Genomic DNA, 56,907 nt, shown 5'->3' on the forward strand with positions numbered 1-56,907 from the left:
ACTTGATGGCTGGACGTCGCTGATCGGTTTCAATGCCGAGGCGGCGCGCGAGCGGATCTCCAGCCTGCCGTGGATCGAGGTTGCCGCGGTCCGTAAGGTCTATCCGCATACGCTGGAGGTGCGCGTCGAGGAGCGCGAGCCCTTCGCGCTCTGGCAGCAAGGCAATGATCTGTCCGTCATCGAGAAGGATGGCGCCGTGATTGCGCCGTTCTCGGGCGGCAAGCAGGTGCTGTTGCCGCTGCTGATCGGCGCCGGCGCGCCGGCCAAGGCGCCGGATTTCCTGGCCAAGATCGAAAAATATCCCGAGCTGGCAAGCCGGGTCAAAGGCTATGTCCGCGTCGGCGAGCGGCGCTGGGATCTGAAGCTGGACAACGGCATCACCGTCAAGCTTCCCGAGGATGGCGAGGATCAGGCGATCGCCGAGCTCGTCAGTATGGATCATGACAAGGGGCTGTTGTCGCGCGACATCGCCGCCGTCGACATGCGCCTGTCCGATCGGCTGGTCGTGCAACTGACGCCGGAGGCGGCGACGCAGCGCGAAGCCGCACTCAACGAGAAACCGAAGAGCCTGAAGCGCAAGCCGGAGACGAAGATATGAGCTGGCTTGGCGGTCATGGCGATGCCTCGTCGCGCCGGTCCGGCACCCTGACGGTGCTGGATGTCGGTTCGAGCAAGGTTTGCTGCATGGTGGCGAAGCTGAAGCCGCGTGATGACGGCAAGTTGCTGCGCGGCCGTTCGCACCGCATCCAGGTGATCGGCATCGGCCATCAGAAGTCGCAGGGCGTGAAGTCGGGTGTCGTCATCGATCTCGACCGGGCCGAGCATGCCATCCGCCTTGCCGTCGACGCGGCCGAGCGCATGGCGGGGCTGACGGTCGATTCGCTGATCGTCAACATGACGGCCGGCCGGCTGAAGAGCGAAACCTTCTCGGCCACCATCAACCTTGGCGGCCACGAGGCCGACGAGGCCGACATCAAGCGCGTGCTTGGCGCCGGCGCAAAGCAGGCAATGAAGGCCGAGCGCGAGGTGGTCCATTCGCTGCCCGTGGGCTTCTCGCTGGATGCCGAACGCGGCGTGCGCGACCCGCGCGGCATGGTCGGCGATGCGCTCGGTGTCGACATGCATGTGCTGACCGGTGACGCGGCACCGATGCGCAATCTGGAGCTTTCCATCAACCGCTCGCACCTGTCGGTCGAGCGCATGGTGGCGACGCCTTATGCCAGCGGGCTGGCGGCCCTGGTCGACGACGAGCTGGAAATGGGCGCTGCCTGCATCGACATGGGCGGCGGCACGACGACGATCTCGGTGTTTTCGGAAGGCAAGTTCGTCCATGGCGATGCCATCGCCATCGGGGGCAACCATGTCACGCTGGACATGGCGAAGGGGCTTTCGACCTCGCTCGATGCCGCCGAGCGGCTGAAAGTGATGCATGGTTCGGCGCTGCCGGGCAGCGCCGACGACCGCGACCTGGTTTCGATCCATCCGATCGGCGACGATGGTGACGTGCCGCTGCAGATCCCGCGTTCGGTGATGACGCGCATCGTGCGCGCCCGCATCGACGAGACGCTCGAACTGTTGCGCGACCGGCTGAACAAGTCCGGCTACGGCAATGCGGTGGGCAAGCGCGTCGTCCTGACCGGCGGCGCCAGCCAGCTTGCCGGCCTGCCGGAGGCGGCGCGGCGCATCCTGGGACGCAATGTGCGCATCGGCCGTCCGCTCGGCGTGGCTGGCCTGCCAGAAGCGGCGAAGGGGCCGGCCTTCTCGGCGGCGGTGGGGCTTCTGATCTATCCGCAGATGGCGAGCTTCGAGAGCCATCCGGCGAAAGGAATTTCCGGTCTCAGGATGACCGGAACGGGCGGAAAACTGCATCGCATGAGTCAGTGGTTGAGAGACAGTTTCTAATTGACGGGGACAGCCCCATAGGCGGCCGCGGCGGCGAAGCGGCGTGAAAAGGCAAAGGACGGAGACAATGACCATCAATCTGCAAAAGCCGGACATCACCGAGCTTAAGCCGCGTATCACCGTGTTCGGTGTCGGCGGCGGCGGCGGCAATGCCGTCAACAACATGATCACCGCCGGCTTGCGCGGTGTCGAGTTCGTGGTGGCCAACACCGACGCGCAGGCGCTGACCATGTCGAAGGCCGATCGGCTGATCCAGCTCGGCGCGCATGTCACCGAGGGCCTCGGCGCCGGGTCGCAACCCGAAGTCGGCCGCGCGGCGGCGGAAGAGTGCATCGACGAGATCATCGATCATCTGTCCAACACCCATATGTGCTTCGTCACCGCCGGCATGGGCGGCGGCACCGGCACCGGTGCTGCTCCGGTCGTGGCGCGCGCTGCCCGTGAGAAGGGGATCCTCACCGTCGGTGTCGTCACCAAGCCGTTCCACTTCGAAGGCCAGCGCCGCATGAAGACGGCCGACCTGGGCATCGAGGAACTGCAGAAATGCGTCGATACCCTGATCGTCATCCCCAACCAGAACCTGTTCCGGCTGGCCAATGACAAGACCACCTTCGCCGACGCCTTCGCCATGGCCGACCAGGTGCTCTATTCCGGTGTCGCCTGCATCACCGACCTGATGGTCAAGGAAGGCCTGATCAATCTCGACTTCGCCGACGTGCGTTCGGTCATGCGCGAGATGGGCAAGGCGATGATGGGCACCGGCGAGGCTTCCGGCGAGGGCCGCGCGATGGCCGCCGCCGAAGCGGCGATTGCCAACCCGCTGCTGGACGAGACCTCGATGAAGGGCGCCAAGGGCCTGCTGATCTCGATCACCGGCGGCCGCGACTTGACGCTGTTCGAAGTCGACGAGGCGGCGACGCGCATCCGCGAGGAGGTCGACCAGGACGCCAACATCATCCTGGGCGCCACCTTCGACGAAGAGCTGGAAGGTGTCATCCGCGTCTCGGTGGTCGCCACCGGCATCGACAAGACGGCGGCTGAGATCGCCGCCGCGCCGATCTCGATCCGCACGGCGCCGCCGAAGCAGGCCAGCCGTCCGGCCGTTGCCGCGGTGGAAAGCCGCCCGGCGCCGGTCCAGCAGGCAGTGTACGAGCCGCGCGGTATGGACCCGGTCGCCGAAGCCATCCATCTGGCCGAAGCCAATGCCGCGGCCATGGCCCAGGCCCGCCCGGCTCCCGTCGCCCAGGCGGACGATTTCCGCCCGCAGAGCAAGATCTTCCAGGCGCCGCCCGCACAGCCGCAGCCGGTGGTCCAGCAGATGATGCAGCCGGCTCCGCAGCCGCGTGAAATGCTGCAGCGCGAAGCCCCGCAGCCGGTTGCGATGGCACCGCAGCGGATGCCTCGCGTCGAGGACTTCCCGCCCGTCGTGAAGGCCGAGGTGGATGCCAAGAGCCGTCCGGCCGACCACGAGAACAACAGCGGACCGATGGGTCTGCTGAAGCGCCTGACCAACGGCCTGACCCGTCGTGAAGAGGAGCCTGCAAGGCTGCAGCCGGCGCAGCCGCGTGAACCCAAGCTGCGCCAGGCCGCACCCGAAGTGCGCCGTCTCGCCAGCCAGGACGCTCAGCTCTATGCGCCGCGCCGCGGTCAACTGGATGACCAGGGCCGCCTGACGCCGCAGGTCAGGTCGACTCAGGACGACGATCAGCTGGAGATTCCGGCGTTCCTGCGCCGCCAAGCCAACTGATTGGTAAACGGGTTGTAATAATTGTTAACAGGCAAGCAAGGAATTGCTTGCCTGTTAACGTTTAAAACGTTGCGATTTCAATCGCTTAGAAAGGTGTACATGTTCCAGTTCGCGGTTACAAAGGGTAAGAAACCGTGATTTGGAGACTCCCTCCCGGGACATTATCTTCGCTGCCTACCATAGTCGGTTTGCCGGGATTTCGGGGGAAGTAGCCCTGCCTGCCGATTTCAAACAAGAGCCGCGCCCTCGGGCTGGAGAAGCGGACCTAGGCATTACGGGCTTATGGGGATTGTCTTGCACGACTATCAGACGACATTGAAGACGCGCGCGTCGCTTACCGGCACCGGCGTCCACAGCGGCAAGGAAGTTTCGATCAGCTTTGTGCCAGCGGATGCCGACACCGGCATCGTTTTCCAGCTTTTCAAGGGTGACGAACAGGGCCGCGAGTTCCGCGCCCTGGTCTCCGAGGTCGGCGCCACCGACCTGTGCACCATGCTTGGCGATCCCGCCGGCGAGCATATCGCCACGGTCGAGCACATCATGGCCGCACTATTCGGGCTTGGCATCGACAATGTCGCCATCGAGATCGACGGCCACGAGGTTCCCATCCTTGACGGCAGCGCCATGGCGTTTGTCGAAGCCATCGACCAGGCCGGGGTTGAGACGCTGCCGATCAAGCGGCGCTACATCAGGGTCATGAAGCCGGTCCGCATCGAGAACGGCGCCTCCTGGGCGGAATTCAGGCCCTATGACGGCACACGCTTCGAGATCGAGATCGACTTCGAAAGCCCGGCAATCGGCCGCCAGCTGTTCGCTTCCGACCTCAATGCCGATATTTTCCGCCGCGACATCGCGCGCGCGCGCACCTTCGGCTTCATGAAGGACGTCGAGCGGTTGTGGGCCGCCGGCTACGCGCTCGGCTCATCGCTCGAGAACTCACTGGTGATCGGTGACGACAACCGCGTCATCAACATGGGAGGCTTGCGCTATCCCAACGAATTCGTGCGCCACAAGACGCTTGACGCCATGGGCGACCTGGCGCTGGCCGGCGCCCGCTTCATCGGCTGCTTCCGCTCCTATCGCGGCGGCCACAGGCTGAATGCCGCCGCACTGCGCCGCCTGCTGTCGGACCGTGCGGCGTTCGAGATTGTCGAGACGACGCGCCGCGAGCGTGGCCGCGCGGCCGAGATGAGCGCCGTCAACGCGCCGCTCTACGCGCCCTGGATGATTTGATTTTCTTAACTTTTTCAGAGTCCACGGCAGGGGACGGGTGTTGCATGAATGCACCACCTGTCGGCGAAATAGCACGGATGTTCAAGCTGCGCCCGACCGCCACAAAAATGTGCGATTGGCCGGAGATAGCGTTGCCGGGTAAGGCGATTATGGTTTATGGCTGCTGCCGTTGACTGGTGCATGTCGTCCAAAAGTGGGAGCCGGTTTTGGGACAACGACATGCAAAGCGCATTAAAGTAACGCCGAAAGGGCGGAATCCAATCATGTTCTTCAAGCGAGTTGGTCAATCGAAAGCGCCGCAGCGGGCTGCTTTCCTGGCGCTGTCGGTGGTTGTTCCATCGCTCTTCCTGTCGGCCTGCATGTCGTCGGAGAAAGATATCGACCTGTCGACCTATGTCGACCAGACCGAACCGGCCGATGTTCTCTACAATCAGGGCCTCGCCAATCTGAATGCCGGGCGCCTGCAGGAGGCGAGCCGCAAGTTCGACGCGGTCGACCGCCAGCACCCCTATTCGGAATTCGCCCGCAAATCGATGGTGATGGGCGCCTTCGCCGATTATCGCCAGGGTAACTACGATGAGGCTATCGGTTCGGCCAAGCGCTATCTCACGCTCTATCCGTCGACCGATGACGCCGCCTATGCGCAATACATCATCGGTCTGAGCTATTATCGCCAGATCAAGGACGTGACGCAGGACCAGAAGGAAGCGCGCCTGACCATGCAGACGATGCAGGATCTGGTGACGCGCTGGCCGACATCGGAATATGTCGACGACGCCAAGGAAAAGATCCGCTTCGCCAACGATCAGCTGGCCGGCAAGGAAATGCAGATCGGCCGCTACTATCTCGAGCGCCGCGAATACATCGCCGCCGTCAAGCGCTTCCGCACCGTGGTAGAGAACTATTCCAACACGCGTCATGTCGAGGAAGCGCTGGCTCGCCTGACGGAAAGCTATTACGCGATGGGGCTGACCTCGGAGGCACAGACCGCCGCCGCCGTGCTCGGCACCAACTACCCCGACAGCCCATGGTACAAGGATTCCTACAAGCTGCTGCAGAGCAATGGGCTTGCGCCGCGCGAGAATGCCGGGTCGTGGATTTCCAAGGCCGGGAAGCTGATCACCGGCGCCTGACCTCAGAGCATCGGACCGAAGCGTGCGCAGCGGTTTTCGGATTGATCCGATGCTCAAACAAAAAGATAGTGCGGCGCTGCGATTCCAATTGGTCGCGTGCCGCTCTAGGTCCAGGTTCTGATGCTTTCCAGACTGTCGATCCGCGATATCGTCCTGATCGAGAAGCTGGACATTGATTTTGCGCCCGGTCTTTCGGTGCTGACCGGCGAAACCGGCGCCGGCAAATCCATCCTGCTCGATGCCCTGTCGCTGGCGCTCGGCGCTCGCGGCGACGCCTCGCTGGTTCGCCATGGCGCGGCGCAAGGTCAGGTCATCGCCGTCTTCGACGTGCCGCGCAATCATCCCGCCCGAGCGCTGCTTGCCGACAACGCGATCGACGATGACGGCGACATCATCCTGCGCCGCCTGCAGACGGCCGATGGCCGCACCCGTGTCTTCGTCAACGACCAGCCATCCAGCGTGACATTGATGCGCGATGTCGGCCGCGCGCTGGTCGAAATCCACGGCCAGCATGATGAACGCGCCCTGGTCGATCCCGGCGCCCATCGCGAGGTTCTCGATGCTTTTGGCGGCCATCTCGGCGCCGTTCGTTCAACCGGCGAGGCCTGGCGGCACTGGCGCGCCTGCGAGCAGGAGCTTTCCCGACACCGCGCCAAGGTGGCGGCCGCTGCCCGCGAGGCCGATTATCTGCGCGCGGCGGTCGCGGAGCTGACAAAGCTCGACCCGCAGCCGGGCGAGGAGACCGATCTTGCCGAGGTGCGGGGGTCGATGATGCGGGCCGAGAAGATCGCATCGGAAATCCATGACGCGCAGGATGTGCTTTCAGGCCCGTCCTCGCCCCTGCCGCAACTGGCGAGCCTGTTGCGGCGGCTGCAACGCAAGGTGACGGAAGCGCCCGGCCTGCTCGACGACGTGGTCAAGTCGCTCGACGAGGCGATGCTGTCGCTCGACGCGGCGCAATCGGGCGTCGAGGCCGCACTGCGGTCCACCGAATATGATCCGCAGCGGCTGGAGAAGGCCGAGGAGCGGCTGTTTTCGCTGCGCGCGGCTTCCCGCAAGCACAGCGTCGCCGTCGACGACCTGGCGCAATTGCGCGACACGATGTCGGCCGACCTCGCCGATCTCGACGCCGGCGAGGAGCGCCTGCACGGGCTGGAGAAGCAGGCCGCCGCGGCGCGCGAGACCTACGACATTGCCGCCGCACAGCTCTCCTCGCTTCGTCATGCGGCCGCGGTCGGCCTGACCAAGGCCGTCATGGCCGAACTGCCGGCGCTGAAACTCGAGCGCGCCGCCTTCATCGTCGAGATGAAGAGCGAGGCCGAGGGCCGCATGGAAGAAGGCATCGACCAGATCGAGTTCTGGGTGCGCACCAATCCCGGCACAAGGCCCGGTCCGATGATGAAGGTGGCGTCCGGTGGCGAACTCTCGCGCTTCCTTTTGGCGCTGAAGGTGGCGCTGGCCGATCGTGGCTCGGCGCCGACGCTGGTGTTCGATGAAATCGACACCGGCGTGGGCGGCGCCGTCGCGGACGCCATCGGCCAGCGGCTGGCGCGACTGTCGAAGCGCGTCCAGGTGCTTTCGGTGACCCACGCGCCACAAGTGGCGGCGCGCGCGGCAACGCATTTCCTGATCTCCAAGTCGGGCAGCGCCGATCGCGTCGCGACAGGCATTGCCGAGATGGACCGGCCGGCACGGCAGGAAGAGATCGCGCGCATGCTGGCCGGCGCCACCATCACCGACGAGGCGCGCGCCGCGGCCGAGCGCCTGCTGCGCGAGAACACGGCCGCTTCCTGACCGCACGGTCGCCTGGCTGGCATGATCCGGGCCTTGGCACAGAGTCAGCTTGTGGCGCCATCCTGCTGTTTCAGCGCGGTTTTATCAGAATTTTGGCTCCCTTGAATCTGAAAGCTGATCTATGGTCGCGGACCATTGAAGCGCGTCGCGTCCGAACGGATTCGGGCGACGCGCTTTGGGTCTTTGTTTATGCATGTCGTTCTCCCAAAACCGCAGCCACTTTTTGGGCGACATGCACTGTGAGCCGGGTCTGAAACCATGTCGGAAAAACCAGTCGATGCCCTGACGGAAAGCGAGGCCGAAGCCGAGCTGAAGCGCTTGGCGGAGGAGATCGCCGAGCACGACCGGCACTACCATACCGAGGACGCGCCTGTTATCACGGACGCGGAATATGATGCGCTGACGCGGCGCAACCTCGCCATCGAACAGCGCTTCCCCGCGCTCGTGCGCGAGGATTCGCCGTCACGCAGGGTAGGTGCTGCGCCTGCGGAAGGCTTTGCCAAGGTGCGCCATGCGGTGCCGATGCTCAGCCTCGCCAAGGCCTATACCGATGAGGATGTCGCCGACTTCATCGAACGCGGCCGGCGATTCTTCGACCGCGACAAGGATCTCGACATCGCCTTCACGGCCGAGCCGAAGATCGACGGGCTGTCGGCTTCGCTGCGTTATGAAGGCGGCGTGTTCGTGCAGGGCGCAACGCGCGGTGACGGCACGGTCGGCGAGGACATCACCGCCAATCTCAGGACCATCGCCGACATCCCCAAGACCTTGAAGGGCTCGGGCTGGCCGGAGGTCATCGAGATACGCGGCGAGGTCTACATGACCTATGCGGAATTCGAGGCACTGAAGGAACGGTCGGCGGCGGCCGGCGGTCAGGATTACGTCAATCCGCGCAACACGGCGGCAGGGTCGCTGCGGCAGAAGGATCCATCCGTCACCGCCAGCCGCAACCTCAAATTCTTTGCTTATGCCTGGGGCTATACAACGGAGGATCCCGCTCCGACCCAATATGAATCGGTGCAGAGATTCGCCGATTGGGGGTTCAAGATCAGTCCGCTGATGGTGCGGGCGAAGTCGGCCGACGAGCTGATCGAGCACTATCATCGGATCGAGGAACAGCGCTCGTCGCTGGGTTATGACATTGATGGCGTCGTCTACAAGGTCGACCAGCTGGAACTGCAGCGCAGATGGGGTTTCGTCACCGGCGAACCGCGCTGGGCCGTCGCGCACAAATTCCCGGCCGAACAGGCGATGACGATCGTGCAGAAGATCGACATCCAGGTCGGCCGCACCGGCACGCTGGCACCGGTTGCGCGGCTTGCACCCGTCACGGTTGGCGGCGTCGTGGTCGAGAATGTCACGCTTCACAACGAAGACTATATCAAGGGTCTGGACAGCACCGGCCAGCCGATCCGCGACGGCATTGACGTGCGTGTCGGCGACACGGTCGTGATCCAGAGGGCAGGGGACGTCATTCCGCAGATCGTCAGCGTCGTCATCGACCAGCGTCCGCCTGGTGCCGTGCCTTACGAATTCCCGCATACCTGTCCGATCTGTGGCTCACCCGCGACGCGCGAGATCAACGAGAAGACCGGCAAGGAAGATTCGCGCCGACGCTGCACCGGCGAACTGATCTGTCCAGCGCAGGCCGTGGAAGGACTGCGGCACTTCGTGTCACGCGGCGCCATGGACATCGAAGGCCTGGGCGCCGAGAACATCGATATCCTCTTCAATGCCGGACTGATCAAGACAGCCGCCGATATCTTCACGCTCAGGGATCGTCGCCCCGCCGTCACCAAGGCGCTGGCCGAGCGGCGCGAGGAGCAGGCCAGGCAGCGCGAAGTCGCCTCGGGCAAGACGCGCAAGAATGTGCGCAGTGTCGAGGAACGCAACTACGAAGGCCTCGACAAGCTCTTCGCCGCCATCGACTCTCGCCGCGAGCCGGAACTCGATCGTTTCATCTTCGCGCTGGGCATCCGCCATATCGGCGAAACGACGGCCGCCGTGCTTGCCCGAACGTTTTCGACCATCGAGGAACTGATCCGCGTCGGCAAGGAGACAGCGGCGGCGGCCGATCCGCATACCGTTTTCCCATCGGTCAACGGCATCGGCGACACGGTGATCGGCGCGTTGCGCGATTTCTTCGGCAATGAGCGCAACGACGATGTGCTCGAAGCGCTGCTCGCGCAGGTCAAGCCGAAGCCGTACATCGTGAACGTCTCGGCTGACAGCGTGGTCGCTGGCAAGACAATCGTGTTCACGGGCTCGCTGGAAAAGATGACGCGCTCCGAAGCCAAGGCGATGGCAGAACGTCTCGGCGCCAAGGTGGCGGGCTCGGTTTCGGCGAAGACCGATCTTGTCGTGGCCGGACCGGGCGCCGGCTCCAAGCTCAAGCTGGCCAGCGAGCTCGGCATCGAGGTGATCGACGAGGACGCCTGGCTGGAGCGGATCGGCAAGACGTGATGGAGGGTGCATTCAAAGGGTTCGGCCAAAAGGCCATTCCGTTCCTGAAGGCGCTCGATTTCCACCAGAGCCGGGAGTGGTTCCTTGAAAATCGCGACCTGTTCGAAAGGGAATTGCGTGAGCCGTTTGGCGATCTGGTCGAAACGCTGACGGAGCGTTTCACAGCCGCGGGGCTCGGCCTGCGCGGCGACCGCAAGAAGTCGCTGTTCCGGATCAACCGCGACGTGCGCTTCGCCAAGGACAAGCGGCCATACAACAGGCATTTGTCCGCCATTCTGTCGCCCGACGGCACCAAGATGGAGCAGGGCGTGTTCTACGTGCATATCGGGCTTGAAGGTTGCTTTGCCGGCGTCGCCTGGTGGCAGCCGGAGGCCGCATTGCTGTTGGCGATGCGCAGGGCCATCGCGAGGCAACCCGACAAGTTTCGCGCCATGGTGAAGGCGTTGAAGAAAAACGGGCTCAAACTCGACACCGAAGGCTGCATGAAGCGCACGCCGCGCGGCTTCGAGCATGTCACCGATGCGGATCTTGTCGCCGCCATCCGTAATCGGCATTTTGTCGTTCGGCACGCAATCGATCCGGCTGGGATCCATGGTCCGGCACTGGTCGACGAACTCGTCGATTTTGCCGTGCGCGCCGAGCCGCTGCTCGACTGGGGCAGGGCGATCGAGGGCAAAGCCCTTGCGGACTAGCCTTTCGACAGGGCGCCGCGACGATCATTTCCGCTGATCGTTTGGCTCAAGCGAATTCGTGTGACAAGGCCGGTGGCGGTTCCTACATGAGGCCCTTGCCTAGGGAGTGGTCATGTCGGCAGAAGTAATTTCCGAAAGCCGCGCGAAGAGCGATTTCTGGCAGGGCGTGCGGCTCTCGATGCCTGTTGTCGTGGCGTCGGCGCCGTTCGCGGTACTGTTCGGGGCGCTTGCCGTCGACAACGGATTTTCCGTGCTCGAAGCCTTTCTGATGAGCGCGCTGGTCTTTGGCGGCGCCAGCCAGATGGTCGGCATCCAGCTGTTCGGCCAGCATGTCGCGCCGTGGCTGATCGTGCTGTCGATCTTTGCCGTCAACTTCCGCCATGTGCTCTATTCCGCCGGCATCGGCCGGCGCATCGCGCATTGGCCGATCATTCAACAGGCGCTTGGCTATTTCATCCTCACCGATCCGCAATTCGCGGTGGCCGAGGCGAGGGCGGCGTCCGGCCGGACGGTCGGCTTCGCCTGGTATCTGGGGCTTGGCCTGCCGGTCTATGTGTTCTGGGTGATCGAAAGCGCGCTCGGCGCGGTGTTCGGCAAGCTCATCCCCGACACGCATGCGCTGGGTATCGATTTCCTGCTGCCGATCTATTTTCTTGGCCTCGTCATGGGCTTCCGCAAGCGGCCCTTATGGCTGCCGGTGGTCGTCGCCAGTGCCGCCGCTTCCATCATCGCCTACAAGACGGTGGGCTCGCCCTGGCACGTCTCGATCGGCGCGATTGCCGGCGTGCTGCTCGCCGTCATCCTGCCGCCGCATCATAGCGGCGTGGGAGAGCGGCCATGAGCACGACATTCTGGATCATCATCGCCGGCGCGGTCGCCACCTATCTCACGCGCATCGGCGGGCATCTGGTCATCTCGCGCTTCGACAACATCCATCCGCGCGTCGAGGCGGGCCTCAACGCCGTGCCGGCGGCGGTGTTGACGACGCTGGTGGCGCCGGAGCTTTTGAATGCCGGGCCGGCGGAATGGGCGGCACTGGTCGTCACTGCCGTGGTTTCGCTGCGCGGCGGGCTGATGTCGATGTTTCTGGCGGGGGCCGCGGTGTTGATCGTCGCGCGGCAATTTGTTGGCTGATCTTCCAGGCGCGATCGGTTTGGACCGTTGGCGCTGCCCCTCATCGCCCTGCCAAGTATTTCTCCCCGTAGAACGGGGAGAAAGTGGCTCACCTCAAATCTTCGCGTCGTGCGGCAGCGGTGCGGTCGCTTTCTCCAGCCAGGCCAGCGTCTCGCCATCGAGCATCGGCCCGATCTCGGCCAGCACGCGCGCATGGTATGCGTCGAGCCATTGCAGCTCGTCGCGGGTCAGGAGGTCTGACCGCACCAGGCGGGTGTCGATCGGCGCCAGGGTCAGCGTCTCGAAACCGTGCATGGCGATGTCGCCGCCTTCGACCTGCGCCGCCGGCGTCACCAGGATCAGGTTCTCGATGCGGATACCGTAGGCGCCTTCCTTGTAATAGCCCGGCTCGTTGGACAGCATCATGCCCTCGAGCAGCTTTTCGGTGCCGGTGCGGGCAATGCGTTGCGGGCCTTCATGCACGGCGAGATACGAGCCGACGCCGTGGCCGGTGCCGTGGGCGAAGTCGCAGCCATGCTTCCACAACGCCATGCGGGCGACGGCGTCGATCTCCGAGCCGCGCGTGCCGGTGGGGAAGCGCAGCGTCGAAATGCCGATCATGCCCTTCAGCACCAGTGTGAAGCGTTCGCGCATCTCCTCGGTCGGCTGGCCGATCGGCACGGTGCGGGTGATGTCAGTGGTCCCGTCCTGGTACTGCGCGCCGGAATCGAGCAGGAACAACTCGCCCGCCTGCAGCTTGCGGCTGGTGGCGCGCGACACACGATAATGCATGATGGCGCCGTTCGGGCCGGCGCCGGAAATGGTGTCGAAGGACACGTCGCGCAGCGGCATTTGCGTTTCCTCGCCGGTCTGCCGGCGGCTCTCTTCCAGCCGGGTGACGACCGCGATCTCGTCGAGCGAGCCCGGTTCTTGGCGCTCCAGCCAGCACAACAGCTTGGCCACCGCGGCGCCATCGCGGCGATGCGCGGCTCGGGAACCGTTGATCTCGGCCTGGTTCTTCGTTGCGCGCGGGATACGGGCGGGATCGGGCGCGGCAATCACAGTGCCGCCATTGTCCTCGACCAGCATGCGCAGCCTGTCGGCGGCCAGCACCGGGTCGAGCGCGATCTTGGCGCCGCCCTTGGCAAGTGCCGCGATCGCCGCCTCGAATTCACCGGGTTCATGCGGATCGGCGAGCTGGGTGAGATAGGCCGCGACCTGGCGCGAGAATTTGCGCTTGTCCATGAACAGCTGATGCGACCCATCCGCTGTGAGGATGGCGAAGCCGAGCGCCAGCGGCGTATGCGGCACGTCGCCGCCTCGGATGTTGAAGGCCCAGGCGATGGAGGAGGGGTCGGTCAGCACCGCATGGGTGGCGCCGTCCTTGCCGATCGCCGTTGCCAGCCGCGCCAGCTTGTCCTTGGCGAGCTCGCCGGCAAAGCCGATCGGGTGAAGCTCGACGAGGGCCACCGGCGCCTCTGGCTGATCCTTCCAGATGATGTCGATCGGGTTCTTGTCGAGCGGCACCAGCGCCGCGCCTGACTTGTCGGCCGAGGCCTGCAACGCCTTGACCTCACTGACGGTGTGCAGCCATGGATCGAAGCCGAGCCGCGCACCCTTGCCGATGTTATCCCGGAGCCAGACAGCCGGAGGGTTGTCGACAAGGCTTTCGATCGAAAAGATGTCGAGATCGACCTCGCCCCGCACCTGCAGCGTATAGCGCCCGTCGACAAAGACGAAGGCGCGGTCGCGCAGAACGATGGCGACGCCGGCCGAGCCGCTGAAGCCGGTCAGCCATTTCAGCCGCGCCGAACGGTCGGCGACGTATTCGCCTTGGTGCTCGTCGGCGCGCGGCACGATGAAGCCGTCCAGCCCGTTGGCCGCCAGCCATTGGCGCAGCAGCGCCACGCGCGGCTTGCCGACTGCCGGGTCGCCGGCGGAATCGAAGGTCTGGAACATGGTGGGCCTCCTTGTATTCGCGCGACCGTAGCGTATGGCCCTGGAAATCGGAATCGATTTCCAGGGGGCGCAAACTGCTACAGCGTCGCTTGGCTGACAACCGGCTGGGCTTGGTCCAGGCCGGCCGGTCTCAATGCTTGAGGTGGATCGTCACCCAGCCTTCGCGGTGCAAGGTGCGCACATGGCGGAAGTTCTGGCCGACATAGGCCGAGACGACGGCGTCGCGCTGGCGGTCGAGGATGCCTGACAGCACGATCGAGCCGCCGAGCGCGATGTGCTCGGCCATTTGCGGCGCAAGCCGCATCAGCGGCCGCGCCAATATGTTGGCGACAATGAGATCGAAAGGCGCGCGCTTGCCAAAGATCGGGTGGTGAAAGCCCGGCGCGGTCACCGTTTCAATCAGCGCCTTGACGCGGTTGAGCCGCGCATTGGCGGCAGCGACCCTCACAGCCACAGGATCGATGTCGGTGGCCAGCACCGGAATATGCGCAAGCTTGGCGACGGCAATGGCCAGCACCGCGCTGCCGGTGCCGAGATCGAGCGCATTGCGCGGATGTTCGCGCCGCACCACCCTTTCCAGCATTTCCAGGCAGCCGGCGGTGGTGCCGTGGTGGCCGGTGCCGAAGGCAAGGCCGGCCTCGATCTCGATGGCGAGTTCGCCGCTGTGGCGCTTTCTGCGGTCATGCGCGCCGTGGACGAAGAAACGCCCGGCACGCACCGGCTTCAACCCTTCCAGCGAGCGCGCCACCCAGTCGATGTCGGGCAGGGCCTCACGTTCGACCGGCCTGGACAGCGCGAGGCCGGCAAGAACGTCCTTCACCCGCGCCTCGACCGCGTCGACATCGCCATCGGCATAGAGCGACACTTCGTGGATGTCCTGGTCCTCATCGACCTCGAGCACGGCGATCGGCAGGCCTTCATCCTCGAAGGCCGCCTCGAACGCCGCGAAAATGAGGTCAGCCTCGATCTTTCGGGTGATGAAATGAAGCCGCGTCTGGGTCATGAATGCGTTTCTTGTTTGAGCATGATCTCTGGACAAACGGAACCGTTTGTCTGAGAAAACCGGTTCCCGCTTTTGGGGATCATGCTCTAGCCCTTCGCCGCCAGCCGCTTCAATTTGGCGATTGCCGTATCCGCGCTTTCGCCATAGGCGATCGTGCCGGCAAATTCGCCCTCGGCGTTGAGCAGCAGCACCGAGGCGGTGTGGTCCATCGTGTAGTCGCCGTCGCCGGTGTCGACCTTCTTCCAGTAGATGCCGAACGACTTGGCCATGGCATGGACCTTGTCCGGGTCGCCGGTGATGCCGGTGATGCGGTCGGAAAAATTGCTGACATAGGCGTTCATCACTTCCGGCGTGTCGCGCTCCGGATCGACAGAGACGAAATAGGCATGCAGGTTCTTGCCGTCGTCGCCGAGCGTCTTCAGCCAGCCGGCCAGTTCGAACAGCGTCGTCGGGCAGACCTCGGGGCAATGGGTGAAGCCGAAGAAGACGACGCTGGGCTGGCCCCTGAACGCGCCTTCAGTGATCGGCGCTCCCTTCTGGTCGACCAGGGTAAAGGCAGTACCGAAAGGCTCGCCGCCATAATGGCCACGGTACCAGTCGAAGGTCAGCCAGCCGATGCCGGCCGCCATCAGGACGAGAATGCCGACCAGAATAGAACGCATCATCAGTAAGGTCCGTCTGCAGAAATCATCGATGGCGCCGGCTCAGTGCCGCGCCAGCGCGACAGTCTTAGCGGTTCGACCCCGTCCAGGCAAAGTGCCGCGTTGCCGCAACAGCATATGGTGTTTGCGTATCTGCTTGCAAAGCCAAGCTGTTCGCCCCACCTGAGACCGGCAAACTCGAACCGCGGGAGACTCCCTTGCGAAAACTGATCGGCGGCGCGCTGGCCGCATGTGTTGTCCTTGGCGCCGGTGCGGCCGTCGCCGAGGAAGTCGGCAAGGTCGGTGTCGACTGGCTCGGCAACGACATCATCGTTGAGGCGATCAAGGATCCGAAGGTGGAGGGCGTGACCTGCCACGTCTCCTATTTCGATCGCGGCATCATCGACCGCCTGCATAAGGGCAACTGGTTCGAGGATCCTTCCGATTCCTCGATTTCCTGCCGCCAGACCGGACCGATCACCATCGGCGACATCGACATGAGCGAGGCCGGCGAGGAAGTGTTCAAGCAAGGCATCAGCCTGATCTGGAAGAAGCAGGTGGTGAACCGCATCTACGACAAGGCCAACGAGACGCTGATCTATCTGTCGCATTCGCGCCAGGTACAGAACGGCTCGGCGAAAATGTCGGTCACAACCGTGCCGCTCTACGGCCAGAACGTCGTGTGGACCAACGGCAAGCCGAAGTAGGTGGATCTAACTCTTTCCCGTCTGACGGACGATTGGCCCCGCTTGCGGGGCCAATCGCTCGGGGGTAAAGCCGCCGGCATGGATCGTTCAGAACATCTCGTCCCGAAGGACCCCGAGCCGCGCGTCCATCCGACCGCGGAATTGAAAGGGTGCAAGCTCGGCCGCTATGTCTCGATCGGCGAGCGGGTGGTGCTGCGCGAAGTGACGGTCGGCGATTTCTCCTATTTCGAGCGCCATTCGGAAGCGATCTACGCGACGATCGGCAAATTCTGCTCGATCGCCGCCAACAGCCGCGTCAACGCGCTGGACCATCCCATCGAGCGACTGACCCAGCACAAGGTCAGCTACCGGCCGAACGAGTATTTTCGCTGGCTGGGCGTCGATGCCTCGTTCCGCGAGCGACGGCAAGCGCAAGCCGTAGCCATCGGTCATGACGTCTGGATCGGTCACGGCGCGGTGATCATGCCGGGCCTGCACATCGGCAATGGCGCCGTCATCGGTGCCAATGCGGTGGTGACGCATGACGTACCGCCCTACACGATCGTCACCGGTGTGCCTGCCAGACCGCTCAGGCCACGTTTCGCCGCCGACATCGCGGCGCGGATCGAGCGCCTCGCCTGGTGGGACTGGCCGGTCGAAAAGCTCGCGAGGGCGGTTCCTGACATACAGGCCATGCCGATCGAGGCCTTCCTCGATCGCTGGGAAGACAGCGCGGTCTAAGCCGCACGCGAGCGCCTGGGCGTCCCGGGCATCAACGGGCTCATGCGCCGCGCTCTCCGGACTGAAACCCCTTCCGCCATGCTGGGGTGGCGCGGCGGAAGGGGCTGGAGGCAAACCGCTGTAAAGCGGGAAGGAACAGGCTCTCTGCCTGCGCGGCTACAGTGGCACTGAACCCATAAGGTGTGTTTTCCGCCCTGTGCGCGCAACGCGTGTATTCAATTGTGCCGGTTGTAGTGTTGCCGGTGGGAACCTGAACGGTCGCCGGTTGTTTCTCATCGCGCGACAGCCATTGAGGGATCTCGATAATGGAAAAGCTCTTCACCAGGATAGCCAACATCGTCGCCCGTGTTGCCGGCCTGCCGCCGACATTTGCCGTCTGCTGCCTGATTGTCATCGTCTGGGCGCTGAGTGGGCCGCTGTTCGGCTTTTCGGACACCTGGCAGCTGGTCATCAACACGGGCACGACCATCATCACCTTCCTGATGGTGTTTCTCATCCAGAACACCCAGAACCGCGATGGCGCGGCGATCCAGGCCAAGCTGGATGAACTGATCCGGGTCGGCGAGGGTCGCAATCATTTCATCGGCATCGAGCACCTGACCGAATCGGAGGTCGAGGAAATCCGGGATAAATGCGAGCGGGCGGCGAAGCGGCATGACGAGAAGATCGCAACGATGGCGGCAAAAAAGGCCGTGGCGCGGAAACGCGGGCCAAAAAAGCAGGCGGCCTGAAGCGTCAGGGACTTAATTCGAAATGAGCATCGGCTTCCTGTTTGAGCATGACCTCTCCACTCCGAAGGTCGGTGCATGCGGTCATGTTCATTGTTTCATGAAGGCAGCGAAAGGCTCCTTGTAGTCCGGATGCCAGCGCGACAGGGCGGGCCTGTTCTCGATGATGTCGCCGATCGCCCATGCCATGCGCTTTTCATCCAGCGGCCGTGCCGCCTCATTGTCCGGGCACAGGATGTAGAAGTCGCCCCGGGTCAGGGATTCCAGCATGAAATCAATAACCTGTTCGCCGGTCCAGGCGCCGGCCGGCTTTTCCGTCGCGCCTTCGGTCAGGCCGGTATAGGTGAAGCCGGGGATGAGCAGATGAGCGGCGACATGGGCGCCGGGTTCGTTGCGCAAGGCATGCGCCAGGCCTTCGGTGAAGGTCTTCACCCCGGCCTTGGAAACATTGTAGGCAAGGTTGCCGGGCGGCGTGGTGATGCCTTGCTTGGAGCCGGTGTTGATGATCAGGCCGGGCTTGGCCGTTGCCAGCATGCGCGGCGCGAAGGCCTCGACGCCATGCACGACGCCCCAGAAGTTGATGTCCAGCAGCCGCTTCCAGGCGTCTCGGTTTTCCCAGGGCTTTCCCGGGTTGTTGCCGACGCCGGCATTGTTCATCAGCAGCGACACGTCGCCGAAGCTGCCGAACGCCCTGTCGGCGAGACGGTCCACTTCTTCCGCCTTCGAGACGTCGGCGGCGACAGCGAGCACCGCATCATCGCCGGCAATGGCCGCCACCGCGCGCGCGGCATCGTCAAGGCGCGCGCCGCCAACGTCGGCGAGGACGATCTTCATGCCCATCAATGCAAGCCGTTTGGCGGCAGCAAGTCCAATACCGCTGGCCGCGCCGGTGATGACGGCGGTGTTGCCCGGGCCAAGCGCGGGCAGGGCGGTCTGGATCTCGGCATCGGTGATCATGGGCTATCGGTTCCTTCTTTCAGCAAGGCCGAACTTAGCGCTGGAACGAGCTTGCGCAAGCCCGTCTCCATCCTTGTCCGGGTTGACCAGTCCGGCCGAGGCTGCGCATGCTGCCTTGGCAAACGGAGATTTCCTGATTGACGGACTGGGTCGAAATTCTGAAGCAACAGACCGCCACCGGCGACCAGATGGGCCGCGAGGTGCCACAGATGCTGGCCAACCCCGATATCAGCGAGGCACAGGTGAAGACGCTGTTTTCCGCCCTGGAGAAACAGGCCGAATTCGTCGAGAAGCTGCGCATGGCGCTGGAAAAGTTCGGCCATGATTTCTCGATCATCAAGGCGGCGGAACGGCTGGAGGAGCGCTATGCCGATCTTGCCGCTTCGGTGGCGGAAAAGCTGAAAGCGATGCGCACGTAGAGCAATTCCAGGAAAAGTGTGGAGCGGTTTTCCCGGGAAAAGCGCGTAACGCTTTCCCTTGGGAATTGCGTCAAACAAAAGAGCTACTTTTCGACCACCCGAGCGAAACGCGTATCCGGCACGAGCCATACGGTCGCGACCATCACGTAGATCGCGACGCCAATCCATTGGCTGACAAAGGTGAGCGGGATCGCCGCGAGGTAGAAGGCGAGCGAGATCTTGCCCTTGCGGTCGCTGCCCAGTGCCCTGGCAAAGGCGCTGTCGCCGCCGTGAAGCCGGTGCAGAGCGCTGGTCAGGATGTTGAAGCCAATAGCGCATAGCGCAAGATCGGCGCCATAGACGGCGACCGGCACCGGCGCGAAATGATTCTCGCCCATGAAGGCCGTCGTTGCCGGCATCAGCGACAGCCAGAACAGCAAATTGAGGTTCGCCCACAGCACGCGGCCGTCGACGCGCTGCACGGTGTGGAACATGTTGTGCAGATTGTTCCAGTAGATGCCGACATTGATGAAGGACAATACGTAGCTGAGGAAGACAGGCCACAGTGGCACCAGGGCCGAGAGGTCTTCGCCATGCGGCACCTTCAGTTCAAGCACCATGATGGTGATGATGATGGCCACCACGCCGTCGGTGAATGCCTCGACCCTGCCTTTGCCCATGGAACTCCCCCGAATGTCAGGCAAAATCTACGCGATGGCGGGACGTGCGGCTACCCGCCATGTGGCTGGGCGACCGGAAGATGGCCAACCATGAAAGGCAACTGAGTATTGTCTGGCCGGCAGTCGACGAACGCCAGCTGGCGCCAGATCATTTAGCCGTTCGGTGTCTCGGGCGTGATATGCGCGCGCTGGCGTGGCATGCCAAGCCCGGTGTCCGGCGGCTCGCCGGCGGCCGGCCTGTCCTCGATCATGTGCATGGTGCGCCAGTGGCCGAAGCGGTAGTAGGCGGCGGCCAGCATCAGCGACGTGATCGAACCGGCCGGAAAACTCCACCACAACGCTTCCTCGCCGATCACGCCGCGCATGAAATAGGCAAAGCCGGTGCGCACGACCAGCACAGAGATCACCAGGATGATCAGCGGCGGCATCACCGCACCCGTTGCGCGTACGGTGGCGAACAGCACGATGGTGATGCCGAACAGGATGAACGACCAGGAGGCGACCTTGTTGATGTGAGCGGCGATGTCGATTGCCGTGCTGTCGCTGCTCAGGAACAGGCTGAGGATCGGGCGGTCGAAGACCCAAAGCAGCGCGACGAGAGCGCCGGTCAGTACAAGGTTGAAGCCGACGCCAGAGGCGGCGATGCGGCCGATCCGGTCCCAGCGCTTGGCGCCGACATTCTGCGCCGCCATGGAGGAGACCGCCGCACCGATGGCGAGCGCCGGCATCTGGATGTAGGTCCATAGCTGGGCGGCGATGCCGTAGGCGGCGGCGACCTGCGAACCGTAGGAATTGACGATGCCCATCACGGTTAGTGCTGCCACCGAGATGACGATCATCTGCAGGCCCATCGGCACGCCCTTGAAGACGACGATGCGCAGCAATGCGGGGTCGGGCCGCAGCAAGGCGAGATTGGCGCCGGCCAGCCGCAGCGGATGCTTGCGCGCATAGAGCACGACGAGGATGGCGATCACGCTTACGGTCTGGCCGATCAGCGTCGCGGTGGCCGATCCGGCGATACCGAGTTCGGGGAACGGGCCGATGCCGCGGATGAGCAGCGGGTTGAGCACGATGTCGAGGACGACGGCGAGCGCCATGAAGATGAAGGGTGTCCGTGAATCGCCGGCGCCGCGCAGCACGGTCATGACGAAGGACAGAAGGTTCATCATCGGCACGGCGACGAAGATGATGCGCAGGTAGGAGCGGGCGAGCGGCAAGGCGTCGGCCGGCGTGCCGAGCGTGTTGAGAATGCCGTCAACCCAGATCCAGCCGCAGACGGCAAAGACGACCGAGACAAGGAAGAAGAAGGTGGCGCTGGTGCCGACGATGCGGCGGGCTTCGGGCAGGTTGCGGGCGCCGACCGACTGTGCCACCAGGATAGTCGCCGCCATGCCGATGCCGAACACCGTGCCGAGGATCAGGAACAGCACGAGGTTGGCATTGGAGGTCGCGGTCAGCGCCGCTTCACCGAGGAAGCGGCCGACCCAGACGGCGTTGATCGAACCGTTGAGCGACTGCAGCACATTGGAGCCGAGCACCGGCAGGGCGAACAGCAGAAGTGTGCGCGGGATCGGACCGCTGGTCAGGTCACCGGTGCGCCGGCGCGAGGGCATTTCTTCGTCCATGGCTGCAACTCGGCGAAGTTTACGTGAGTCCGGTTCGCGATGATCGCCGATTCAACGAGACAGGTCGATGCGGCATCGGAAAAGATTGGCCCGAGATGTTCTGGCGTGCCTTGATCCAATCATGTTCTCAAAGCCTCCGGAATGGGATATTGATCGTCGCCGCGTGGGGCCGCATATCTTTGTTTGAGCATGATCTTTTCCGAAAACCGGTTTCCACTTTTCGGGGATCATGCTCTAAAATCTGATGGATAGACCGGGGGGATCATGTCCGATATTCCGCTTTTTTCTGAGCGCCTGAGCCGGCGCGCGTTTCTCGGTGCGTCAGCTTTGGGCGCGGCCTCCGTGGCTCTTTCGGCGTGCACCACGACGGACATGGCGACGCCGCCGCCAGTGGCCGCGCCGCCACCCGAGCCGGCTTTCGGCGATGCCGCAAGCATGTATGCGGCGCGCGTCGACGAGGGCTATCAACTGCCGGCAATCCCGGTGGCCAAGCTCGATCCGAAGTTCGTTCGCCAGATCGTGTCCGATCCGACCGGGGAAAGACCCGGCACGATCGTCGTCGATGTCTCCGAGCACTTCCTCTATCTGGTGCGCGACGGCGGCAAGGCTATCCGCTATGGCGTCAGCCTCGGCAAGGCGGGTTTCGGATGGACCGGCAGCGCGGTGGTTCAGGCGAGGAAGAAGTGGCCGGTCTGGACGCCGCCGCCGGAAATGATCCAGCGCCGGCCGGAACTGGCGAAATACAAGGACGGCATGCCGCCCGGCCCGCAGAGCCCGCTGGGCGCCCGCGCGTTGTATCTCTTCCGCGACGGCAAGGACACGATGTACCGGCTGCACGGCACGCCGGAGTGGGATTCCATTGGCAAGAACGCTTCGTCGGGCTGTGTGCGCTTCATGAACCAGGACATCATCGACCTCTACAGCCGCGTCGATGGACCCGCGCCGGTCTTCGTGCGTCCCAACCTTTCGGCTGCCGGCAAGATCATGGCCGTGTCGAGCAGGACGGCCGAGCCGATCGATGCTGGCGTGCCGAAAGACGCGGAGTTCCTGAAGTAAGCCTTCACCCTCTGCTCAGGCGGATGCGCCAAGCGCGCCCGCCCTGCAGTGATCGCTACTTCCTGGCGAGGCCGGGAAGCGTGACCTGATAGACCAGGAACATGGTGTCGACATTGGCGCCGTCATCGGCCTTGTAGGATGCGCCGGCCTGGAAACCGTCCTGGGTGAGGAAGTCGTTGTCATTGGCGACGAACAGGAAATAGTCGTCGGGCAGCTTCGGGTCGAGCACGCTGACCACCGACATCGCCTCCCACTTCTCCGAGAGGTTGTTCCTGTCGTTGGGCGCGCCATTGTGCAGGCCGAAGCGGCCGAGCTCGCCCTTGTCGTTGATGTCGATGAACGGCGTCAGCCTGGCCGGCGTCACTGACGGGTCGACAACGCCTTTGGGCGCGACCGGCTTGTCGGCGGCGTCGAAAGGACCGCCAGCGATGTCGGTTGCCGCGGAGAGATCGACGATGTTGATCTCGCGGTAGAGCGAGGTGTCGCCTTTCAGCCCCTGGCCGTTGTTGCTGTCGCGCGTGATCATCAGAAACGCCGTGTCCGACAGCGCCACGATCTCACTTTGCGCGGCCACCTTGGTCTTGCCCTTGGCATCCTTGAACACTGGCAGCGGCACGACATATTCGTGTGTCAGCTTCAGGTGGGAAAGGTCCGACGCGTCATAGACCAGCGCCCTGGTGTTCTGGCGGGTTGCCCCGGAATCGCCGCCATCCTGCCTCGCCGCCGATTGCAGCACGGCGATCAGGAACTTGCCGTCCGGCGTCATCGCCATGCCTTCGAGGCCCTGGTTGTTCTGGCGGCCGGTGTCGGGATCCTTGGGATCGGGGTCGGCAGCGCCGGGGCCGGGGTTGTCCGAGGAGAAGTTCGGTGCACCCTTGCGCATCGGCACCAGTGCAGCCGGCGGCTGGGTCGCCGACATCAGGCGGCCTTCGGCGGAAAACCGGTAGATGTTCGGACCATACTCGTCGGAGATGAACATCGAGCCGTCGGGCAGCCGCACGATCGCCTCGTTGTCGAGCGCGAGCTTGCCATTGGTGGCGACGGGCAGCATCGGCAGGTCGCCGCTTGCCGCACGCACATCCGACAACGGATCGAGCCCGGTGGTGTCCGCGCCCTTGTCGTCGGTGAGAAGCAGGCTGTCGGCCAGCGTCGCCTTGACGCCTGTCTGCTCCTGGCCGGCAGTAGGAGCGGCACCCGGCGCGACGGGGGAGAACTCGATGCCGATGGTGTTGAGACGCGGCCGGTAGTCGGTGGTGCCGGCGACATTGTAGCCGCGATCCGGCAGCAGCCAAAGCGAACCCTTGTAGCCAGACGCATCATGCGTCCAGCCTGATGTGTCGATCGCCATGCCGGAGCCCGAGCCGAACGTCTCGCCGAACTTGTCGCGCTGACCGGCCGGGATGCGGCCGACGCCGACCAGGCCCTTGTTGACGAGGCCGCCGACGGTCGCGGTGCTGTCGGCGAGCGCCGGCGTCAAGGCGGCGAACAATGCCAGCGCGACGCCAAGCGAGGCGGTTCGGTACAGGTGTTTCATGGATGATCCTCTTGTGACAAGCGAGCCGGAGCGGCCGAAGGATGAAAGCTGAAAGAGGTGGCACATCGACGATGCCGCGCGCGCCTCTCCAAAAGCGGTCTACGGCGCGAACGTGATGCTTGCGTGACAGCGCGCCACGCATGCCCGCCGACTTGCTCCCGCGCTGATAAAACCGTGCGCTGGCGCGACAGAATTGGTCACCCCGTCACGCATCGGTTCGACCAGGCATGATGTGTTCGTGCTGCACTGGACACTTATGTCCAGTGCATATATGGTGCTGCTTCTGACAGGGAGGGAGATGCCTTGGAGTCGCGCTACCGTGCAGTCGTCATCGGAGGTGGCGTGGTCGGCGCCTCGGTGCTCTATCATCTGACGCGGTTCGGCTGGAGCGATGTGGCGCTGATCGAGCGTGCCGAACTGACAGCCGGTTCGACATGGCACGCCGCGGCTGGTTTCCACGCGCTCAACGCCGACCCCAACGTCGCGGCGCTGCAGGATTACACCATCAACCTCTATCGCGAGATCGAGGCCGAATCCGGCCAGGACATCGGCCTGCACATGACCGGCGGCGTCAACATCGCCAGTGATCCCGCGCGCTGGGAATGGCTGAAATCGGCATGGGCGGTATTCCAGTCGGTCGGCATCGAGACAGCCCGCCTCGTAACACCGGAAGAGATCAAGGAAATCTGCCCGATCGTCGATGTCACGGGGGTGCTCGGCGGCCTGCATGATTCCAACGAAGGTCATCTCGATCCCTACGGAACGACGCATGCCTATGCGGGCGCCGCGAAGAAGCGCGGCGCCGACATCATCCTGCGCAACCGGGTCGTCGAGCTGAAGGCGCGCGCCGACGGAAGCTGGGACGTCGTCACTGAACAGGGCACCATCGTCGCCGAGCATGTCGTCAATGCGGGCGGGCTATGGGCAAAGCAGCTCGGCCGCATGGCCGGGGTCGACCTGCCGGTGACGCCGATGGAGCACCATTATTTCGTCACCGAGGACATCCCGGAGATCGCGGCGCTGGACCGGGAGATCGGCATCGCCGTCGACCTCGACGGCTTTTCCTACCTGCGGCAAGAGCGCAAGGGTGTGCTGCTCGGCGTCTATGAGCAGAATCCAAAACACTGGAACATGGATGGCGCGCCGTGGGATTACGGCATCGAGCTGATTCCGGAAGACATCGACCGCATCAGCCCGGAACTCGCCAAGGCGCATGAGCGCTTCCCTTGCCTGGCGACGGCCGGCATCCGCAAATGGGTCAACGGCGCCTTCACCTTCACCCCGGACGGCAATCCGATCGTCGGGCCAGTGCGTGGCCTCAGGAACTACTGGGTCGCCTGCGGCATCATGGCCGGCTTCAGCCAGGGTGGGGGCGTCGGCAAGTCGCTGGCCGAATGGATGATTTTCGGCGAGCCGCAGGCTGACATCTTCGGCATGGATATTGCCCGCTACGGCGCCTTCGCCGCCAACCGCTGTTATCTCAAGCAGACGACGCGGCAATTCTATTCGCGCCGTTTCGTCATGACCTTTCCCAACGAGCGGCTGCCGGCCGGCCGGCCACTGAAACGCCCCGGCGCCTATGACTGCATGAGCGCGGCAGGCTGCGAATGGACGGCGTCGTGGGGGCTGGAAATTCCGGCCTATTTCGCGCCGATGGGGTTTGCCGAGAACACGACGTTGCGGCGCTCCAACGCCTTCGACATTGTCGGCGACGAGGCGCTGCAGGCGCGGCGCGCTGCCGGCCTCGTCGATATCTCGGCCTATTCGCGCTATGCCGTGTCCGGGCCCGGCGCCGAGGCATGGCTCGACCGGCTGCTTGCCTGCAGGCTGCCGAAGCCGGGGCAGGCGAGGCTGGCGCCGATGCTCGGCCATGACGGGCGGCTCAAGGGCGACCTCACCGTCTTCAACTGGGGTGGCGGCGACTATTGGCTGATGGGCTCCTACTATCTCAGAGAATTCCACATGCGCTGGTTCGAGAGCCACGCGGCGGCGGGCGTCACCGTCACCGACCTTTCCGACACGATGAGCGGTTTCCTGCTGACTGGACCGAATGCGCGCAAGATCCTGGAGCGCTCGACGCATCAGGATGTGTCCGGCGTGGCACTGCCCCTCATGGCCTGCGGCGCATTCGACATCGGCATAGTGCAGGCTCGCGTGGCGCGGCTGTCGATCGCCGGCGAGCTCGGCTTCGAGATCAGTTGCCCGGTGACCATGCATGCCAGCCTGCGCGAGACACTGCTGGCCGCCGGCGAGGATCTCGGTTTGGCCGAGATCGGCTACTACGCGCTCAACGCGCTGCGGTTGGAGAAAAGCTTCGGCATCTGGTCGCGCGAATTCACGCAGGGCTACACGCCCGGCCAGACCGGTCTCGACCGCTTCATCGCTTTCGACAAGGGCGACTTCATCGGCCGCGCGGCGGCATTGAAGGAGCGCGATGGCGGCGCTGCTCGCCAATGCGTGGTGACCTTGGAAGTTGATGCCATCGATGCCGATGCCAGCGGCTTCGAGCCGGTCTGGCATCAGGGCCGGCGTGTCGGCTTCGTCACCTCCGGCGGTTACGGCTATGCGGTCGGCAAAAGCCTGGCGCTGGCGCTCGTCGACCGCGATTTCGCGGGCGAGGGCACCGCGCTTTCGGCGCATATCGTTGGCATAGAGCGGCCGGCGCGCGTCATCGCGGCCTCGCCCTACGATCCCTCGGGTAAGGTGATGCGGCAATGAGGAGGATTTCCGATGGTCGATGACGCGGCACGAGATAGCAGGCGCGAACGCCGGCGTGGACGGACCGGCGAGGCTGGATCGGAAACCAGCCGCCGGCCCAATTACCGCTCACTGAAGAACCCGTTCCTGCCGCAGCCGATCTTTTCGGATGATCAGGTTGCCGCGATCCACGACACGGCATTGCGCGTGCTGGAAGAGCTCGGCATCAAGGTGCTGCTGCCGCGGGCGCGTGAGGTTTTCGCCGACGCCGGCGCCCTGGTCGACCCGGACACCGACATGGTGCGCATCGGCCGCGACATGGTGACGGCGGCACTGGCCTCGGCGCCGAAGTCGATCCTCGCTCATGCCGGTTCTCGCCCCCGCGACCTCAGCCTCGAACTCGGCTCGATGACCTTTCTGGCCGGATGCGGGGCGCCGAACGTCACCGATCTCGAGCGCGGCAGGCGGCCGGGAACGCTGGCCGATTTCGAGGACCTGATCCGGCTGGTGCAGCATTTCGACGTGCTGCATATGCTGGGGCCCTGCATCGAGCCGCAGGATGTCGACAACCGCTTTCGCCACTATGCGGTCAACCGCGCGCAGCTGACGCTGTCCGACAAGTTTCCGTTCGTCTTCGCGCGCGGCACGCCGCAGGTCGAGGACGGCTTCGAGATGCTGCGGCTGGCGCGTGGCCTGTCGGAGGACGAGTTCCTGGCAAATGCCCATTGCTACACCGTCATCAACACCAACTCGCCGCGCCAGCTCGACATTCCGATGGCGCAAGGCATCATCGATTTCGCCAGGGCCGGGCAGGTCTCCGTCATCACCCCGTTCTGCCTGGCGGGCGCCATGGCGCCGATCACGGTCGCCGGCGCGCTGACGCTGCAGCATGCCGAAGCGCTGGCCGGGCTGACGCTGGCGCAGATCGTGCGGCCCGGCGCGCCGGTCGTCTACGGCTCCTTCTCCTCCAATGTCGACATGAAATCCGGGGCGCCGGCCTTCGGCACGCCGGAGCATGTCAAGGCGACGCTGGGCGCCGGCCAGCTGGCGCGCTTCACCGGACTGCCTTGGCGGTCCGGCGGCGGCAGCGCTGCCAACATCTCGGACGTGCAGGCAGCACATGAAACGCAGTTCGCGCTGTGGGGCTCGGTGCTGGCCGGGGCGACGATGTGCATCCACGCCGCCGGCTGGCTGGAGGGGGGCTTGAGCGTCTCCTTCGAGAAGATGATCACCGACATCGAGGCGCTGCAGACGGTGGCTGAACTGTGCATCGCGACGCCCGGCGACACCGATACGATCGGCTTCGAGGCGATCGCCGAAGTGCAGCCGGGCGGCCATTTCTTCTCGGCCGGCCACACGATGGCGCGCTACCGCACGGCTTTCTATGAGCCGCTGGTGGCCGACTGGTCGAACTTCGGCAACTGGACGCAAAGCGGATCGAAGACGGCGAGCGAGCGCGCCACCGGTGTCTGGAGACGCACACTTGCCGATTTCGTGCCGCCGGCTTCGGCTGTCGCTACCGCCGGCGTGCTCGATGAGTTCATCACGCGGCGCACCGCGGAGGGCGGAGCAGCACCGGTGTCGTGAGGCGGTGGCGGAATTGCAGCGATGAGGAGGAACCGGCGTCCTTCCCAGGCATTCATGGGAGTGAACCACGGAGGACGACATGGGTTTCGACCAGTATCACGAACCGCCTGAAGAACTGTCGCAGAAGGTACGGACCTTTGCCCGCATGATCACCTCGCTGATAGAGGAGGCGGAAGCGATCGGCTGGTACGAACAGCGCATGTCGGTGGAGAAGGACCCGCAGGCGCGCGCCATCATGAAGAACGCGCAGGGCGAGGAGTTCAAGCATTTCGGCATGGATCTCGAATTCCTGCTGCGCCAGAAAAAGGACTGGCGGGCGGAACTGAAGGAAATCCTGTTCACCACCGGCGATATCGTCAAGGCCGGCGAGAGAGGCGAGAAGAAGGTGGATTGAGGCCGCCGGCCTTTGACGTGGCAGCGGCTGCGTCAAATCAATCGCTGTCGCGCGCCACCAGTTCCAGCGGCCAGACCTCGCGGATGATGCGGGGACCTTCCGGACCGGCGAAGGCCGGGATCGAAGCCAGCAGCATTTCGGCCAGCCGCTGTCCCATCGGCTCCAGCGACGGACGGAAGGCGGTCAGCGCCGGGGAAAAATAGCGGCAAAGCGGCGTGTCGACGATGACGATCACTGCAATATCATGGCCGGGCCGGATGCCCATCTCGGCCAGCGCCTTGCAGCCGCCGAGCGCCATGGCGTCATTGTTGAAGATGATGGCGGTGGGCCGATCCTTGGAGAGCATTACGTCCGCCGTCACCTGATAGCCGCCGGCCTCGTTGATGAAGCCGTCGGCGATCAGGCCGGGGTCGACTTCAATGCCGTGCCGCTCCAGCGCCTTGCGATAGCCGTCCAGGAACAGGTAGCCGAAGTTGAGATCATGCGAAGGGCGGATGGCAGCGATGCGGCGATGGCCGCGCGCGACCAGCCGGTCGACGGCTTCATCACCCGCCCTCTCGAAATCGATATCGAGCGAAGGATAGGTGTCGCCGCCGGATTGACTTCGGCCAAGCGTTGCAAAAGGAAAGCCGGCCTTGCTGAGATAATCGATCCGATCGTCTTCCCGCCGTGTGTTGGCCAACACAACCGCGTCGGCTCGGCGCGTCTCAACCACACGGCGCAGCCTCTCCTGCTGATATTGGCCGGGCTCACCCATGACGACCATCAGATCCAGGTCATAGTCGGCGAGCCGCGCCTGCAGACCGGTCAGGAACGGGATGAAGAACGGTTCGCCATATTGCTGGTCGCCGGGATGCGGCTGCAGCATGAAGGCGATCGAACGGGTGGCGCCCTGGCGCAGGCTGCGGCCGGATTGGTTCGGCGAATAGTTGAGCTTTTTGGCCGCTTCGAGCACGCGCTGGCGGGTGTCGGCATTGACGTCGGCGCGGCCATTCAGCGCCCGCGACACGGTGCCGATCGAAATGTTCAGGTGACGCGCAAGGTCGTGGATGCTGGACGCCAAGGACAGTTCTCCCCCGACCTTGGCTAGCACCGGCTGCCGCTCAGGCCAAGGCTTCGGGATGATTTTCGCAGGCAGCCGATTGACATTCTACGCTATCGGGTGTGTTCTCGTAAACGTTTACGGAAAAACGTTTACGGTGATGCCGTGAATGCCGTGACATTCGGTCTGGAGGGACCGGACGGGAGGAATGCCGGATGATGAATGTCGTCCTCGTCGGCTGCGGAGCGATGAGCAGGCAGTGGCTCGATGCCGCCAGGCAGATCGACGGGCTTGCCATTGTCGGCCTTGTCGACCTCGACGCCGAACGGGCGAAGGCGCGGGCGCGCGAATACGATCTCACTAGGGCCGTCATCGGCACCAGCCTCGACGTCGTGCTCGACCAGACCCGGCCCGACGCCGTGTTCGACGTGGTGGTTCCCGCCGCCCGGCGCGCGGTTGCGTTCTCCGCCTTTGCCCATCATTGCCATTTGCTGACGGAAAAGCCGCTCGCCGACAGTCCGGAGAATGCGCGCGCCATCGTCGAGGCCGCGCGCCAAGCCGGGCGTGTCCATGCCGTCGTCCAGAACCGGCGCTATGTCGCCAATGTCAGGCGCATCAGGCGCTTTCTCGACTCCGGCGCCATCGGTGCCGCGACCAGCATCCATGCCGACTTCTTCGTCGCGCCGCATTTCGGCGGCTTTCGCGAGGAAATGGCGCATGTGCTGCTGCTCGACATGGCCATCCATACATTCGACGCCGCCCGCTACATGGTCGCCGGCGAACCGGCCGGCGTCTATTGCCAGGAATGGGAGCCGGCCAATTCCTGGTACCGGCAGGGATCGTCGGCAGCCGCGGTCTTCGATCTCGGCGGCGGCAAGCGGTTCACCTATGCCGGCTCCTGGTGCGCCGTCGGCTTCCGCACCAGCTGGGAAAGCACATGGCGCATCGTCGCCGAGCGCGGCAGCCTCATTTGGGATGGCAACGACGCGCTAAAGGCAGAGGTGGTGGTGCCGGGCCGCGACGGCCTGTTCGACAAAATCGAGGCGATCGAGGTTCCGCCGCTCGATCCAGCCGACCGCATCGGCGGCCATCTCGGCATCATCCAGGATTTCATGCGCGCGATCGAGACCGGCACCGAGCCGGAGACGCGCGGCACCGACAACATCAAGAGCCTGGCCATGGTCTTCGGCGCCATAGAGAGCGCCGAGACCGGGCGCCGGGTGGCGATCCCCACACAGGAAGGACAATGATGCCAAACCCGCTTCTCGACATCCGGATCGGCACCATGGTGCGGGCCAACCTCGATGATCCGGCCGCCTACATCAAGGCGATCCTGCCGCTGGGATTCGAGAGCATCCAGCCCTTCTTCTGGCAGACGCTGGGCGGCAAGGACCTGCCGCGCCTGGCCGGTCAGATCCGCGAGGCGATCGGCGATGCCGACGTCACAATGTCCTCGATCGGCGTCTTCGGCAATCCGCTGGAGAGCGGCGATGTCGATCGCGGCGTGCTCAAGGCCTGGGAAACGGTGATCGACAACGCGCATCTGTTCGGCGCCTCGACGGTCAGCGGCTTCACCGGTCGCCTCCGCGGCAAGCCGCTGCCGGAGAGCCTGCCGCGCTTCAAGGAAGTGTGGGGGCCGCTGGCAAAGCGCGCCGCCGACAAGGGCGTGCGCATCGCTTTCGAGAACTGCGCCATGGACGGCAACTGGGCTGGTGGAGACTGGAACATCGCCCACAACCCGGACGCCTGGGAGCTGATGTTCAACGAATTGCCCGATGAAAATCTCGGGCTGGAATGGGAGCCCTGCCACCAGCTCGTCTACCTGATCGACCCGATCCCGCAGATCCGCAAATGGGCGCCGCGCATCTTCCATGTCCACGGCAAGGACGCGACGGTCCGCTGGGACGTGATCCGCGAGCACGGCGTGTTCGGCCGCCTGCCGTTCGTCCAGATGCGCACACCGGGCTTTGGCGACAGCGACTGGACGAGGGTGATCAGCGAATTGCGGCTGGCCGGGTACAAGGGCGCCATCGACATCGAGGGCTGGCACGATCCGGTCTATCGCGGCGACCTCGAAATTACCGGTCAGGCGCGGGCGCTGGATTATCTCAAGCAATGCCGGGGAGGTGCCAGCTACCTGCAGAATCCGGCGTGAGTGCGGGCCGGCGGGAGGGCCGGCCAGCGAAGATTGCGGCGCACTGCCGAAGCGATCGTCGAAAACCCTCGGCTAGCGAGGAAACAAAGGGAGGATAAGTGCATGAGCATGACGATGAGAAGGACACTTCCGCGCTCGACCGTCGTGGCGGCGGCCACGGTGCTTGCCGCCGCAATCTCCACCTTGCCGGCGCGGGCGCTCGACGCTCAATGGTGCAAGGATGTTCACATCCGCTTCTTCGTCGGTGGCGCCGAGGGCGACGCCTTCGGCACCATCGTCTACAATGGCGCCAAGCAGGCGGCCGCCGATCTCGGACCGAAGGTCGACTACATCTTCTCCGGTTGGGACGTCGAAAAGATGGTGCAGCAATTGCGCGAGGCCGTCGCGGTCAAGCCCGGCGGTATCGCCATGATGGGCCATCCCGGTGATGACGCGATCATGCCGCTGGCCGAGCAGGCGCACAAGGACGGCATCAAGATGATGTACCAGAACGTGCCGGTGCCGAAGGTGACGGCGGCGTTCGGCGGCGGCTATGTCGGCGCCCAGCAGGAGCAGCAGGGCCGCGCGCTCGGTGCCGAGGCGTTCAAGCTGGCCGGGCTGAAGTCCGGTGACAAGGCGATCATGATCGGCCCGTTCGACAATGAGAGCCGGGGCGCACGCGAGCGTGGGACGGTGGCCGCGCTGAAAGAGGCCGGCGTCGACGTCATTCAAATCAATTCTGTACCCGAGTGGGCAGCCGATCCGAATCTCGCGATCCCGGTGATCACCGCTGCACTGCTCAACAATCCCACTGTGAAGGCGGTCGGCTATCCCGGTGGGCAGATGCTCGGCAATGTGCCGACCTACATGCAGGCCGCAGGGCGGAAGCCGGGCGATGTCTTCAATTTCGGCTTCGACACCAGCCCGCAGATCGTCGAGGGCTTCAAGGGCGGCTGGGTGCAGCTGACGGCCGACCAGCAGCCGTTCATGCAGGGCTATCTGCCGATCCTCAGCCTTTGCCAGCAAGTGGTGCTGGGGCTGGCGCCGATGAATGTCGACACCGGTGCCGGCTTCGTCACGCCGCAGAACTATGAGATCGTCTCAGAGCTCGCCAAGCAGGCGCTGCGCTGACCTCCCAAGGCTGCCGGCCGGGCCGAGCCCGGCCGGCAGGACTGCCGGCAACGAGGCCGGGATGCGACAACAGAAGCGAGGACCGCCATGGCCGAACGCATCATCGAATTGCGCGACATCAGCAAGTCCTATGGCCACGTCTATGCACTGGGCGGGGTCAATCTCAGCGTCGACCGCGGCGAGGTGGTCGGCCTGATCGGCGACAACGGCGCCGGCAAGTCGACGCTGATCAAGATCCTCTCCGGCGTGGTCAAGCCGACCAGCGGCGAAATCCTCATCCGCGGCAAGCCGGTGACCGGATGGAGCGCGGCGCGCTCGCGCGAAGCCGGCATCGAGACGGTGTTCCAGGACCGGGCGCTGGCCGTGCAGCAGACGATCGTGCGCAACATCTTCATGGGCCGCGAGCTCACCGGCTGGCTTGGCTGGCTGAAGGTCAGCAAGGAGATCGAGGAGGCCAGCCGGCTGATGCGCGAGATCGGCTTCACCTCGAAAGTGTTCACGCCGCATTCGATCGTCGGCCAGCTGTCGGGCGGCGAACGCCAGGGCGTGGCGATCGCGCGGGCCATCTACAAGCAGGCGGAACTGATCATCCTCGACGAGCCGACGACGGCACTGTCGCTGACCGAGACCGCCAAGGTATTTCATTTCGTGCGCCAGGTGCGGGCGAGCGGCCGCTCGATCCTGTTCATCGGCCACAACATCCACCACGTCTTCGACATCGCCGACCGCTTCGTGGTGCTCGATCGCGGCAAGGTGGCGCTGACGGCCGACCGGCGCGAGGTCAAGTCGGCGGAAGATCTCATCAACTTCATGGAAGACGTGGCGCATCCCGGCGGATTGCCGGGATTGCACGAGGCCGGTGACGTGGGGAGCGCAGCGCTGTGAGCAAGGCCATGGAACCCAATCTGCAGAACCCTCTCGGCGTGTCGCGCGGCGAGCCAGCCCGGAAAGAGTGGAAACACCCGTCCGATCACTGGCTGCGCGGTTTCGTCCTCGACAACCGCGCCGCACTCGGCACGCTCGGCGTGTTCATCGTCATGATGGCGGTGTTCATGATCGCCAACCCGACCGTCTTCACCACCTGGTACCTCTACAGTTCCGTGCTGACCACGCTGCCGGTGGCACTGTTCGTGGTGGTGCCTCTGGTCTTCGTCGTCACCTGCGGCGAGATCGACCTGTCGTTTCCGGCAACGATGGGTTTTGCTTCCTGGGTCTTCGCCCTGGTCGTGCAGGCCGGCTACGATCCGTTTCTCGGCACCGCCGCCGCGCTCGTCACCGGCATGCTGCTCGGTTTCCTGGTCGGCTCGCTGGTCGTCTATGGCGGGCTGTCATCGCTGATCGCCACGCTCGGCATGAATTTCCTGCTGCGCGGCCTGATCCAGATCATCAACGAGGGCAAGTCGATGGCGCTGACCAGCCTGGCCGACAGCTGGGCCTACAAGATTTTCTCCAGCCAGGTCTATGGCATTCCGGTGCAGATCTTCTGGGCCATCGCCTTCGTCGTGCTGTCGGCGATGCTCTATAACCGCCACCGCTTCGGTGCGCAGGTGAGGGTGGCCGGCGACAACCCCGACAGCGCCCAGCAGATGGGCATCGACGTCAAGCGTGTGCGGGTCAAGGTGTTCGTCTTTGTCGGCATCGGCGCCGCGATCGCCGGCACCTTTTCGGTGATGATCAACTTCACCTGGTGGCCGACGGCCGGCGACGGCTATCTCTTGCCGGTGCTGGCATCGGTGTTCGTCGGCGGTACGCCGACCTGGGGCGGCATCGGCACCGTTGTCGGTGGCGCGATCGGCGCCGTCACGGTCTCGTTCATCCAGACTGGCGTCGTGGCAGCGGGCTTGAGCGGCTTCTACGTCCAGTTCTTCAACGGGCTGATCATCATCCTGTCGCTGCTCGGCCATAAATGGAACCAGGCGCGCTATCGGTGAACAGCTGTTCGGAAGGCACCGGCCTTTAGGCTGCCCCCTCGGAAAGCAGGAGCGGCTTTCGCCCGCCAAGGATATAGGCGACGGCCTCGAGGATGATGCCGTTGGTGTTGATGTCGGTCACGGGGACGGCTTTGCCCGTCTTTTCCGAAATGCCGGAGGAGAATCCCATGCCGGGCATTTTCGCCTTGTTCCTGATCAGCTCGACGAGGGTGCTCGAATAGTCACCGGGACGCGCCGCATGCCAGAGATATGCACCCTTGGCGCTGACCAGGCGCAATGAATCAGCAAGTTTGGCTGCCTTGTCGGGCGCCGAGGTTTTCTGCGTATCGACGCTGAAGGTTCCTCCATTGTCGGTCAACTGATAGCCCTGGTAGGTGAAGTAGGGCGCGCCGGCCATGGCGGATTCGGTGACGCAGGTGGCTATTCCGGTTTCGCGGTAGCGCTTGAGCTGAGCCGCATAGAGGATATCGGCCATCAGGCGGCCATGCGGCGAACCGCCGAGCTCGATCTCCTCGGTGACATGCGGTTCGGTGGCGATGCGGCCCCGACGCTGGATTTCCGTCAGCGCGAGAACCGCGTCGTCCATGCTGTGGCCGGGATCCGTCATGCCGAAGACTGGCTTGATCTCTTCGCCCCAGAGGCTGTAGCCGCGACCGGCATAGCCGGCGTAGCTGTTCGCATGGACCGAAGAGATCCGGCCTTTGTCATTCACGATGTGCATTTCGCCGCCCTTGAGCACGGGCTTGAAGGACCAGCCGGACACGAGATCGAAAACAGGGAATGCGCCGGCTGTGTGGTTGTCGAGAATCTTGAGGGCAATCAGCAGGCGTCCGGTGTCGGCGCTGTCGAAGCCGTCGCGCTGGCCGTCTTGCGGTTTCAGCGCCCGCTCGGAGTGGGGCAATTTTCCGCCTGCATAGCGGAAATTCGTCTCTCCCAGGAACGCAATGATGCGGCTGATGGTCGTCTCGAATTCCGCTTGGCCGATGATGCCCAGGCGTTCGGCCGACAAGGCGGCGAGGATGTGCGATCCCACGTCCCACATCGTCGTGAACGGATAACCCGTCTGCTTGCCGAACTCGATCCATGACGTGGCCGGGACCATGCCGTTGTAGTTCTTCGCGCCCCAGTCGAAATAGCTCCAGGCCAGGGCCGCGTCCGCCTTCAGCACGCCGTCGTCCAGCGGATACGGATCCGGTCTCTTCCAGTCGCGCACGGATACATCGGCGCGCGCGCTTCGAATGAGATCGACCTTGGGCATCGCCGGACTGACGGCGCGGTAATATTCGTCGAAGTTCACGAGTTTCGTGCCGCGCTGGCTGGAAAGTTCGGCCAGCATGTCCAGGATCAATGCCTGCTTTTCAGGCGTATTGGCAGTGCCTGGATGGATGCAGAACACCGCATCGTTCTCGGTGCCAAAATAGTCGAGCACCTGCTGCTTGGTGAAATAGGGAAGGTCGGGGGTCCAGGCCTTCTCGAATTTCATCGTGTTCGAGACATGCAGGATGCCGCGACTGTCGAGGCCGCTGAACCGGCGCAGATCGCCTTTTTCGGCGCTGAAAACAGGTGTCCCGGTGGCAGCCAGCGCATTCAGCGTGTTGTCGTCGAAGGCGTCGTTGGGCGGGATGTAGGAGATCGGGAACTTGCCCGTCGAGCGATAGACCTCGCTTATGCCGTCCCTGATCAGGTCGAAATCCTTTTGCGACGAATTGCCGAGCAGTTCCTGCGGCGTGTGGTTCCAGCCATGCGCGGCGATGTCGTAGTGCTTTTCCGGCAGCATGGCGCGCAGAAATGCCTTGCTTTTTTCATCCTTGGACAAAAGGCCCGACCGCGGCGACGGGATTATCGCATCGGTAACGGGGTAACCGTCCTCGATCAGCCCGTAGACAAAAGCCATGTGGCTCGGGTCGGTGTCGGTGTCCAGCCTGAGATCATCGACCCGGACGACGATGAGGCGGCTGGTCTGCTTGCTCTGGACGTAGAGTTTCTTCGGCAGAATGCCCCGCACCTTGCCCGTCGATATGGCGGAAAGAACTGCTTGTGCGACATTGGCTGCGTAATCCGCGAGATCGCGGTCGCCGAGGCCTGCCAACGCGGCAAACGGAACATCGACAACGATCGGATTGCCGCCGGCAGCCAGGCCGGCGATGTTCGCGCCGAGGGTGGGCACGTCCATCGGTGCTGCTCCCGCGACCGCCGGTCTGGTCGAGGTCAGGACGGAGGCGAAGACGTTGACCAGGTCGGTGGTGGTGCTCCAGTAGCCGCCATCCTCGGGCTGCAGCCTGACCTTGTCCTCGAGCCCGCCACGCAGCCTGATGAGCGAACGGATTCCGGCCGCGCGCAGCGACGACGCGTCCTGGTGCGAGCGCAGCGGCGAATTGGTTGTCATCGTCAGAGCCGTGATCACGGCCTTCGACTGATATCTCTGGTATTCGTTGACGAGGTAGGAAAACGCGGCCTGGATGTCGCTGGCCTGCCGTGCCTGGAAGTACGGATCGTCCGACGTGATGGTGTTTATGTGCGCGCCGAATTCGATACCGTCCGTATTGAGCAGGGCCGTCTGGCGCAGCCATTTGGCCACTTCGGAATTGTAATCGAGCAAATTGCCCGCGGGATCGACGGGCGCGACCGTGACAAGGATCGGCACCTTGCGGGTCAGGAACGCATCGGTAAGCGCAGCGAGCCGGGCAGACTTTGCCGTGGCATCGAGCCCGCTGATCGTCACGATCAGTGGGTTGGGCAATTTCTCGGCGGCCTCGGTTCGCGAAATGCCCTTGCCCGCCAATGCCAGCAGCGGCATCGCCAGGCCACCAAGAACAGCGGTGCGACGGGTTATGTTCATCTCTACCTCCCTGCGGGAACGACCGCCGTGTATCGTTCCGGGCTGACCCAACGGCCATCGGATTGCACGGAGAATGACTTGAACAGCGCGCGCAGGAAGAGCGCTGCGTCGAGAAGCCGAATGACCGGGAACGCGATGCCGTAGAGGAGCATGCTCGGCCGGCATTCGATGACTGCCACAACAAAGGTGAGCGCGTAATCGACGGCGAGAAACAGTGCCAGGAGGCCAAGCGGCGATACGGGGTGCACGGCGAGTTCGCTTAGCGAGAGGGCTGGTGTTTCGACGCCCGTCGCCAGATAGAGGATGGCGGCCAAAGGGAGCGCCAGCGCAAAAAGCGAGATGACGAGCAGTTCCGCAAGCAGACCGCCCAGCGATAGCCAGAAGCGGCTCGGCCAGATCCCGTGGCGCCGCACTGTCTGCCAGAAACCGAGATACCAGCGCTGAACCTGCTTGCGGTAATCGTCGAGGGTGAACGGATCTTCCGACGAGCACCGCGCCTTGGGCGAATAGGCAACGCGGCCCAGCCCTTTGCGCTGAACCTCGAAGGTCATGTTGAAATCCTCGATGACGAGGCCGGGCGCCGTGATGTCGATCTGGCGCAGGGCACTCGCGCGGTAGATGCTGGCGAAGCCGGGCGCGATGTAGCTGACATTCGTCCATTTCCAGGACTGCCCGTACTGGAACGCCGTCTGCAGGATGCGGTAGAGGCGCGTCCTGTACGCTGCATAGAGCATATCCATGCTCGGCCAGCGCTGTTCGCGCCAGCGCGACAACACGTGGCCCGCCACTGCCGCCACGTTCGGATCATCGAATAACGGCAAGGCATGTTCGAAATAGTGCCGGTCGATTTCCGAATCCGCGTCCTGGATCAGCACGGCCTGGTAACGATCGCACAGGCGATAGTGGTTGATTGCCTTGTCGATCGCCTTGGCCTTGCCGCCATTCGGCTGGATGTCGAGCGCCCGGCAGCCGGCGGCGCGCGCGATGGCGACGGTGGCGTCGCGAGACCCGTCGCTGGCGACGAAGATCTGTCTTGCCGGAATGATCGCCGTCAGAGCCGCAATGCATTTCGGCAGCGCAATTTCTTCGTTGTGGGCCGGAATGACGACGGCAACATCGGCAATGCCGATTGCGGTCGGATTTTCGATACGCCTTCCCGAGCCGATCTCGGCGACAAACCTGGCGAGGCCGACCGCGCACCAGAACGCGATGTTGATGCCGAGCGACGCGCTCAGCACCATCATCAGGACGTTGGCCGCGGCGACGTCGGTCATGGCAAGGTCTGCCACTGAGGATGGGGACCGGAGGGGCGACGTTCGACCAAGGCGGGACGTTTGACCTGGGGGGCGTTGTTCGTGACCCGACGGGCCTCGATGGACGCCAGCAGATCCCGGTGGCTTTGGCGGATGCCGTCCGCGAGTGCCACCTGCTGGCGCCAGCCCAGCGCCTGTATCTTGGTGGTGTCGGGCCAGCGGCCACGATGATCGGCAATGAAGTGCTTTTCGAAGACGGCCTTGCCGAGAAGACCGGTTGCTGTTTTCACCAGCTGGAACAGCTCGCGGATGGTGATCTGCGTGGCGCCGCCGATGTTGTAGACCTCGGCGCTTTCGCCCTTTTCCATCACCGTCAGCAGGCCGCGTACGAGATCGTCGACATGCAGGAAGGTGCGGGTCTGGCTGCCATCGCCATAGATCGGCACCGGCTTGCCGGCGATCAGCCGCGACAGCATCTGCGGGACGACACGCTGGTCGTCCGGCGACATTGCGGGACCATAGGTGTTGAAGATGCGCACGATGCGAACGTCGACGTTGTGCTTGCGCCCCCAGAAGCGGGTCAGGGCTTCGCCGAAGCGTTTTCCCTCCTCATAGGGACTGCGCGGGCCGACGGGATCGACCTTTCCGACATAGCTTTCCGGCTGCGGGAAAATCTCGGGGTCGCCATAGGCCTCCGCCGTACTGGCAAAGAGATATTTGGCCTTCGACCGGCGAGCCACCTTCAGCAGGTTCAGCCCGCCGAGGGACGAGGCCATCAGCATTTCTTCACCGAGCAGCGCGATGTTGGGAACGCCTGTCGGACAGGCCAGGTTGTAGACGTGGCTGTAGCGGCGACGCAACAGGCGACTGCATGAAGCGGCATCGGCGATGTCGAGCTTCAGGAAACGGAATTTCGGATACCGCGCAAGATCCGCGACATTGGATTTTCGACCGGTCGAAAAGTTGTCGGCACAGTCGACGGAGGCGCCCTGTTCGAGAAGGCGGCGGGCGAGGTTGGTTCCCACAAATCCGGCTCCGCCAGCGATCAGGCACTTGAGCTCTTTGGTTTTGTTCATATGGGCAATCCAGCATTGAGTGCGGGGGAAATCGCACTTAATCGTTGTGCGCTTTTCGCATGAAAAGAACATTTCCACAGGCAATGCAACTAATCGTTAACGATATGGTCAACGGCTTTGGTTAATTACGCCGCTGTAATCATTATGTTTTTTTGAGCAACCGGCATTATGTGCGCTATCTTGCAACAATGGTGTCCGAAAATGGAACACCGATGAGGCTTGACAAGCCGATGCTTCCGTAGCAGCCGAAAAGCTCGTTTTCCCACCTCCTGCGCCATTCGCAGGGCGGGAATCCTTCCCGGAATTCAAACTGGCACAAAGGTTGCGCTTTGCCCTGTGGGCGCGAACCGCGACGCCAGTCAGCCTGTCCAGCTTCCCGAGCATCGCGGCTCGTAAAACTTCAAGATACAGCGTCGGAACACGTCCGCTGTATGAGCAGGAGGCGTGACATGACGGTACTGGTCGGGCAATCGCGAGGAGCGGTGCTCCTTTCAAAACTGGAAATGCGTACAGCCACGATCGGCGTCGTGGGTCTCGGCTATGTCGGCCTGCCGTTGGCGGCGGCGACGGCGCGCGCCGGCTTTAAGGTGATCGGCTTCGACGTCGACAACAGCAAGGTCGAAAAGCTGAAGACCGGCCGCTCCTATATCGGCGCGGTCACGGACGAGACGCTACAGTCCGTCATGTCGGATGGGTCGTTCAGGCCGACATCCGACTTTGCGGCTTTCGCTGAATGCGATGTCGTTTCCATATGCGTGCCGACGCCGCTGACCAAGCAGCGCGAGCCCGACCTATCCTTTGTCGAGAACACGACGCGCGCCATCGCCGCGCATTTGAGAAAGGACCAGCTGATCGTTCTTGAATCCACCACCTATCCCGGAACCACGGATGAGGTGATGAAGCCGATCCTCGAAGCGGGGGGCTATCGATCGGGGCGTGACTTCTTTCTCGGCTATTCTCCCGAACGCGAAGATCCGGGCAGCGCCGGATTCGAAACCACGACCATTCCCAAGGTTGTCGCCGGAGATGGTCCGGTCGCGGCCGCGCTGGTTGCGCAGTTCTATGGCGCGATCGTCGACAAGGTCGTTCCTGTTTCCAGCATCAAGGTCGCCGAAGTGGTGAAGCTCACCGAGAACATTTTCCGAGCGGTCAATATCGCCCTGGTCAATGAGCTCAAGGTGATCTACGGCGCCATGGGCATCGACATCTGGGAAGTGATCGAGGCGGCAAAGACCAAGCCGTTCGGCTACATGCCTTTCTACCCCGGGCCCGGGCTTGGCGGCCACTGCATACCGATCGACCCGTTCTATTTGACATGGAAGTCGCGTGAGTTCGAAGTGTCGACGAAATTCATCGAGCTCGCCGGCGAGATCAATGTCTCGATGCCGCATTACGTGATGACGAAGCTGACGGAAGCGCTCGACACGCATCTTGGCCTGCCGCTCAGCCAGGCGTCCATCCTCATCGTCGGCGTCGCCTACAAGAAGAACGTTTCCGACGTTCGCGAAAGCCCGGCGCTGAAGCTGATCGAATTGCTGGAAACGCGCGCTGCCGACATCGCCTATCACGACCCTCACGTTGCGCGCATCCCAAAGACACGCAAGCACCCGACACTTGCCGGCAAGAACTGCATCCGGCTCAGCCGTGATTCCATCGGCGCCTATGACGCCGTGGTCATCGTCACCGATCATGACGGGATCGACTACGGCTTGTTGGCCAACCATTCGCGGCTGATCATCGACACGCGCAACGCCATGCAGCGCAACGGCATTGTCTGTGATCGGGTGGTCAAGGCCTAGTCCTGCGGCGGCTCTCAGCGTGGCGGTGCGTTCAGCAATGCGCGCACCACCGCGTCAAAAGCCGGCTTCGGCTGAAGCCGTTCGTCGAAGAGGGCCGGGCGCGCCTTGCCGGATCGGCGCCTTTCCCGGGTCTGGCGCCGAACCACCCAATTGTCGAAATCCGAGATACCCCAGAACACCAGGCGCTTGACGGCCGGTCGGCTCAATACCGCTGCCAGGAACTCTTCGTAGTAGGCTGCGACTTCAACGTCGCGAACCGCAATGTCGGCGGGCATGATGGAGTCGTTGACGTCGAGTTCCGAAATGAAGACGTCGAGACCGAGATCCGCCAACAGGTCGATGAAGCGCACCGTGGATTCGGCCGACGCCTTGCGGATCGACGACAGATGGCCCTGGATGCCGATCGCATGCAGCGGGCTGCCCATGACCTTGATCTGCTCGATCAGCCGCAACATGTTGTCCCGCTTGGTCTGAGACCAATCGGTGGCGCATTCCAGATTGTAATCGTTGAGGGCGAGGCGCGCGGCAGGGGCACAATCCCCGGCGAGGCGCAGGCAGTAGTCGATGAACCGCAGCCCGAAGGTCTGGACGAAAAATTCGTCGCGCAACGGTGCCTGCTCCCCGACGATCTCGTTGAAGACATCCCACGAGATCGCCTGGGGGTAGTGTTGCATGACATCGCCGATGAAGCCGCCATAGCTGCGCTTCACCCGCTCGAAGTTTTCACTTTGCGCCCAGCGGATCGGCTCTTCGTGCCAGAACAGCGTATGGCCGTGGAATGCCATGTCGTTGGAAGCCGCGAAGCCGGCGATCGCATCCGCCGGACCGAAATTGTACGGCGCGGCACGGCGTGGGCGCAGAAATCGTGGCTTCAACTGCCATTCGGGCACGATCAGCCGGCAGTGATGCGCAAGTAGCCTGCGATACCGCGGATCGGCATGTCCGGAAAACGCGCAGCCGATCTCCAGTCCACGGGACTTTCCCAATTCGCCGAGCGATAGGCCGGAACAATCCAGAGCCGTTGCCCGCTGGGTTTCGATATCTGGGGGCGGGGAGGCAACATGGGGCACCGCCCGTTTCACACCGCCGCCACGAACCCGTCCAGCACGCGTTTCTGGCCGGCCTTGTCGAAGTCGATGGTCAGCTTGTTGCCTTCGATGGCGGAAATGTTGCCGTTGCCGAATTTCTGGTGGAAGACGCGGTCGCCGACGCTGAAGGCCGATGGTTTGTCGGCGACGGATTTGGCGACCAGTTCGCCGTCGATGGTGCGGCCCTTGACCGAGGTGCGGCCGGCACCATAGCCGGAATCGGTTTCGCCATAGCCGATGCGTTCGACCTGGTGGCCGGAGCGCGAGCCCCAGTTGCGGTCGGTTGCCTCGGTGCGGTTGGCCTGCGCGCGCTGCCAGCCCGGCGTCGCGTAGGTGTTGGAGAAGGCGCCGGATTTTTCCGCGCCGCCATTGTTGCCGCCGACGCTGTCGAAGCGCGAGGCGCCGTAGGGGTTCTGTCTGCCTGCACCCTGGCCGCCACGGCCCGGGGCGAATGAGCCGCCGCCATAGGAATTGCCGTAGCCGCCATAGGAGTTGCCGCTTTCGGCGACCTCGACATGGGCTTCCGGCAGTTCATCGAGGAAGCGCGATGGTATGGTCGATTGCCAAAGGCCGTGGATGCGGCGGTTGGAAACGAACCACAGATGCAGGTTCTTCTTGGCGCGGGTCAGGCCGACATAGGCAAGCCTGCGCTCTTCCTCCAGCCCGGAACGGCCACCTTCATCGAGCGCGCGCTGGTGCGGGAACAGGCCTTCCTCCCAGCCGGGCAGGAAGACGGTCTCGAATTCGAGGCCCTTGGCCGAATGCAGCGTCATGATGTTGACGGCGTCGAGCTCGGCGTTCTGCTCGGCGTCCATGACCAGCGCGACATGCTCGAGGAAGGAGCGCAGCGATTCGTACTCCTCCATGGAGCGGATCAACTCCTTGAGGTTCTCCAGCCGGCCCGGGGCTTCAACCGAGCGGTCGTTCTTCCACATGTCGGTGTAGCCGCTCTCTTCGAGGATGGTCTCGGCAAGCTCGGTGTGCGGCGTGGTCTCCAGCGCCTTCTGCCAGCGCTCGAAATTGGCCGATACCTCGCGCAATGCGGCGCGCGGTTTCGGCTTCAATTCGTCGCTTTCGGCCAGCTTGGCGGCGGCTTCAAGCATCGGCACGCGAAGCGCGCGGGCCGTGTCGTGGATCTGGCGGATGGTGGCTTCGCCCAGCCCGCGCTTGGGCACGTTTACGATACGCTCGAAGGCAAGGTCGTCGGCGCCTTGCGCGACGACACGGAAGAAGGCGAGCGCGTCGCGGATTTCCATGCGCTCGTAGAAGCGCGGGCCTCCGATGACGCGGTAGTTGAGGCCGAGCGTGACGAAGCGGTCCTCGAACTCGCGCATCTGGAAGGACGCGCGCACCAGGATGGCCATGTCGTTGAGATTGTGCTTCTGGCGCTGATAGGCCTCGATGGTCTCGCCGACGGCGCGGGCTTCCTCCTCGGAATCCCAGGCGGCGTGGACATGCACCTTGCCGTCCTCGGGCTCATCGCGGTCGGTGAACAGCGTCTTGCCGAAGCGGCCCTCATTGTGGGCGATGAGATGGGAGGCTGCACCCAGTATGTGTGCGGTGGAGCGGTAGTTGCGCTCCAGCCGGATGATGGTGGCGCCGGGAAAATCCTTGTCGAAGCGCAGGATGTTGTCGATCTCCGCGCCGCGCCAGCCATAGATCGACTGATCGTCGTCGCCGACACAGCAGATATTGACCTTGTTATCGCTCACGGCCGCACGCGAGCTTCGCTCGCTGGCCTCCGCGGGGGCGGCCTGGCCGGCCGACGCCCGGTCGGGCTTGCGGCCTTCGGCCGGTCGCAGATCCGTCGATGTCGTGGGGCGTCCAGCATCCGGCCGCTGGGCCAGCAGGCGTAGCCACATGTACTGGGCGGTGTTGGTGTCCTGATACTCGTCGACGAGGATGTATTTGAAGCGCTTGTGGTACTCTTTCAACACATCCGGATTGGCGCGGAAGATGCGGATCGGGTGGCAGAGCAGATCGCCGAAGTCGCAGGCGTTCAGCGTCTGCAGCCGCGCCTGATAGGCCTTGTAGAGTTCGCGGCCCTTGCCGTTGGCGAAGGCGCGGGCGTCGCCCTCGGCGATGTCGGCCGGCCCTTGCCCCTTGTTCTTCCAGCCGTCGATCATCTGCGCGAACTGCTTGGCCGGCCAGCGCTTGTCGTCGAGCCCTTCGGCCTGGATCAACTGCTTGATCAGCCGCACGACATCGTCGGTGTCGAGGATGGTGAAGTCGGATCTCAAGCCCGCCAGTTCGGCGTGGCGGCGCAGCAGCTTGACGCCGATCGAGTGGAAGGTGCCGAGCCACGGCATGCCCTCGACCGCTTCGCCAACCAGATGACCGATGCGGGTCTTCATTTCGCGCGCGGCCTTGTTGGTGAAGGTCACCGCGAGGATCTGCGACGGGAAGGCCTTGCCGGTGGCGAGGATGTGGGCGATGCGGGTGGTCAAGACACGCGTCTTGCCAGTGCCGGCGCCTGCCAGCACCAGAACCGGGCCCTCGGTGGTTTCCACCGCCAGCCGCTGCTCAGGGTTCAACCCCTTCAGATAGTCCGGCGCGCTGTTGTGGCCACTGCGGGCCGCCATGGCGCGCGCGGCAATGCCCGACGGGGCCGTGGGCCGCGCATTGGGTTCGTCAAAAAAGGGCATGTCTTCGGAAAAGCCGGACATCTTCCCCCCGAATGTAGTGATTCGGCGGCGAAAGGCCAGAAGTGTCTACGTTTTGTTCTGGTAAAGTGCGGTATCCGGCCGCTCATCCTGTGCAACAACCGGCGTGGTGAACAAACGCCAGCGGAATGGGCGCCACCAGGGCGTGTGGTGGGCGCTTGACAGGCGCGGCAGGCGGGGGAAAGTTGTGTCCGGGACGGGGACGCAATGCCGGGTTGCCCATGGCCGCGCCGCGGAGCGCAACAGTCGAAGGAGTATCATCTTGGCTGTCACCATCACCTCCCTCATTCTCTTCCTCATCGGCTTGGCACTTGGCGGCGGCGGCATCCGCCTCGCGATGCTGGGCGGCAGCTGGTACTACATCATCGCCAGTCTCGCCTTCCTGGTCGCCGCCTGGCTGCTTTACCGGCGGAGATCCATCGCGTTGTGGCTTTACGCGGCGATCGTGCTCGGCACGCTGGCCTGGGCGGTCTGGGAAACCGGCTTCGACTGGTGGGAACTGGGTCCGCGCGGCGGCATCATCGTGCTGGTGGCGCTGTGGCTGTTGACGCCATGGGCGAGGCGGGGCCTTGCCGGGCCTGACGGCAGGGCGCCGCTCATTCTTGCCGTGCTGGCGTCACTGGCGGTGGCCGGCTATTCGATGACGACGGACCCAAAGGACATTGCCGGCGAACTCGACACCGACAAGGTGATTCCCAACGCCAATCTTGGCGGCGACGTGCCGGCCGGCGAGTGGCACTTCTATGGCCGCACGCCGTTCGGGCAGCGCTATTCGCAGCTCGACCAGATCACGCCGGACAATGTCGCCAGCCTGCAGCAGGCCTGGATCTATCGCACCGGCGATGTGAAGGGACCGGACGATGTCGGCGAGACCACCTATCAGGTGACGCCGCTCAAGATCGGCGACACGCTCTATATCTGCACGCCGCACAATTTCGCCATCGCCATCGACGCCGCGACCGGCAAGGAGAAATGGCGCTACGATCCCAAGATCAAGCTCGACAAGGACCGCCAGCACCAGACCTGCCGGGGCGTTTCCTACTATGCCGATGCAGCCATCGCCGCCGGCCAGCCCTGCGGAAACCGCGTCTATCTGCCGACCTCGGACGCGCGGCTGATCGCGCTGGACGCCGCAAACGGGCAGGTCTGTCCCGCCTTTGCCGCGGGCGGCACGCTGAACCTCTTGACCAACATGCCCTATCCGAAGTCGGGCTATTATTACTCGACATCGGCGCCGCTGATCGTGGGTGGCAAGATCATCGTCGGCGGCGCGGTCAACGACAATTATTCGACGCAGGAGCCGTCCGGCGTCATCCGTGCGTATGACGTCACCACCGGCAAGCTGCTGTGGAACTGGGATTCCGGCAATCCGGATCAGACGACGCCGCTGACGGCTGGGCAGACCTACACTGCCAACTCGCCCAACATGTGGTCGACGCCGAGCGCCGACGAGAAGCTTGGGCTGCTCTACGTGCCGCTCGGCAACCAGACGCCGGACCAGCTCGGCGCCGGACGCAGCGCCAATGTCGAGAAATTCTCGTCCTCGATCACCGCGCTCGATCTCAACACCGGGCAGTTGAAATGGGTGCGGCAGACGGTGCACCATGACCTCTGGGACATGGATGTGCCGGCGCAGCCGAGCTTGATCGATATCACCAGGGCCGACGGCACCGTCGTGCCGGCGCTGGTCGGACCGACCAAGCAGGGCGATCTCTATGTGCTCGACCGGCGCACCGGCGAGCCGGTGGTTGCGGTCAAGGAAGTGCCGGCGCCCGGCGGCGCCATTGAAGGCGACCACACGTCCCCGACCCAGCCGGCATCGGACCTCTCCTTCAATCCGAAGCCACTGACAGGTGCCGACATGTGGGGCATCACCATGTTCGACCAACTGGCATGCCGGATCGAATTCCAGGGCCTGCTCTACGAAGGCCGCTATACGCCGCCTTCCGTACAGGGCTCGCTGATCTATCCCGGCAATTTCGGCACGTTCAACTGGGGTGGCGTGGCGGTTGATCCGGTCCGGCAGGTGATGTTCGGCATGCCGACCTATCTGGCGTTCAAGTCGCAGCTCATTCCGCGCGATCAGGTACCGCCGCCGGACGAGGGGCGCGGCAGCGAACAGGGGCTCAACCGCAACGAGGGCGCTCCCTATGCGGTGGTGATGGGCCCGTTCCTGTCACCGCTCGGCGTTCCCTGCCAGGCGCCGCCCTGGGGCTATGTCGCTGGCGTGGATCTGAGGACCGGCGCAATCGCATACAAGCATCGCAACGGCACCGTCTACGACATGACGCCGCTGCCGCTGCCGCTGAAGGTCGGCGTGCCGGGCATTGGCGGGCCGATGATCACCGCCGGCGGGGTCGCCTTCCTGGGTGCCGCGGTCGACGACTATCTGCGCGCCTACGACCTGACATCGGGCAAGCAACTGTGGCAGGCGCGGCTTCCGGCCGGCGGACAGTCGACGCCGATGACCTACACGGTGGCCGACGGACGCCAGTTCGTGGTCATCGTCGCCGGTGGCCACGGCTCGGTCGGCACCAAGCCGGGAGATTATGTGATGGCTTACGCACTGCCAAAATAGGGGTGCCCTACCTCGATGCCGTGTCGTCTTGGCGACGTCTTAGCCAAGCCCGAGATGGCTCTTCAGGCTGGGCACCGAGCCGAGCACCTGGTTGGTGAGGTCGGGGCCGGCGGCCGCTTCGGCCTGCTGGACCAGCGTCTCGCCAGCCTTCTGGATCTGTGCAAAATCGAGCCCGGATGCCTTGAGCGCGGCGAGGCCGTTGACCAGCGCGCCGGCCTTCTCGCCGAGAACGCCGCCAAGCGCGCCCTGCAGCGATGAGAGGAAGCCGCCACCACTGGCTGGGGCGGCGGCCATCACGTCATACTGGTGGGCAAGGTCGTCGGCGCCGGGGATCTTGGCGAAGAACGACGAGGCGCTGGTGCCTTCCGCCTCATGTTCAAGGACCGAGAAAATGGTGCCGACGACCTTCTCGGTCGTCGCCTGGTCGAGACCCGCTTTTTGCGAGACGGTGTTGACGATATCCTGGACGTTCATGGTCTCACCTCAACCTTGGGTTTTCGTGTCGGTACGCCGGTTCCGTTCACCGCGGACCCAGACCAACCATCGCCTGCCTGCATTCACAACCATCGAGCGCAGTGCCAGGGCGGAAGCCACGGCAAGGACGAACGCGCTGGCGAGCATCGGGGAAGGCAAGGTCATCGGTGTCGCTCCTTCTGGGGCGGGACGTGAAGGTACACGGCAAGGTGCCATCGATAGCAGGGAGTTTCTCTTACTATTGTGGCAGGGCCTGAAGGATTTGTCGCCGATGACCAAAAAGTGATGACGGGGGCGCCCGTGGCACCGGCTTTGCTGGCCGCGCGGCATGGCTGCCGGTCGACGCCTGGAGGCGATCGATGGCCGGGTGAATGCACGACTGGACCGTGCCGGCTCGATCCCTATGTAGCCTGGGTATCGAAGCTCGAAGCCAGGAGTGCGCCATGACGAAATCAGCCGCCACGACACAAGCAAAGCCCGCCATCACCCAGGCGATGATCGATGCCTATGACGAATACACGCATCTGACGCTCGATCGCCGCCGCTTCATGGAACAGTTGACCCGGCTTGCCGGATCGGGCGCGGCGGCGGCCGCAATCGCGCCGCTTCTGGCGGCGAACTCCGCCCAGGCGGCTATCGTCGCCGAAAACGATGCCCGCGTGAAAGGCGAGGACATCACCTATCCCGGCGGCTCCGGCGAGATGACGGGCTATCTGGTCAAGCCGGCCGGCCAGTCGGGCAAGCTCGGCACCGTCATCGTCATCCATGAGAACAGAGGGCTCAACCCGCACATTCGCGACGTGGCGCGGCGCGTGGCGCTGGAGGGGTTCGTGGCGCTCGCCCCTGATTTCCTGTCACCGCTCGGTGGCACGCCGAATGATGAAGACAAGGCGCGCGACATGTTCGCCAAACTGGACTCCACGCAGACGGTTGCCAACGGCGTGGCGACCGTCGCCTTCCTGAAGGCCGACAAGGACGGCAACGGGAAGGTCGGCGCCGTCGGCTTCTGCTGGGGTGGCGGCACGGCAAACATGCTGGCCGTCAACGCGCCCGATCTCAGCGCATCCGTTGCCTATTACGGCATGCAGCCGAAGGCCGCCGACGTGCCGAAGATCAAGGCGGCATTGCTGCTGCACTATGCCGGGCTCGACGAGCGCACCAATGCCGGCATCGACGCCTTCAAGAAAGAGCTAGACGCGGCACATGTCGAATACGCGGTCTATGTCTATGAAGGCGCAAACCACGCCTTCAACAACGACACTTCGGCAGCGCGCTACGACAAGAAGGCGGCCGACCTTGCCTGGGGCAGGACGATCGCTTTCCTCAAGCAGAAGCTGGCGTAGCGATCAGCGTCAGGCCGCCGGCGCCCAGACCGTCTTGAAGGCTGGCGACAGGGTGAAGCCGGCCGGCAGCACGGATTTCGGGGGCGGCCGGTGCACGCCTTCCTGCAGATAGCGCAACGCGGACATCAGCCCGTTCATCGTATAGGGCTTGGCGATGACGCCGATCGCGCCGGCGAAATGATCGGGGATCCGCTTCGGGTTCGCGGTCATGAAAACGACCATCGAGTTCTTCTTCTCGCCAATGTATTCGGCGACCTCGACGCCGGTCGGACCATCGGTCAAGTGGATGTCGACAAAGGCGATGTCGGCTTCCGTCGAGTCCACCATGGCCTTGGCTTCGGTCGAGGAGGTTGCCCAGCCCACGACGCTGTGGCCGGCTTCCTCGACAAGGCTTTCCAGTTCCATCGCCAGCAGCGCTTCGTCCTCGACGATCAGGACCTTGAGCGGTTCAATCATGACACATTCCCTTTTTGCTGCGGTTCGTTCGGCATCGAGATGACGACCTTCGTGCCGGGGCCGGCGTCGCGCCATTCGATATCGGCATGCAACTGGCGGGCAAGCGACTTGATCAGCCGCATGCCGAATGAGGCGTCGCCGCTGGCGTCGGCCATGCCGACACCGTCATCGGACACCTCGATGTTGAAGTGGCCATCGGGTTGGCTCATCTTGATGCCGATGCGGCCCGCCGTGGTGCCGTCGGGCTTTTCCTTGAAGGCATGCTTCAAGGCGTTGGTGACAAGCTCGTTGACCATCAGGGCGACAGGGGTCGCCTTCTCCGCCGAAATGACGATCGGTTCGAGATCGAGCGTCGACTTGATTTCGGCGCGCCCAGAAGCCGTCAACAAGTCGGTTACAAGATCCCTGGCGAACTCGGCGACATCGAACCTGCTGACGTCCTTCGACTGGTAGAGCCGGCGATGCACGGTGCTCAACGCCTCGATGCGCTCCAGCATGGTGGTCAGCGATTTCTTCGTCGCTGCATCCTTGATGGTGCGGCTCTGCATGACGATGAGCGAGGAGATCATCTGCAGGTTGTTCTTCACGCGATGATCGACTTCGTGGAGCAGCGTTGTCTGCGCCTCGAGCGCGGCTTCGAGTTCCCTGGTGCGCTCCTTAACCGCCTTTTCGAAGCGCTCCTTGTCGGCTGTCATGCGATGCTCGGACCGCTTGCGATCCGAGACGTCGAGCTGCGAGGCAAAGAAGAACAGCAGTTCACCGCGATCATTCGAGACGGGGCTGATAAACAGCGCGTTCCAGAAGGTCGAACCGTCCTTGCGATAGTTCAGGATGTCGACGCTGACATCGACCTTCTCCGCGATCGCCTCGCGCAGCAGGTCGACCGTTGCCTTGTCGGTTTTCGAGCCCTGCAGGAACCGACAGTTCTTGCCCAGCACCTCGTGCCGCTCATAGCCGGACAGACGCAGGAAGGCGTCGTTGACGAAGACGATCGGGTTGTCGGCCTGCCGCGGATCGGTGATGATCATCGACATGCGTGTGGCACGGATAGCTGCCGCGAAAGGGTCGCCCTTGCCGTGCTCGACATGAAGGTCGTCCGTCATGTGCCAGGCGTCGGCAGGTTCCCTGGTCCGTTTCCAGTCCATCTTGTCACTCCAAGCCGGTTCGTGGGGACAACGGCTCAGATGCGGAATTGGTTCAATCTTGAGCTTGTTGTCGCAGTCGGTCGTAAACGGGAACCAGCGCGTGACTTCTGTAAGTGATTGAAGTTATTTTATTTCTGGCGCTCAGTTAGCGGATGCCGGCTTGTGGAAGGCGACGCCGGCGACCACCAGCGCAATGCCGAGGCAATCGGTCAGGCTTGGAATCTGGTGGAGCACGATGGCGCCGATCAGTGTCGCTGTGACCGGCAGCAGCGACAGCATCAGTGCAAAGCTCGAGCGCGGCAGGCGCGACATGGCGAGCTGGTCGCAAATGTAGGGAATGACCGACGAGCAGATGCCGACGCCGATGGCCGCGAGCAACAGCGGCGGTGAGAAAAAGGCGGGCAGCGCATCGGTGAAGCCGATCGGCAGCACGACGATGAAGGCGACCGCCATCGCCGCGCCAAGGCAGGCGATGCCGTCGCCCGCGCCCGAGCGGGCGATGCGGTGGCCAAGCACGATGTAGCCGACGAACAGTGCGCCGTTGAGGAAGGCCCAGAACAGCCCGACGGGATCATCGGACCATTTGACGTCGATGAGCAGCAAGGTTCCGATGACGGCAACGGCAAGGGCGACGAGATTGCGAAGGCTCCTGAGGCCGATCACCGCCACGCCAATGGTGCCGACGAACTCGATTGCCGCCACCAGCGAGATCGGCAAGCGGTCAAGCGCCAGGTAGAACGAACAGTTCATCACCGCCAGACAGGCGCCGAAGGCCAGCAACAACAGCCGCGTTGGGCGATCGGCGCGGGCGAGGGTTCGCCACGGGCGAGTCAACGGCGCGAAGATCAGGGCGGCGGTGGCGATGCGCAGCCATGCCATGCCGAGCACGCCGACATGCGGAAAAAGCAACACGGCGAATGCCGGCCCGAGATAGTGGAAGACGGCGCTGACGCCGAACCAGACATGCGGCGGCAGTTTTGTCGCCAGCCCGCCGAGAGCAGCGCCGGCAAGGGCAGGGCTGGTAATGGGGGCTTGTGTCTGATTGACCATCGGATCAGTATCGCAGGCGATTTTCCCGATTTATATGGAAGATGATTGGCAAGACTGGCCATCTTACCCCCGAACTCAAGGAGTTTTCTGTGAAACGCCTTCGAACAGAAAATATCGATCTGGATGCGGCGGATATGAAGATCCTGCGCCTGCTGGAGAAGGATGCGCGCACCAGCACGGCGGAATTGGCGCGCTCGGTCGGCCTGTCGGCGCCGAGCGTGGCCGAACGCATCAAGCGGCTGCAGGAAAGCGGCGTCATCGAAGCCTATTCGGTCCGGATCAACCCCGCGGCACTTGGCCTGCCGCTGTCGGCATGGCTGCGCATTCGGCCGGTGCCGGGGCAACTGGCTGTCGTAGCCGAAATCATCCGCGAACTGCCGGAGATCGCGCAATGCGACCGGGTGACCGGCGAGGACTGTTTCATCGCGCTGGCGCATGTCGGCTCGGTTGCCGAGCTTGAACGGGTGATCGACCGGATCATCCCCTATGCGATGACCAACACGGCCATCATCCAGTCGTCGCCGGTGACGGCGCGCTCGCCGTTGGCGGCGATCAAACGCCGGCCGTGAAGCGCAACTCGATACACTTGCTCGATTTTTTCGTGCGGCTCCTCAGGAAAGAGGGCGGCATCGGCCACTGGCCGACTCGCCGGCGCTACGCGTGGCCACGCTTCAGGCGGGCACGTTTCAAAATGCTGCGCCAGCGGATCATGTCGAACGGAATCGGCTCATTGTTGTTGGCGATGTGGAAGATCTCGTTGTCGACGTTCTTGAGCGAACGCCAGAAATCATAGTCAGTGATGCGCGGATCGGCGGCCAGCCTGTCTACCTCGACCTTGATGTCGGTTTTCATGCACGTCCCTCGAACCGGCTTCGCCCCGCCGCCCGTATCAAAACCCCGTGCGGATCGTTTTCGACCGCTCCGCTGAGTCGTTCAACGGCTCAATTGGCTTGTTCCCGTTAAAAACTCGGTAAGGTTAACGCGGGCGCCAAGCCGCTTCAAGCGCTGGTGCCAGCCGATTCCAGGGTTTTGCGATTTTGGACTACCGGTGTGGCTTTGAAGCCCGGTCGCTCTGTTCGGACACGAGATGGGTGTCGGCTTCGCCCTACTTGCGTTTGATACCGATCGAACGGCCGGCGCGCTCCGGCATCGGCAGTACCGAATGGGCGGCGCGCATGGCTTCGACCTTGGCCAGCACATCGGCGGGGAAGGGCGCCACTTTCGGCCCGGACATGTCGACATGCAGTGACAGGGTTTCTGAGGTGGCGGCGAGCCAGCCGTCGACATGGCGGATTTCCTGGTAGGCCCGCAGCCGCTTGTCGTCGTGGTCGATGAGCTGGAAGGAGACCGTGACCTTGTGGTCGAGATGCAGTTCCTGCACGTAGCAGACATGGACTTCGGCCGTGTAGATGGTCAGCCGCCGCTGCTTCACGTAGTCCAGCCCCATGCCCATCGCCTCGAAGGCTTCGTCCGAGCAGCGGTCGAACAGCACGTTGTAGTAGGCCATGTTGAGATGGCCGTTGTAGTCGATCCAGTCCTTCTCGATGTCCATGGGCTTGGAGACGAAGGGGGCGGGGATGGGCATCGAAACTTCCTTGTTCTGGCGCTGGACAGAGCGTGGCTGGTGAGTGTCTTTTATTCTGACGCAATTCCCTACGGAAAGCGCTATGCGCTTTTCCCGGGAAAACCGCTTCACACTTTTCCTGGAATTGCTTTAGGCATCCATAGCTGCATAACAAGGGTGGGCACTGGTCCATTCGCGGAGGAATTCATGGCTCTGAGCGACCTCAATCCGGTTGAACGCAATGAGGAAGGCATCGCCGCCGTGCTCGGCATCCTCAAGCAACGGCTGGGCGAGCGCTTCCAGACTGGCGAGGCCATCCGCTCCCAGCACGCGCACACCACCACCTATATTCCGACGCAGGCACCGGACGGCGTCGCTTTCCCGGAGACGACTTCCGAGGTGCAGGAGATCGTGCGCGCCTGTGCCGCGCACCGCGTGCCGGTCATTGCCTTCGGCGTCGGCTCCTCGCTCGAAGGCCACACCAACGCACCCGGCGGCGGCATATCGGTCGACACCTCGCGCATGAACCGTATCCTGGCGGTCAATCCGCAGGATCTCGACTGCACGGTCGAACCGGGCGTCACCCGCGAGGACCTTAACCGGCATCTGCGCGACACCGGCCTGTTCTTTCCGATCGACCCCGGCGCCAATGCGTCGCTCGGCGGCATGGCGGCGACACGGGCATCCGGCACCAATGCGGTGCGCTACGGCACGATGCGCGAGAACGTGCTGTCGCTGACGGCCGTCATGGCCGATGGCGAGACGGTGACGACCGGCAAGCGCGCGAAAAAGAGCTCGGCCGGCTACGATTTGACGCGACTGCTGATCGGCTCCGAAGGCACGCTCGGCATCATCACCTCGCTGACACTGAAGCTGCAAGGCATCCCGCAAGCGATCTCCGGCGGCGTTTGCCCGTTTCCGAGCGTCGAGGCCGCTTGCAACGCGGTCATCGCGACGATCCAGATGGGCATCCCGGTGGCCCGCATCGAGCTCGTCAACGCGCTGCAGATGCGGGCGATGAAGAACTATTCGAAGCTAGACTACCCGGAGAGCCCGTGCCTGTTCGTCGAATTCCATGGCAGCGATGCGGGTGTTGCCGAGCAGGCAGAGACCTTCGGCATGATCGCCGAAGAGAATGGCGGCGGGCCATTCCTGTGGACCAGCGTTGCCGAGGAACGGACAAAACTGTGGAAGGCCAGGCACGACGCCTACTGGTCTTCGCTGACGCTGCGGCCGGGCGCCAAGGGCCTGTCGACCGATGTCTGCGTGCCGATCTCCCGCTTTGCCGAATGCGTCACCGAAACCGAAGCCGACATCGCCGAGATGGGCTTGATCGCGCCGATCGTCGGTCATGCCGGCGACGGCAATTTTCATGTGCTGGTGCTGATGGATGTGAACGATCCAAAGGAGGTCGCGCTGTCGGAGAAATTCGTCTCGCGGCTGAACATGCGGGCGATCGCCATGGATGGTACCTGCACCGGCGAGCACGGCATCGGCCAGGGCAAGATCGGCTTCATGCGCCATGAACTCGGCCACGGCGTCGATATCATGCGCACGATCAAGCAGGCGCTCGATCCGCAGAATATCATGAACCCTGGCAAGATATTGCCGGCGGTCGGTCATTGATCATGTCGGCGGCCGAAGCCCTGCTGCCGATCGATCTTCCGTTCTCATCGGCAGGGGCGCCCTTGCCGCATGTGTTCGCGGACGAGGGGCGGCTGTTGATTGCCTATATCGTCAATGTTCCCGATCCCTCCTTCGATGGCACCAATCCGCGCTCGGTTTCGGCCACGGCGGACGGTCAGTCCGTCGCAATCATTACAGCTGACCCATATGTCGCATTCCAATTCGGTCCGCCGAACGACGAGGCTCTCAGTGGCCACCGGCTCTATGGGCTTGGCCTGCAACCATATTCCGCGTTCGAAGTCGTCAATTCGTCCTGGATTGCTTCTTTGGAAGAGGCAAACCGGGTTCACCCGCGCCATATGCCAGAGCTGTTTTCAGGTCGTCGGCACTTCATTCTCACGTTTCACGATTCGACCCTGGAATTTATCGCGCGAGATTTCCAGGTGGGCCTGCGAAAGGGAGCGATGCTGAAGGTTTTGATCGAAGCGGTGAACAACTGATCGCCTGGCGACAGTTTATTCCTGCACTCCTTCGGTCAATTTCTGCAGCATCGGTCGTGTCGGCGCGAAAAAGGTCGTGCCGGTATGCGGCGTCGAGAAGTCGAGCAGCCGGTCGTAGGCGCCGGGCGGCTCGCCGACATACATGCGCTGCAGCATCTTTTCGATCACCCACAAATAGCGCGTGTAGCCGATGAAATAGGTTCCGAACTCGTTCTGCCCCGGACGGCCGAACGGCATGTTGTCGCGCAGGATGTCGTATTCGTTGCCGGCGTCGTCCTCGATCGTGGCCAACGACTTGTGCGATTTGCGCGGCCTGTCGTCGTCATCGATCTCGATGTTGTCGATCTTGGTGCGGCCGATGATCTCTTCCTGGACATGCGTCGGCGTTTTGCCCCAGGCGGCCATGTCGTGCAGGTATTTCTGCACGACGACATAACTGCCGCCGACAAAGT

Annotated in this window: 49 protein-coding genes (2 of these 49 cut by a window edge); 29 read left to right on the plus strand and 20 right to left on the minus strand. The window is 63.7% G+C overall.

The genetic code is table 11. The annotated features are described in order from the left end of the window. The 10 genes from BLS48_RS18655 to BLS48_RS18700 all read left to right on the plus strand — a co-directional run. Positions 1–598: the 3' portion of a cell division protein FtsQ/DivIB gene (locus BLS48_RS18655; RefSeq protein ID WP_091580336.1), read on the plus strand. Its footprint begins 344 nt before the window's first position; only the last 598 of its 942 coding nucleotides appear in the window; its start codon lies off the left edge, out of view; it ends in the stop codon at positions 596–598. Then, positions 595–1,902: a cell division protein FtsA gene (gene ftsA, locus BLS48_RS18660; protein ID WP_091580339.1), complete on the plus strand. Its 1,308-nt coding sequence runs from the start codon at positions 595–597 to the stop codon at positions 1,900–1,902. Before BLS48_RS18655 ends, ftsA begins: the two co-directional genes overlap by 4 nt. Positions 1,903–1,969: 67 nt before the next feature. Further along, positions 1,970–3,649 (plus strand): cell division protein FtsZ, encoded by a 1,680-nt coding sequence (gene ftsZ, locus BLS48_RS18665; protein ID WP_091580340.1) that lies wholly within the window; start codon positions 1,970–1,972, stop codon positions 3,647–3,649. 282 nt (positions 3,650–3,931) lie between these two features. Continuing rightward, a complete protein-coding gene (lpxC, locus tag BLS48_RS18670) occupies positions 3,932–4,882 on the plus strand; it encodes a UDP-3-O-acyl-N-acetylglucosamine deacetylase (protein ID WP_091580342.1) in 951 nt (316 codons plus the stop codon). A gap of 263 nt (positions 4,883–5,145) precedes the next feature. Beyond that, on the plus strand, positions 5,146–6,015 hold the full coding sequence (locus tag BLS48_RS18675) for an outer membrane protein assembly factor BamD (protein WP_091580345.1): 870 nt from the start codon (positions 5,146–5,148) through the stop codon (positions 6,013–6,015). A gap of 120 nt (positions 6,016–6,135) precedes the next feature. Then, on the plus strand, positions 6,136–7,809 hold the full coding sequence (gene recN / locus BLS48_RS18680) for a DNA repair protein RecN (RefSeq protein WP_091580346.1): 1,674 nt from the start codon (positions 6,136–6,138) through the stop codon (positions 7,807–7,809). 258 nt (positions 7,810–8,067) lie between these two features. After that, positions 8,068–10,272 (plus strand): NAD-dependent DNA ligase LigA, encoded by a 2,205-nt coding sequence (gene ligA, locus BLS48_RS18685; protein ID WP_091580348.1) that lies wholly within the window; start codon positions 8,068–8,070, stop codon positions 10,270–10,272. Further along, entirely contained in the window at positions 10,272–10,964 is a 693-nt protein-coding gene (locus tag BLS48_RS18690) for a DUF2461 domain-containing protein (protein ID WP_091580351.1), read from the plus strand. The genes ligA and BLS48_RS18690 overlap by 1 nt, the downstream gene beginning before the upstream one ends. 112 nt (positions 10,965–11,076) lie before the next feature. Next, entirely contained in the window at positions 11,077–11,805 is a 729-nt protein-coding gene (locus BLS48_RS18695; protein WP_091580353.1) for an AzlC family ABC transporter permease, read from the plus strand. Next, positions 11,802–12,098, plus strand: a complete 297-nt coding sequence (locus BLS48_RS18700) for an AzlD family protein (protein ID WP_091580356.1) — start codon at positions 11,802–11,804, stop codon at positions 12,096–12,098. Before BLS48_RS18695 ends, BLS48_RS18700 begins: the two co-directional genes overlap by 4 nt. A gap of 93 nt (positions 12,099–12,191) precedes the next feature. Here the strand turns inward: BLS48_RS18700 and BLS48_RS18705 are convergent, their stop codons facing one another. The 3 genes from BLS48_RS18705 to BLS48_RS18715 form a co-directional block, all read right to left on the minus strand. Then, entirely contained in the window at positions 12,192–14,036 is a 1,845-nt protein-coding gene (locus BLS48_RS18705; protein WP_091580358.1) for an aminopeptidase P family protein, read from the minus strand. A gap of 130 nt (positions 14,037–14,166) precedes the next feature. Next, positions 14,167–15,039: a 50S ribosomal protein L11 methyltransferase gene (locus BLS48_RS18710; protein ID WP_091580360.1), complete on the minus strand. Its 873-nt coding sequence runs from the start codon at positions 15,037–15,039 to the stop codon at positions 14,167–14,169. A gap of 86 nt (positions 15,040–15,125) precedes the next feature. Next, the gene (locus BLS48_RS18715) at positions 15,126–15,704 is read right to left on the minus strand and encodes an SCO family protein (protein WP_091580361.1); all 579 of its coding nucleotides are present in this window, start codon (positions 15,702–15,704) and stop codon (positions 15,126–15,128) included. A gap of 194 nt (positions 15,705–15,898) precedes the next feature. On the opposite strand from BLS48_RS18715, the gene BLS48_RS18720 reads away from it, so the two are divergent. From BLS48_RS18720 to BLS48_RS18730, 3 genes are all read left to right on the plus strand, one after another. Further along, complete coding sequence (locus BLS48_RS18720) at positions 15,899–16,387, plus strand: CreA family protein (protein WP_091580363.1); 489 nt, start codon at positions 15,899–15,901, stop codon at positions 16,385–16,387. A gap of 78 nt (positions 16,388–16,465) precedes the next feature. Then, a complete protein-coding gene (locus BLS48_RS18725) occupies positions 16,466–17,107 on the plus strand; it encodes a DapH/DapD/GlmU-related protein (protein WP_091580366.1) in 642 nt (213 codons plus the stop codon). A 305-nt stretch (positions 17,108–17,412) separates the two neighbouring features. Further along, positions 17,413–17,838, plus strand: coding sequence for a low affinity iron permease family protein (locus BLS48_RS18730; RefSeq protein ID WP_091580369.1), 426 nt, complete (start codon positions 17,413–17,415; stop codon positions 17,836–17,838). 87 nt (positions 17,839–17,925) lie between these two features. Here BLS48_RS18730 and BLS48_RS18735 read toward each other — a convergent pair whose 3' ends face one another. Further along, a complete protein-coding gene (locus BLS48_RS18735; protein WP_091580371.1) occupies positions 17,926–18,792 on the minus strand; it encodes an SDR family NAD(P)-dependent oxidoreductase in 867 nt (288 codons plus the stop codon). Between the two features lie 137 nt (positions 18,793–18,929). On the opposite strand from BLS48_RS18735, the gene BLS48_RS18740 reads away from it, so the two are divergent. After that, positions 18,930–19,211, plus strand: coding sequence for a hypothetical protein (locus BLS48_RS18740; protein ID WP_091580374.1), 282 nt, complete (start codon positions 18,930–18,932; stop codon positions 19,209–19,211). A gap of 83 nt (positions 19,212–19,294) precedes the next feature. Here BLS48_RS18740 and BLS48_RS18745 read toward each other — a convergent pair whose 3' ends face one another. Together BLS48_RS18745 and BLS48_RS18750 are read right to left on the minus strand one after the other, a co-directional pair. Further along, positions 19,295–19,870: a TMEM175 family protein gene (locus BLS48_RS18745; protein WP_091580376.1), complete on the minus strand. Its 576-nt coding sequence runs from the start codon at positions 19,868–19,870 to the stop codon at positions 19,295–19,297. 152 nt (positions 19,871–20,022) lie between these two features. Further along, positions 20,023–21,495 (minus strand): MATE family efflux transporter, encoded by a 1,473-nt coding sequence (locus tag BLS48_RS18750; protein ID WP_091580379.1) that lies wholly within the window; start codon positions 21,493–21,495, stop codon positions 20,023–20,025. 264 nt (positions 21,496–21,759) lie between these two features. On the opposite strand from BLS48_RS18750, the gene BLS48_RS18755 reads away from it, so the two are divergent. Then, on the plus strand, positions 21,760–22,551 hold the full coding sequence (locus tag BLS48_RS18755; protein ID WP_091580382.1) for a L,D-transpeptidase: 792 nt from the start codon (positions 21,760–21,762) through the stop codon (positions 22,549–22,551). 55 nt (positions 22,552–22,606) lie between these two features. Here BLS48_RS18755 and BLS48_RS18760 read toward each other — a convergent pair whose 3' ends face one another. Further along, positions 22,607–24,085, minus strand: a complete 1,479-nt coding sequence (locus tag BLS48_RS18760; protein ID WP_091580386.1) for an esterase-like activity of phytase family protein — start codon at positions 24,083–24,085, stop codon at positions 22,607–22,609. Positions 24,086–24,388: 303 nt separating this feature from the next. Between BLS48_RS18760 and BLS48_RS18765 the strand changes: the two genes are divergently transcribed. The 3 genes from BLS48_RS18765 to BLS48_RS18775 all read left to right on the plus strand — a co-directional run bounded on the left by BLS48_RS18765 (position 24,389) and on the right by BLS48_RS18775 (position 28,763). Next, entirely contained in the window at positions 24,389–26,803 is a 2,415-nt protein-coding gene (locus BLS48_RS18765; protein ID WP_091580389.1) for a GcvT family protein, read from the plus strand. A gap of 12 nt (positions 26,804–26,815) precedes the next feature. Beyond that, positions 26,816–28,369 carry a trimethylamine methyltransferase family protein gene (locus tag BLS48_RS18770; RefSeq protein ID WP_091580391.1) on the plus strand — a complete coding sequence of 518 codons (1,554 nt, stop codon included), beginning with the start codon at positions 26,816–26,818 and terminating at the stop codon, positions 28,367–28,369. 79 nt (positions 28,370–28,448) lie between these two features. Further along, positions 28,449–28,763 carry a ferritin family protein gene (locus BLS48_RS18775; protein WP_091580394.1) on the plus strand — a complete coding sequence of 105 codons (315 nt, stop codon included), beginning with the start codon at positions 28,449–28,451 and terminating at the stop codon, positions 28,761–28,763. Positions 28,764–28,800: 37 nt separating this feature from the next. Here BLS48_RS18775 and BLS48_RS18780 read toward each other — a convergent pair whose 3' ends face one another. Next, on the minus strand, positions 28,801–29,826 hold the full coding sequence (locus BLS48_RS18780) for a LacI family DNA-binding transcriptional regulator (protein WP_091580602.1): 1,026 nt from the start codon (positions 29,824–29,826) through the stop codon (positions 28,801–28,803). Between the two features lie 194 nt (positions 29,827–30,020). On the opposite strand from BLS48_RS18780, the gene BLS48_RS18785 reads away from it, so the two are divergent. The 5 genes from BLS48_RS18785 (at position 30,021) to BLS48_RS18805 (ending at position 35,001) form a co-directional block, all read left to right on the plus strand. Continuing rightward, the gene (locus tag BLS48_RS18785) at positions 30,021–31,055 is read left to right on the plus strand and encodes a Gfo/Idh/MocA family protein (RefSeq protein WP_091580396.1); all 1,035 of its coding nucleotides are present in this window, start codon (positions 30,021–30,023) and stop codon (positions 31,053–31,055) included. Then, a complete protein-coding gene (locus tag BLS48_RS18790; protein ID WP_208604642.1) occupies positions 31,055–31,960 on the plus strand; it encodes a sugar phosphate isomerase/epimerase family protein in 906 nt (301 codons plus the stop codon). Before BLS48_RS18785 ends, BLS48_RS18790 begins: the two co-directional genes overlap by 1 nt. A gap of 102 nt (positions 31,961–32,062) precedes the next feature. Continuing rightward, positions 32,063–33,070 carry a substrate-binding domain-containing protein gene (locus BLS48_RS18795; RefSeq protein ID WP_091580400.1) on the plus strand — a complete coding sequence of 336 codons (1,008 nt, stop codon included), beginning with the start codon at positions 32,063–32,065 and terminating at the stop codon, positions 33,068–33,070. Between the two features lie 87 nt (positions 33,071–33,157). Further along, a complete protein-coding gene (locus tag BLS48_RS18800; protein ID WP_091580403.1) occupies positions 33,158–33,955 on the plus strand; it encodes an ATP-binding cassette domain-containing protein in 798 nt (265 codons plus the stop codon). Next, a complete protein-coding gene (locus BLS48_RS18805; RefSeq protein ID WP_091580405.1) occupies positions 33,952–35,001 on the plus strand; it encodes an ABC transporter permease in 1,050 nt (349 codons plus the stop codon). Before BLS48_RS18800 ends, BLS48_RS18805 begins: the two co-directional genes overlap by 4 nt. 25 nt (positions 35,002–35,026) lie before the next feature. On the opposite strand, the gene BLS48_RS18810 is transcribed toward BLS48_RS18805, so the two are convergent. Genes BLS48_RS18810 through BLS48_RS18820 form a run of 3 tightly spaced genes read right to left on the minus strand, consistent with a single transcriptional unit; the run spans position 35,027 to position 40,169 of the window. Continuing rightward, on the minus strand, positions 35,027–37,840 hold the full coding sequence (locus BLS48_RS18810) for a DUF3131 domain-containing protein (protein ID WP_167365142.1): 2,814 nt from the start codon (positions 37,838–37,840) through the stop codon (positions 35,027–35,029). A gap of 2 nt (positions 37,841–37,842) precedes the next feature. Beyond that, entirely contained in the window at positions 37,843–39,114 is a 1,272-nt protein-coding gene (locus BLS48_RS18815) for a glycosyltransferase family 2 protein (protein WP_091580411.1), read from the minus strand. Then, positions 39,111–40,169 carry an NAD-dependent epimerase/dehydratase family protein gene (locus tag BLS48_RS18820; protein ID WP_167365143.1) on the minus strand — a complete coding sequence of 353 codons (1,059 nt, stop codon included), beginning with the start codon at positions 40,167–40,169 and terminating at the stop codon, positions 39,111–39,113. The genes BLS48_RS18815 and BLS48_RS18820 overlap by 4 nt, the downstream gene beginning before the upstream one ends. Before the next feature lie 449 nt (positions 40,170–40,618). On the opposite strand from BLS48_RS18820, the gene BLS48_RS18825 reads away from it, so the two are divergent. Further along, positions 40,619–41,968: a nucleotide sugar dehydrogenase gene (locus BLS48_RS18825; RefSeq protein WP_091580416.1), complete on the plus strand. Its 1,350-nt coding sequence runs from the start codon at positions 40,619–40,621 to the stop codon at positions 41,966–41,968. Between the two features lie 14 nt (positions 41,969–41,982). Here BLS48_RS18825 and BLS48_RS18830 read toward each other — a convergent pair whose 3' ends face one another. Together BLS48_RS18830 and BLS48_RS35965 are read right to left on the minus strand one after the other, a co-directional pair. Beyond that, positions 41,983–43,050, minus strand: coding sequence for an endo-1,4-beta-xylanase (locus BLS48_RS18830; RefSeq protein WP_342028520.1), 1,068 nt, complete (start codon positions 43,048–43,050; stop codon positions 41,983–41,985). Continuing rightward, entirely contained in the window at positions 43,047–45,722 is a 2,676-nt protein-coding gene (locus BLS48_RS35965; protein ID WP_208604643.1) for an ATP-dependent helicase, read from the minus strand. The genes BLS48_RS18830 and BLS48_RS35965 overlap by 4 nt, the downstream gene beginning before the upstream one ends. 259 nt (positions 45,723–45,981) lie before the next feature. On the opposite strand from BLS48_RS35965, the gene BLS48_RS18845 reads away from it, so the two are divergent. Further along, a complete protein-coding gene (locus BLS48_RS18845) occupies positions 45,982–48,297 on the plus strand; it encodes a glucose/quinate/shikimate family membrane-bound PQQ-dependent dehydrogenase (RefSeq protein ID WP_091580422.1) in 2,316 nt (771 codons plus the stop codon). Between the two features lie 39 nt (positions 48,298–48,336). On the opposite strand, the gene BLS48_RS18850 is transcribed toward BLS48_RS18845, so the two are convergent. Next, the gene (locus BLS48_RS18850; RefSeq protein WP_091580424.1) at positions 48,337–48,771 is read right to left on the minus strand and encodes a hypothetical protein; all 435 of its coding nucleotides are present in this window, start codon (positions 48,769–48,771) and stop codon (positions 48,337–48,339) included. Between the two features lie 443 nt (positions 48,772–49,214). Here BLS48_RS18850 and BLS48_RS18860 point away from each other — a divergent pair, with 443 nt between their 5' ends. Further along, the gene (locus BLS48_RS18860) at positions 49,215–50,114 is read left to right on the plus strand and encodes a dienelactone hydrolase family protein (RefSeq protein ID WP_091580429.1); all 900 of its coding nucleotides are present in this window, start codon (positions 49,215–49,217) and stop codon (positions 50,112–50,114) included. Between the two features lie 9 nt (positions 50,115–50,123). Here BLS48_RS18860 and BLS48_RS18865 read toward each other — a convergent pair whose 3' ends face one another. The 3 genes from BLS48_RS18865 to BLS48_RS18875 form a co-directional block, all read right to left on the minus strand. Next, on the minus strand, positions 50,124–50,570 hold the full coding sequence (locus BLS48_RS18865; protein ID WP_091580431.1) for a response regulator: 447 nt from the start codon (positions 50,568–50,570) through the stop codon (positions 50,124–50,126). Continuing rightward, positions 50,567–51,715, minus strand: coding sequence for a histidine kinase dimerization/phosphoacceptor domain -containing protein (locus tag BLS48_RS18870; protein ID WP_091580433.1), 1,149 nt, complete (start codon positions 51,713–51,715; stop codon positions 50,567–50,569). The genes BLS48_RS18865 and BLS48_RS18870 overlap by 4 nt, the downstream gene beginning before the upstream one ends. 141 nt (positions 51,716–51,856) lie before the next feature. Continuing rightward, complete coding sequence (locus tag BLS48_RS18875; protein ID WP_091580435.1) at positions 51,857–52,765, minus strand: EamA family transporter; 909 nt, start codon at positions 52,763–52,765, stop codon at positions 51,857–51,859. An 89-nt stretch (positions 52,766–52,854) separates the two neighbouring features. On the opposite strand from BLS48_RS18875, the gene BLS48_RS18880 reads away from it, so the two are divergent. After that, positions 52,855–53,334: an Lrp/AsnC family transcriptional regulator gene (locus BLS48_RS18880; RefSeq protein WP_091580605.1), complete on the plus strand. Its 480-nt coding sequence runs from the start codon at positions 52,855–52,857 to the stop codon at positions 53,332–53,334. Positions 53,335–53,419: 85 nt separating this feature from the next. Here BLS48_RS18880 and BLS48_RS18885 read toward each other — a convergent pair whose 3' ends face one another. After that, on the minus strand, positions 53,420–53,617 hold the full coding sequence (locus tag BLS48_RS18885) for a hypothetical protein (RefSeq protein WP_013894716.1): 198 nt from the start codon (positions 53,615–53,617) through the stop codon (positions 53,420–53,422). A gap of 253 nt (positions 53,618–53,870) precedes the next feature. Further along, positions 53,871–54,350, minus strand: a complete 480-nt coding sequence (locus tag BLS48_RS18890; RefSeq protein ID WP_091580437.1) for a thioesterase family protein — start codon at positions 54,348–54,350, stop codon at positions 53,871–53,873. Between the two features lie 186 nt (positions 54,351–54,536). Between BLS48_RS18890 and BLS48_RS18895 the strand changes: the two genes are divergently transcribed. Together BLS48_RS18895 and BLS48_RS18900 are read left to right on the plus strand one after the other, a co-directional pair. Further along, positions 54,537–55,955 (plus strand): FAD-binding oxidoreductase, encoded by a 1,419-nt coding sequence (locus tag BLS48_RS18895; RefSeq protein WP_091580608.1) that lies wholly within the window; start codon positions 54,537–54,539, stop codon positions 55,953–55,955. A 2-nt stretch (positions 55,956–55,957) separates the two neighbouring features. Beyond that, positions 55,958–56,455, plus strand: a complete 498-nt coding sequence (locus BLS48_RS18900; RefSeq protein ID WP_091580440.1) for a hypothetical protein — start codon at positions 55,958–55,960, stop codon at positions 56,453–56,455. Between the two features lie 15 nt (positions 56,456–56,470). Here the strand turns inward: BLS48_RS18900 and BLS48_RS18905 are convergent, their stop codons facing one another. Next, on the minus strand, positions 56,471–56,907 hold the end of the coding sequence (locus BLS48_RS18905; RefSeq protein WP_091580443.1) for a Dyp-type peroxidase. Its footprint extends 532 nt past the window's final position; only the last 437 of its 969 coding nucleotides appear in the window; its start codon lies beyond the right edge, outside the window — the gene reads right to left on this strand; the stop codon is at positions 56,471–56,473.

The organism is Mesorhizobium qingshengii (assembly GCF_900103325.1).
Taxonomy (GTDB): Bacteria; Pseudomonadota; Alphaproteobacteria; order Rhizobiales; family Rhizobiaceae; genus Mesorhizobium; species Mesorhizobium qingshengii.

What these genes read in the sequence shown, in the direction of transcription:
- ftsA (WP_091580339.1), top strand. Translation starts at nt 595, where the DNA reads ATGAGCTGGCTTGGCGGTCATGGCGATGCCTCGTCGCGCCGGTCCGGC.
- ftsZ (WP_091580340.1), top strand. Translation starts at nt 1,970, where the DNA reads ATGACCATCAATCTGCAAAAGCCGGACATCACCGAGCTTAAGCCGCGT.
- lpxC (WP_091580342.1), top strand. Translation starts at nt 3,932, where the DNA reads ATGGGGATTGTCTTGCACGACTATCAGACGACATTGAAGACGCGCGCG.
- BLS48_RS18675 (WP_091580345.1), top strand. Translation starts at nt 5,146, where the DNA reads ATGTTCTTCAAGCGAGTTGGTCAATCGAAAGCGCCGCAGCGGGCTGCT.
- recN (WP_091580346.1), top strand. Translation starts at nt 6,136, where the DNA reads ATGCTTTCCAGACTGTCGATCCGCGATATCGTCCTGATCGAGAAGCTG.
- ligA (WP_091580348.1), top strand. Translation starts at nt 8,068, where the DNA reads ATGTCGGAAAAACCAGTCGATGCCCTGACGGAAAGCGAGGCCGAAGCC.
- BLS48_RS18690 (WP_091580351.1), top strand. Translation starts at nt 10,272, where the DNA reads ATGGAGGGTGCATTCAAAGGGTTCGGCCAAAAGGCCATTCCGTTCCTG.
- BLS48_RS18695 (WP_091580353.1), top strand. Translation starts at nt 11,077, where the DNA reads ATGTCGGCAGAAGTAATTTCCGAAAGCCGCGCGAAGAGCGATTTCTGG.
- BLS48_RS18700 (WP_091580356.1), top strand. Translation starts at nt 11,802, where the DNA reads ATGAGCACGACATTCTGGATCATCATCGCCGGCGCGGTCGCCACCTAT.
- BLS48_RS18705 (WP_091580358.1), bottom strand. Translation starts at nt 14,036, where the DNA reads ATGTTCCAGACCTTCGATTCCGCCGGCGACCCGGCAGTCGGCAAGCCG.
- BLS48_RS18710 (WP_091580360.1), bottom strand. Translation starts at nt 15,039, where the DNA reads ATGACCCAGACGCGGCTTCATTTCATCACCCGAAAGATCGAGGCTGAC.
- BLS48_RS18715 (WP_091580361.1), bottom strand. Translation starts at nt 15,704, where the DNA reads ATGATGCGTTCTATTCTGGTCGGCATTCTCGTCCTGATGGCGGCCGGC.
- BLS48_RS18725 (WP_091580366.1), top strand. Translation starts at nt 16,466, where the DNA reads ATGGATCGTTCAGAACATCTCGTCCCGAAGGACCCCGAGCCGCGCGTC.
- BLS48_RS18730 (WP_091580369.1), top strand. Translation starts at nt 17,413, where the DNA reads ATGGAAAAGCTCTTCACCAGGATAGCCAACATCGTCGCCCGTGTTGCC.
- BLS48_RS18735 (WP_091580371.1), bottom strand. Translation starts at nt 18,792, where the DNA reads ATGATCACCGATGCCGAGATCCAGACCGCCCTGCCCGCGCTTGGCCCG.
- BLS48_RS18745 (WP_091580376.1), bottom strand. Translation starts at nt 19,870, where the DNA reads ATGGGCAAAGGCAGGGTCGAGGCATTCACCGACGGCGTGGTGGCCATC.
- BLS48_RS18750 (WP_091580379.1), bottom strand. Translation starts at nt 21,495, where the DNA reads ATGGACGAAGAAATGCCCTCGCGCCGGCGCACCGGTGACCTGACCAGC.
- BLS48_RS18755 (WP_091580382.1), top strand. Translation starts at nt 21,760, where the DNA reads ATGTCCGATATTCCGCTTTTTTCTGAGCGCCTGAGCCGGCGCGCGTTT.
- BLS48_RS18760 (WP_091580386.1), bottom strand. Translation starts at nt 24,085, where the DNA reads ATGAAACACCTGTACCGAACCGCCTCGCTTGGCGTCGCGCTGGCATTG.
- BLS48_RS18770 (WP_091580391.1), top strand. Translation starts at nt 26,816, where the DNA reads ATGGTCGATGACGCGGCACGAGATAGCAGGCGCGAACGCCGGCGTGGA.
- BLS48_RS18775 (WP_091580394.1), top strand. Translation starts at nt 28,449, where the DNA reads ATGGGTTTCGACCAGTATCACGAACCGCCTGAAGAACTGTCGCAGAAG.
- BLS48_RS18785 (WP_091580396.1), top strand. Translation starts at nt 30,021, where the DNA reads ATGATGAATGTCGTCCTCGTCGGCTGCGGAGCGATGAGCAGGCAGTGG.
- BLS48_RS18790 (WP_208604642.1), top strand. Translation starts at nt 31,055, where the DNA reads ATGCCAAACCCGCTTCTCGACATCCGGATCGGCACCATGGTGCGGGCC.
- BLS48_RS18795 (WP_091580400.1), top strand. Translation starts at nt 32,063, where the DNA reads ATGAGCATGACGATGAGAAGGACACTTCCGCGCTCGACCGTCGTGGCG.
- BLS48_RS18800 (WP_091580403.1), top strand. Translation starts at nt 33,158, where the DNA reads ATGGCCGAACGCATCATCGAATTGCGCGACATCAGCAAGTCCTATGGC.
- BLS48_RS18810 (WP_167365142.1), bottom strand. Translation starts at nt 37,840, where the DNA reads ATGAACATAACCCGTCGCACCGCTGTTCTTGGTGGCCTGGCGATGCCG.
- BLS48_RS18815 (WP_091580411.1), bottom strand. Translation starts at nt 39,114, where the DNA reads ATGACCGACGTCGCCGCGGCCAACGTCCTGATGATGGTGCTGAGCGCG.
- BLS48_RS18820 (WP_167365143.1), bottom strand. Translation starts at nt 40,169, where the DNA reads ATGAACAAAACCAAAGAGCTCAAGTGCCTGATCGCTGGCGGAGCCGGA.
- BLS48_RS18825 (WP_091580416.1), top strand. Translation starts at nt 40,619, where the DNA reads ATGACGGTACTGGTCGGGCAATCGCGAGGAGCGGTGCTCCTTTCAAAA.
- BLS48_RS35965 (WP_208604643.1), bottom strand. Translation starts at nt 45,722, where the DNA reads ATGTCCGGCTTTTCCGAAGACATGCCCTTTTTTGACGAACCCAATGCG.
- BLS48_RS18850 (WP_091580424.1), bottom strand. Translation starts at nt 48,771, where the DNA reads ATGAACGTCCAGGATATCGTCAACACCGTCTCGCAAAAAGCGGGTCTC.
- BLS48_RS18860 (WP_091580429.1), top strand. Translation starts at nt 49,215, where the DNA reads ATGACGAAATCAGCCGCCACGACACAAGCAAAGCCCGCCATCACCCAG.
- BLS48_RS18865 (WP_091580431.1), bottom strand. Translation starts at nt 50,570, where the DNA reads ATGATTGAACCGCTCAAGGTCCTGATCGTCGAGGACGAAGCGCTGCTG.
- BLS48_RS18870 (WP_091580433.1), bottom strand. Translation starts at nt 51,715, where the DNA reads ATGGACTGGAAACGGACCAGGGAACCTGCCGACGCCTGGCACATGACG.
- BLS48_RS18875 (WP_091580435.1), bottom strand. Translation starts at nt 52,765, where the DNA reads ATGGTCAATCAGACACAAGCCCCCATTACCAGCCCTGCCCTTGCCGGC.
- BLS48_RS18885 (WP_013894716.1), bottom strand. Translation starts at nt 53,617, where the DNA reads ATGAAAACCGACATCAAGGTCGAGGTAGACAGGCTGGCCGCCGATCCG.
- BLS48_RS18890 (WP_091580437.1), bottom strand. Translation starts at nt 54,350, where the DNA reads ATGCCCATCCCCGCCCCCTTCGTCTCCAAGCCCATGGACATCGAGAAG.
- BLS48_RS18895 (WP_091580608.1), top strand. Translation starts at nt 54,537, where the DNA reads ATGGCTCTGAGCGACCTCAATCCGGTTGAACGCAATGAGGAAGGCATC.
- BLS48_RS18900 (WP_091580440.1), top strand. Translation starts at nt 55,958, where the DNA reads ATGTCGGCGGCCGAAGCCCTGCTGCCGATCGATCTTCCGTTCTCATCG.